Source organism: Oribacterium sp. NK2B42, assembly GCF_000424445.1.
In the GTDB taxonomy this organism is placed as follows: Bacteria; Bacillota; Clostridia; order Lachnospirales; family Lachnospiraceae; genus Oribacterium.
Genome location: NZ_KE384188.1, coordinates 1 through 57,671, shown reverse-complemented (window position 1 = coordinate 57,671; position 57,671 = coordinate 1). Strand labels below are relative to the sequence as shown.

The following is a 57,671-nucleotide window of genomic DNA, read 5'->3' as shown; positions in this document are numbered from 1 at the left end:
AGTTGGTCTCTGCGCTACCCGGCTGAGGTCCGTAGTTGTTGGCAAGATCAAAATGAGTTATTCCGTTATCGAATGCTGTGGTACACATGTTGACCATGTTCTCATAATTTCCCGTATCTCCGAAATTATGCCAGAGTCCCAGTGAAACCTTAGGGAGCTTCAGTCCCGAATTTCCACATCTGTTGTACTCCATTTTTTCATATCTGTTTTCGCCGGCAGTGTACATCTCCTGACCCTCCTTATATTGTAAAATATTGCGCGATGCTTACTCCGAATGCTTTATCTTTCACTTCTTACTTTATCACAATCCCGCCATGGAGTTGTGATTTTTTCTTTAGGTTTTGGTTTTGTGATGATTTGGTGCTAGAATATACGCGCTATAATTTGAAGATATTTCTATGGCTACCGTTTCGATCCGGACAGATCGCAATTTATATTTCCGGAACAGATTATTAAAATATGTGTTTATAGAGGATCATCATGAAAATATTGTCAACCATAAAGGAACTGTTTATCTTATCTTTTGCAACCGCCATCATTGCCGCTGCCGTATATTTCTTACTCATACCTACTCATGCATCCATCAGCAGCATTTCCGGTCTTGCCATAGTACTGGTTAACTTTGTACCCTTCACCATGTCACAGATAACCATGTTTTTGAATGTCATCCTTCTCATCATAGGTTTCTTCACCTGTGGAAGTGAGTTTGGTTACAAAACAGTATATACTTCCATCCTGCTTCCCATATATCTCTGGATTTTTGAAAAGCTTTTTCCTGCGATTTCCTCACTTACCGGGGATTCACTTCTTGATGTCATATGCTATACTTTCATGGTGAGCATTGGCCTCGCCATCCTTTTCAACAGAAATGCTTCCTCCGGTGGACTTGATATCGTGGCAAAGATCCTAAACAAGTATTTCCGTATCGAAATGGGAAAGGCTTTGTCGGCTGCCGGAATCTGCATAGCATTATCCTCATATCTTGCATATGATGTAAAAACAGTAGTGCTAAGCCTCTTGGGAACATATCTCAATGGTATCGTGCTGGATCATTTTATATTTGACCATAACCTGAAACGTCGTGTCTGCATCGTTTCTCCAAAGAATGATGAAATAAGACAGTTTATCCTTAATGATCTTCACAGTGGTGCTACCATTTATAAAGCAATCGGCGCTTATCACCTCGATGAGCACGAAGAGATCATCACCATTGTGGACAAGCATGAGTTCCAGAAGCTTATGACATTTCTTGATACTGTGGATCCCCAGGCCTTTGTTACTGTATATCAGGTTAGTAATATCCAGTACAGGCCCAAGAGTCTTCCGGAAAGAAAATTCAGCTAAAAAAAAGACGGTTCTCTATGCGATAGAGAGCCGTCTTTCATTTTGTTCATAGAAGCATGTTTAATAAAACATGCTTCTGACTATTATCATTTTGTTTTCTCAATAAGTGCAAGTGCCTGCTCTACAATGTTGTCAGCACATAAACCGAAAGCTTTGAGAAGCTCTCCGGCAGGTCCTGAGTGTCCGAACTCATCATTAACACCTACACGCTTAACCGGTACAGGATGATTTTCTGCAAGTACGGAGCATACAGCCTCTCCGAGACCACCGATGATATTGTGCTCCTCCACGGTTACGATCTTTCCGCACTTCTCTGCTGCATCAAGGATAAGCTTTTCATCAATCGGCTTAATGGTAGGCATATTGATGAGATAAACAGAAACACCCTTGTCCTTAAGTGTCTTACATGCCTCGATAGCTTCCGGTACCATGATGCCTGTAGCAATGATGGCTACATCTGTACCTTCATTCAGCACTTCGCCCTTACCGATCTCAAACTTATAGTCTTCACTGTGGAATACAGGTGTTGCGGCACGGCCGAAACGCATATAAACAGGGCCTTTCATTTCATAGGCAGCCTTAACCATCTTCCTTGCCTCAACATCATCTGAAGGGCACATAACAGTCATACCCGGGATGGTGCGCATAAGGGCAAAGTCCTCACAGCACTGGTGTGAAGCGCCGTCCTCACCTACAGAAATTCCACCGTGTGTAGCACCGATCTTAACATTCAGATGAGGATAACCGATGGTGTTGCGAACCTGCTCATAAGCACGTCCTGCTGCAAACATTGCGAAAGTGGAAACAAAGGGTACAAGTCCCATTGCTGCGAGACCGGCACCGACATCTGTCATATTACACTCGGCAATACCACAGTCAAAATGACGATCCGGAAAAGCTTTCTGGAATATACCGGTCTTGGTAGCGCCTGCAAGATCCGCATCGAGAACAACGAGATCTGTTGCAGTAGCGCCGAGCTCTTTTAATGCATTACCGTAGCTGTCACGTGTAGCGACTTTCTTTACATCTGCCATGATTTACGCCTCCTCAATTTCTTTGCGGGCAGCCTCAAGTTCAGCCATACCCTGTTCATACTCTGCATCATTAGGAGCCTTGCCGTGCCAGCCGGCCTGGTCTTCCATGTAGGAAACACCCTTGCCCTTTGTGGTCTTCATAAGAATTACAGTCGGTTTCTCGGAGCCTGCGTTCTTGTGGAAAGCATCAAATGCCTTCTCGATCTGCTCAAAATCGTCACCATCAATGGTGATAACTTTGCAGCCAAATGCTTCGAATTTTGCATCAACAGGAGCTGTATTCATGACATCTTTGGTTCTGCCATCGATCTGCAGACCGTTAAGGTCAACGATGATGCAGAAATTGTCAAGTTTGTAGTGAGCAGCAAACATTGTAGCTTCCCAAACCTGTCCTTCCTCAAGTTCACCATCACCAAGAAGTGTATAAACACGTATATCTTTTCCAAGATATTTTGCGCCCTTTGCCATTCCGGCTGCAGCAGAAATACCCTGTCCGAGAGAACCGGTCGACATATCAACGCCCGGTACAGTGTTCATATTCGGGTGTCCCTGCAGATAAGAATCTATGTGGCGAAGATTAGGAAGATCGCTTACAGGGAAGAAACCACGGAGAGCGAGAGCCGAGTAAAGACCCGGTGCAGTATGACCCTTTGAAAGAACAAAACGATCGCGATCTTCCCATTTAGGGTTCTTCGGATCGATATTCATTTCCTTAAAATACAGATAGGTAAACATCTCTGCAGAGGAAAGACTTCCGCCGGGATGTCCGGACTTAGCACCGTGTGTGGCTGTAAGAATACCTTTTCTTACTTCAACAGCTTTGAGCTTCAATTCCTTTAATTCAGAAGCATTCATTTGTGTTGTCATCTCCTTTTTGTCTGAAATCGGTAGCCGCCCTGTCCTTACTGAGCATTGGATCCAATCCATCAGATGGTCCGGGGCATGACCTACCTTCGGCTTAATTGTTTCTGTAGAATTTACAAATCAGTTTTGCAGCAACTCCTTTATCCGGAAAGATTAACAGTCCGGAGGGGGAATTATGTACCTCTGATAAGTAAACCGTCTGTTACTTATTCTAATGCAAGTTTACTAAAATGTATAGATTTACTGTCAAGAATGATATCCTGTTTTACCCACCGGAATTGATTTACAACCATTTGGAGAAATACCAAATGGTTTACCATAGCAAAAAACTTTTCACTTTATTTTTTTGTTTCAGCATAGTTTAAGCTTTCGGATATATAGTATGCCCATCGAAAGCAAAAACGCTTCGTCAGACAAATACACTCTATAACTATAAAGGATAAAAAAATGAAAAGAAAAAATATTGCTATCACAGCAACAACATTACTTACAGCATCTATAATGCTTAGCTCATGCGGCTCATCAGCTTCTTCAACAACAGCAACTACTGTTGAAGCAACACAGGATAACTCAGGAAATGCTATGCAGAGCAACAGACCTGATGGTCAGGGCGCGCAAAACGGTGAAAACGGTCACGGCGAAAACGGCCAGGGTGGTCCCGACGGCAATTTTCAGGGCGGCCCGAATGGTGAAGGTGGTCAGGGCGCTCCGGATGGAAATGACCACGATGGCCCCGGCGGCATAAATAGCGGCGGTGATTTTGATCCTGCTGACGGGCACGGCGGTTCCGGAGGTAATGGTCAGGGCGGCCCCGGCGGAATGCCCGGCGGAAACGGCCAGGGTGGTCCGGGAGGAATGCCCGGCGGCGGATCCTCTAAACCCGAAAGCTATTCTTCTGTAAATGATATAACTTCAGACGCAGAGCTCACAGGAAACATCGAATCAACAGGAACAGATCAGAATGCAGTTCTCGTATCAAACGGTGCAACCGCCACCATCAAGAACGCAAACATCACAAGAAACTCCTCTGATTCAACCGGTGGTGACACAAGTTCCTTCTACGGTGTGGGTGCGGCTGTTCTTGCAACAGACGGTACAGCTTATGTTTCAAACTCAACCATCACAACCGATGCAAAGGGCGGCGCAGGCGTATTTGCCTACGATAAGGGTGTCAGCTACGTGGCTGATACAACCATCACAACTGCAAAGGACACCTCCGGAGGTATCCACGTAGCCGGCGGCGGAACACTCTATGCCTGGAATGATACTGTAACCACAAACGGCGAGTCTTCAGCAGCCATCCGTTCTGACAGAGGCGGCGGAAAGATGGTTGTGGACGGCGGAACCTATGTTTCAAACGGAAGCGGTTCTCCGGCTGTATACTCAACTGCCGACATAAGCATTAACGGAGCAACCCTTACAGCAAACGGTTCAGAAGCCATCTGTATCGAAGGTGACAATGAGATCAGACTTTTCAACTGTGACCTTTCAGGTAACATGGCTGACCTTTCACAGAACAAGCTTACATGGAATGTCATCCTCTATCAGTCCATGTCCGGAGACTCAGAAGCAGGTAATTCCGTCTTCGAGATGGACGGCGGTACACTTACAGCAAAGAACGGCGGCATGTTCTACTCAACAAATACCCAGTCCACATTCACTTTGAAAGATGTAGACATTACCTATGCTGAAGACAATGACTTCTTCCTCAGAGTTACCGGAAACAGTAACGAGCGCGGATGGGGAAGCACAGGAGCAAACGGCGCAGACACAACATTTACAGCCATCTCTCAGGACATGGAGGGTAATGTCATCTGGGATTCCATCTCTCAGCTTGACTTCTACATGACTGAAGGCTCAACACTTAAGGGTGCCTTCGTGGACGATGAGTCTGATGCAGGTAACGGAGGAAACGGCTACGCTTCTGTTTACATCGACAGCACTTCAACCTGGACTGTTACAGATAACTCAACTGTTACAAATCTTTACTCAGAAGGTAAGATCGTTGATGCCTCCGGCAAGACTGTGACCATCGTAGATAAGGACGGAAATGTAATAGTATCCGGCGATTCAAACTACACTGTAACAGTAACCGGTGACTATAAAGAAATCGTAGATCTGTCAGGCGCTAACAAGCTTAGCAGCTGGTCAGATTACAAAGTAGAAAAGCCATCTCAGCTCTCCTGACTCGCTTAACAAATATAGATTAATACACACAACAGACGGAAGGTCTGTCCCATAACGGGACAGACCTTCCGCTTTATTTCGTCGACTGAATGTATTTTTCCTAATTATAATCCCATAAACTCGCCATAGATCATGACTGCATTCCTCACACAATCATCACAGGCGCATAACGGTTTTCCGTCTGTTATGGCTTTAAGATCTCTGCATTTTAGAGCTCCGCATCTTCTTTGGAACGGCTCTTTCATTTAATGTCATTCTGTTTCATTGCCTTTCTTTGCTTTTATTTTGCATATACCCTGAGTCATTGTTCCCATAGGACAGAAGGAACACCAGGTTCTCTCCTTATACAGTACCATTACTATAAGTCCTATAAGTGTAGACGTGAGCATCAGACTATAGAATCCAAATCCAAACTGAGCAACCCAATCAGGGAATATACTGCCATTATAAGCCCATTTCCATGGAACTCTGAAGGTCCAGAATAACTTTATTGCTTTCCTGAGTGTCCCTGCTCCGGAAAATACCAGATATGTCTGAAATACCATTGTTCCGAACATAGTGAGGAAGAATATCAGGAATCCATATCTGAACCATTTGGACGACAGCCATTTAGGTGCAGGTTTTCCTCTTGAACACTTGAGATTTCTACCCAATACCCAGAAAAGCTGCCCTCTTCCACACATATGGTTGCAGAACCATTTATTTCCGCCTACAATTGCAAAAATAAGCGGCAGAATAAAATCTATCATTCCAAGCCATGCAAACAGGATATTGAAAAATCCAAGAGCAAAATAGATTATTGACCAGATCCAAAGGTAGTCATACCAGTGCTTTTTCTTATTTACTGCCATTTTCCACCTCCGTAACCTTTATTGAACCCGCAGGACATGCCTTTTCACATAAACCACAGCCCACGCATTTACCGGTATCAACCACCGCATAACAGCCTTTATAAATAGATATGGCATTTCGTGGGCACTGCAGGGCACATACCCCGCAGGCAACACATCTGTCTATATCATTAACAGCTTTTCTCATTTTCAATATCCTCTTTCTGCATTCGTATCTTATGCTATTTCCTTTAACTGGACTACTTGCGTTTCTCAGCTGATAACCTTATTATATGTGGTATGAAAAATATATCAAGTACGAAGTATTTATTTACCTGGTAAGGAAAAGTATACCATGAGAAAAAAAGAGAACCATGAACCATTATGCGAAGATATCGCGGGACAAAATTGTGGGTTAAAAAGAATAATTGATAAGATTGGCGGAAAGTGGAAGATAATGATCCTTTGCGTCATCGATAAAAATGATATCGTGCGATACGGAGAATTACGACGCTCCATTCACGGAATCACTAATACTATGCTTGCCAATTCACTGAAAGAACTGGAAACAGACGGGCTTGTGGAAAGAAAACAGTACGATGAAATGCCCGTAAGAGTCGAATACAATCTTACAGAAAAAACAAAAAGCCTCATCCCCATTCTTCTTAATTTGAAGAAATGGGGTGAGGATAATCTGTAAAAGCGCATCTTCTGATGGACCGGAATCAGGTCGATGCCAAGTCTCGGTTCATTGTGATAACCATTGGCCACCATGATGATTTTTCAATAACCCGTTTGTCCGAAACAGACATATCGCTTTTTATTAAGCTATGCGATTATAAGTACATGTTAATTTTTTAACGTTGTTTATTGTAGTATGAAATACGGGAGAAATATCATGAAGAGAAAAATCATATCAACTGTTCTCATCGCAGGAATGGTTATGACAGGATGCGCTGCCACAGGAACTCCTGAGGCAACAACAGCAAGTACAACAGAAGCTGCAACAGAAGCTGTAGGCGAAACCACAGCAGCCGCTGAGACAAGCGAAGAAACTCAGGCAGATGGCACTGAAGCCGGCGGCGATCTTAAGGACGGAAGCTACGACATCACTGTTGACGGACGTAACGGAAAAATGACAGTTACCACAGTTATCAAGGATGGAGCTATAGCTGAAGTAACCATCGGCGACAACACAGAAACCCCTGAAGTTGCCACAACAGCATTGGAGCAGCTTCCCAAGGCTATCGTTGATGCCGGCACACCTTTTGTTGATGCCGTTACCGGAGCAACCATCACATCTGATGCCATCATGGAGGCAGTAAAGGGTGCCATTACCGCAGCCGGCGGAAATCCTGACAGCTTTTCAAAGGATACAGGCACCAACAAGTCAACTGAGGTAAAGGAACTTGAGGCAGATGTAGTTGTAGTTGGTGCAGGTGCAACCGGCGTTTCCGCAGCTCTTACCGCACAGCAGAACGGTGCCAATGTAATCCTCCTGGAGAAAGCCGCAACTCCCGGTGGTGTATCCATCATTGCAGGTGGTCCTATGGGTATCGATTCAAAGGATCAGCAGGAGGCAGGTGTTGCAGGAACATTTACAACCGCTGATGTTCTTAAATATTGGCAGGATTATAACTGCTGGATGGATGACGGACAGCTCTTCTATAACATTTCCAACCGCTCCGGAGAGACCATCGACTGGCTCGAGGAGAACGGAATGGAATTCACCTTTATGGGTACAGAGCAGGCTGCTCACGCTGACGGTTTCCAGACCTATCACATCTACAAGGATCAGGAGAACAAGGCAGGCTACTACACAACTCTTATCGATAAGTTTACAGAGGCCGGCGGTCAGGTTTACTTCGAGACACCGGCAACCGAACTCAAGGCTGAGAATGATGCCATCACAGGTGTTATCGCAACTGCAAAGGACGGCACAACCTACGATATTTCCTGTAAGGCAGTTGTTCTCGGAACAGGCGGATTCGGTGCCAATGCCGAGATGATCGAGGAAGAGGTTGGATTCCCTCTTGAGACATTTACAACAGGTACTCAGACCGGTGACGGCGCTACCATGTCACGTGCCATCGGTGCAGGAAAGGGCAAGACTATCCAGCAATATCACGGTGTAACCTCTTATTCAGGTATCCAGACCGGTCAGGGCAAGGATGAGATCGCAAAGGCTATCTACATGCCTACCAGCGTTTGGGTAAACAGACGTGCAGCAAGATTCTGTCCGGAAGACCTTAACTATGACACAGCACTCTGCTCAAATGCAGCTGCTACACAGGGTGAATATTTCTATTCAATCATCTCAGAGGATATGGTAAAGGCTCTCGAAGAGGGCGGCGCAAAGGCACTGGATGTTGATACAGCAGTAGCTTATGAGCCTACCATCCCTATGTTCTCAATCGATGAAGGCTGGACCGAATTCCGCGCTGCTCTCGAGGACGGAGTTTCAAAGGGCATCGTATTTAAGGGTGCAAATGTTTCCGAGCTCGCAGCAAACATGGGCATCGATGCTGAGTCACTTGAGAAGACATTGGCAGACTACAACGCATCCTGCGAAAATGGTGCAGATCCTGTATACGGAAAGGCTTCTAAGTACATGAAGAGCCTTGGAGAAGGAACACTTTATGCAGTAAAGGCAAGACCTGTTTCACTTGGTGGTATCGGCGGAGTTCTTGTTAATTCAAACCTTCAGGTAATCAAGGATGACGGAACTGTCATCAAGGGACTTTATGCAGCCGGAAATGACGTTGCAGAAATGTTCAATAATTCTTATCCTTTAGTTGAGGGTGTTACTATGATGAATGCACTCTCAGGCGGAAGAATCTGCGGTGAAGAAGCTGCACTCTACGCTAAAGGCTGATTGAATGATCACCTTAAAAGAAAATTAAACCCTACTGTTCCTGAAACATTGGTCAAATCTTAGCTAACCATCACCGGCGGATTGAGCAGTAAATTGTGGGCAGAAAAGATAAGACGGAAAAAAGCACATGCCAAATGCTTTTTCTCCGTCTTTTTTGTTATAATCATCCTTATGAATAAACAGGAATTATTTGAAATAATAACAAAATCAAAGGATCTGCAGAGTTTCGTGGATGCCTGCGCCTTAAACATTAAAAATCCTTTTTGGATAATGGATGGCTCTTACAGGGTTCTGGCCCAATCACATGATCCGGATGCCAGGGATTATCTCATCGATTTTGACGCCGGCAAAACCATGGAAAGAGTTAATGCCTGGGTTGATAACGGACTTCTGGAAAAAGTAAGCGGAAATCGAAAACCCGTCTTCTTACATGATGATCATATAGATGAAGACATTGTGATCATGGATATAATTTACGAGAGACGACCCATAGGAAAGCTCACCATTGTTCTTCATGAAAACATGAATGAAGACGAAGTCATCAATATAAGCAATGCCGCTGCCGTGTATCTGAGGGTCTCCTCAGAAACACCGGGAACCACCTATGAGCAGGCATTGGCATTACTCTTACAGGACACACCGGAATCAGAACACACCGGACGAAAAATCCTTGAGAATGTCGGATACCTGGGAAAGCCACCCTATCATATAGTTAAAGCTGATGTTAAGGACAAAGAACGCATCGAGATACTCCGGGCATTCCTTGTGGATATAAGAAGCTCCGACCCAACGCTTGTCGGTGCCATAATCAGCAACCAATGCTATATTCTTCTATGCAATGGGCATGATATACCTGACCGGCTTATCAGAAAAAAAGTACGGCTTGGATACAGCCTTCCCTTTGCGAAATTACATTTGGTAAAATCCTATGCGATCCAGGCAGACATAGCTCTTCTAAACGGAAACGGTAAAGCCGAATACTTCACAGACCACTATGATGCCTTTCTGCAGGAATGCATACGCCTTGGTTCCGGTGATAAAGCGGGAACCTTCATCATGCCGGAAATACTTGAGATACTGAAGTATGACGCGGAATATAAAACAGAATATTTCGAGACATTAAAACACTATGTTCAGCTTAACTGCTCCAAACAAAAAACCGCAGACACCATGAACCTCCATCTCAATACTGTAAAATACAGGATCAATCAGCTGGAAAAGACCTTCGGGATCGACTTCACTAAGATGGATGCAATATATGTGTCATTAGCTGCTGCGAAGATATGGATCGGATAAACAATGCCGACATTTTCAGGTGATACCCAAACTTTTCTCGATGGGTTAATAGTTTAAGCTTGAGAGAGATAAAATGGCTCATCCGACAAAAACGGATGAGCCATTTTATCTTTAATTTATTAATCTTTTACGAATTCATCTCTCATTGGATTAAAGCAATCAAGCAGTATACCTTCCTCAAGGCACACACAGCCATGCTCAATTCCGTTCTTCTTTAAAAGAGTATCTCCCGCACTTACAATCTTCTTTTCTTCACCTATTGTGAATTCAAACTTACCACTGACTACGTAGGTAATCTGGGTATGTGGATGGGAATGCATGGCACCGATACCGCCTTTTTCAAAATGATTCTCAACTACCATCATTTCGTCGGTATAACTGAGAATCTTTCTCTTTACGCCTTTACCGCACTCCTCAAAATCTATATCCTTATTGAACGTCCATATTGCATTTTTTGTATTTTTCATGTAAGTCTCCTTAATGATTTTGTTCATGAACAGATTCCGGTTATCCTTGTCATCAGCACTCACACCAGCTCCACTTCACCGGTATCGATATGATATAAAGCTCCGACAACCTTGAGGCTGTGCTCATGCTCCTCCTTCTGTATCTCGAGACTCTCCTCGATGACGGCAACACTGTGCTTAATATTCAGGATGCAGGCCTTGTCCGGATCGGTTTCATCGCCCATGGCAGACCTGATCTCATGCAGTATAAACCTTATATACTTATTGTCGTCATCCGGATGGAATGCTGCACCTACCGCACCGCAATTTGTATGTCCCAAAACCATGATAAGTCTTGTACCCAGATGACTTGCCGCATACTCTATACTTCCAAGCTGATGGTCGTCGATGACATTGCCCGCAACTCTTATGACGAAAACCTCACCTATTCCTGCTGAAAAGATAGTTTCCGGTATTACTCTTGAATCCGAACACGTAACCACTACTGCAAAAGGCTCCTGTCCTTTTGTGCAGGTTTTAAGCCGGACAGCTGATGAAACATCGCCATGATTTTCACTGTTTTCCACGTACCTTTTATTGCCATCCATAAGTTTCTTCAATGCATTGTCAGCTGTCATCGTAATCTTATCAGACATATTATTCTCTCCTTTCTGCTGCATGTATCTTTTGGTTAACATTTTACCATAATCATTCTTTTTATGGCGATATGTCTGTATTAAAATTTGATGAACCGGAGAAGGGGGGCAGCAGATCAGCTTCTGAGGAACAGCAACATTTTCAGAAGCAGCCTGTGCCAGCCTTTGTTCATGAGCAAAATTTCAGTTTATAGCTGTCCCATAAAAAAATAAGCCACCTACATATCCCAGTCATCTCCAAGGTATGAGGCATCACCTTGGTACCTCTACCGACAGGCCTGGTGCATTTACTACCCGGATCTTTGTTCTTGTTGAATTGATATCAATCCATACCTGATGATCTTTTCCCATCATGTTTACAAAATCATCTGAAGTAAACAGATAGGTATCGGTGTAATTATAAGAACTATAGGAAAATTGATCACCTGCACCATATGTTTGATTATATACCCTTGGTTTATAACCAAGTATGCTTAGATACTCCACACTCCTGGTGGCGGGATCCGGATTTAATCTTATGGAATAGCTCCCGCCTGCGTCTATCTGGTATGAAAAAAGCACGCCTCCATTGCCATTCACTATACTGTTATACTGGTTTCCCAATATGTTGTGCAGGGTCTCGTCACTGCAGTTGTTGAAATAAGTGGCAATGGAAGTCAATATATCCATGTCAGCTTCTTTTCTTTTATCATTTGGTATACTTGCGATCTTTGTATATGTGGCTTTCTTGTTATCTTTATCCTTTTTTTCCAGGCCATACCAGTTTCCGCCCTTGGAAGTATCTACAACCTTGCCGTTTATAGAATTCCATACCGCTCCGTATACTGTGCCCCATACCAGTGACACATCCTTGGAGCTGTCTATGATCACAGTCACATACTTTTCTTTGCCGTTCTCATACGGCTTTCCCCTGGCATTAAGTACAGACGCAAATTCAGATGCATCTATGTGAGACTTTCCGTATCCCGAAGATGGCGGAGTTGTTGTTGATACCGTGCCGTTTTGATAGTAGTAATACTTCCCGGTAACTCCGGTGATCATGTATTCCACAACAGCTGCTGCCTTTGCATTACGCATGGAGGCAAGATCAACCGCCTGTCTGCTTCTTTCAAGATGATTGATAAACATGGGAATGCTCACGGCCACGAGAACCCCGATTATACCTATGGCTATCAAAAGCTCCGCCAGTGTAAAACCTTTGTCAAATGTCTTTTTCACACACTTCACCCCCTCATAGTTATATCGACAATTAAGAGCAATATTATAATGCCATAAAGGCAGGACGGAGTCGGTGTACCATTTTGCTTACAAGATGGTTCACTGACTCCGTCCCCTCGGCTCCTTTTTAAGAGCTATTATAATTATTACAATGTGTCGATATAAGATTAGGGAAATTATTGACAGATAAGAGGAGGTCTTGTTTTGAAGAGAAGGAGCTTATGCGGAAAAAGGGTTTTGGCTGTGATACTCGCGGCAGCCTTATGCATGAATTCAACGGTCACAGTGCTGGCAGAGCCTGACAATCAAACAGAAAATAACCTGGATTCGTCAAAAATAGAAGTGAAAAGCGGAGAAACTGCACATGAAGAAAAAATCGAGAAGGATTCTGCTTCCTGTACAGATGGAACATCGGCTGTAGATGTATCCATGGACAATGGCGATGAGGTCACGGTGGAGATCAAGGGAGATGTCACAGTGTCAGGAGGAAGTGAGGAACAGGCTTCGGAACCGAATTATAAGGTGTTAAACGTTGGCTACGTTCTAAGGATCGTAGATACATTAACCGCCATCAACAATTTCACGGCTGCAAATGCAGGCATCAGAGGAACATAGAATGTCATGGGCGCAGGAATTGTAAGCTTTGGTAATATGTTTGCTGATTCCATCAACGCTACTGTGGAGGTTCCTGTTGCTGCCAATGTCTCAGCCGGTCAGACATACACCGTTGTATTCAGCGACGGCACAAGCATAGAAGTTCCATGCACCATGGCCGGAGTACTGAGTATTCCTTTTAATAAAAATGCTGATGGACTTACATATATGATATACGGACCGCAGATGAACCCGGCGATGTTCATAGGAATGCAGCCAGGCGCCGGATTCTAAGATGTTTACAAATTAACTCACATTTCAAAAAGCAGCCCCTGCCCAAAAAGTCAGGGGCTGCTTCTTATAGTAGCCGCGTTCTATCCTCTCATTTCCTTCATGGGTCTCATGGTGCCGATCAGTTCGTTATGAAAGCTGCGAAGGCTTTTCTGCCTTATAATCTGACCAGCTGCTAAGCTTGCCGGCACCTGACATATCTACAGTTGTTTTATGATCACCGGTTACTATAAATAGCATTCTCCATCAAATGAGTTTCTTCATATTGTCGAAAATTCAGTAATGAGTTTCTAAGGCCAGGATCGGTATAGTAATACTTTAAGGTGTTCCTATGAACTGTTACATAGAAACCTGAAATCAGAAAACTTTTAGATTATGCTTTGTTGAATTTTTCTTTGCCCTGCCTGCATTTTGGACATTTCCAATCATCCGGTAAATCCTCAAAAGCTATGCCGTCATTTTCCGCGGGATCGTAAATGTATCCGCAAACACTGCAGACATACTTGCCAGTTGCCTTACCGACAGAAATCTCCCCTACAGGCTTACTCTCCGGAGGATTATCGAGATCGATAACCTTCTTCTCTTCAAGGTTCTCATATCCAAGCGGCGTATGTGTAGAGAGATATACCGTAGGGTTGTTCTTTATAAATTCCCGTACCGCATCCAGAGTCTCCCTTGCTGCTTTAACATCCTCAAACACAATGGAAAGCTTATTTTCATAAAGGGCTTCATCAGTATAGGTTACATCTCCATGGATCATATAGAACAGGTCACCGTCTTCCACGATCACAATGCTGTTGCCTGTTGTATGTCCCTTCGCCTCGATAAACCAGACTCCGTCAGCAATCTTCTGTGAAGCCTTAAAATTCTTATAGGCTCCATCCGTAAAGTCCACGGGCACAACATTTGAAAATGATTTAAGCTCATCAGCCTTACATTCTTCTCTTGCAGCATAAATCGTTGCATTTGGAAAAGCGCGCAATTCTCCGGTATGATCGGCATGTTTATGAGTTATCAGAATTTTGCTTACCTGCTCAGGCTTATAGCCGGCATCAGCAAGTGCAGCCACATAATTTGCCACTTTCTTTCCCATATAGATCATGGTTTTCTCATCCGGCACCTGTTCCGGCATTTCAGAAGGCACACCCGTATCTACAAGTATGACTTCACTTCCGGTATCGATCACATAGTTCTGAAGGCTCGACCGATACCTTTTGACAGGATTTATTCCATCCTTCCCTTCTCCGCCAAAAGCAAGCGCCTGTGTCATGAATCCATTTTCAAATAATTTTACAGCTTTAATGATCATCCCTTTTCCTCCTTCGAAAAGTTTTTTCTCCTGAAAACAACTAAATATATAGTCGGCATTATTTTCAAAAACCATTACTGAATCTTCCCGCCGAGAAAAATAAAAATCACAGGGCATCATTGGTTCTCGACAAATATAATTAATCATACGATAATAGTTGAGATATCTGCTGTGTATCCTTCAATTGAGACATCGATACTTTCTTTTCCCTTAGCTTCGCTATGGTGTCTGCCTTTTAAACTGGTTCTGCAGGTTGAATGAATTATAAAAGCCTTCCGAAGAAGGATGACTCTGAGTCGTCTTCTTCGGAAGGCTTTTGTTTACTGAGATATCGAAGCCGGTAATTATACACTGCCGCTTCTTTAAATTGATTTAATTGTCAAAATAAAGCTCCGGCTCCGGTCTTTTAACCCTGTGATGCTTCGCTTTCCTCGCCGAAATCCATGAGTCCGGCTGTATCATCAGTTACAACAACTTCTTCTGCTGCATCAGCCTCGGAAGGAACAGAAATAAATTCTGAGATATACTGATCCTGAGAAGCCCCGTTGAGCATGGCAGGAACGTTCAAGATAATTCCATCCATGTTGTATGGAAGAGGCTGAGTAACCTTCATCTGTACTGCTTCTCCGTTCTTCTCTTCTGTTACCACAAGCTCCATGGTCAGCTTCTGTCCCATGACATCCACCATACCACGCTCGTTCTTCTTAAGAGAAGCGACCTTCTTTCCGTCCACCCTTACCTCAATTTTATAAGGAACTTCGGCTACCAGATCAGAAGATTTATTATCAAAGTAAACCGTGTGGCCTCTTCCGATAACAAACATAACAGCTGCTATCGCCATGATAACCAGAAAGGCTGCAATACGATATATCAATGTCTTCTTTTTCGAATTATTCATTTGCTTCCTCCTGAGCCAGTGCCAGCTGCTCACCGGCCTTTGACTTGTTCTTTCTCTTATTGGTCTCATACATGATAAGAGCCACTGTAATAACCGCATAAGATACAAATACACGGAAATACTCACCGATCATTGAGTCACCGGTTATAACAGTTCCTGCCTTCGGTGCCACGATAAACATGGTGTGGAAGAGAATGATTCCGAGGAAAACATTACCGATGGATGCCTTTTCGACAGACGCACCACCAACCAGAAGGGCCGCGATACAGAACATACCGATCTGAGAGTGTGAACTGTAGGTTGCGATGTTACCCATGTTCTGGAGGTAAATGATCATTCCGATTCCCGCAAATACAGTCGAGAGAACCATGGATATGATTCTGGTACGTTCAACATCGATACCTGAATCTCTGGCAACACCCATATCCTGACCTACAGCTCTCATATCCTGACCAAGCTTTGTCTTTCTGAACCAGATGATAACGAGGCAAAGAAGGAATATGATAATGAAGGTTGCCACAGGGATCTTAACACCCCCGATGTTAAGAGGAATAAGGTTATCAAGCTTCTGTCTCATGGAAAGAAGTGAAACTGTGTTTCTGATACCATAGCCTCTTGGAAGCTTGATGTTGCTGTGCTTTATAGGGATAACCGGTCCCATAAGATAAAGCACGACAAGCTGGTAGATACCATTGATGAAAAAGCTGATGATGTAGCTGGTTATCATCTCACGGCCCTTGGCCATATTGAGAACCTTTCCGCAGAAAAGTCCGAGAAGAGCTGAGATAGGAACAGAAACTATCATAGCCAGTATCATTCCGGGTATGCCCACTATCTGCCAGTCGCTAACCAGGATAAGTCCTATCTCTCCAGCCATGGCACCCAGTGTCATGGAGAAATTAAGTCCCATTCCTGCCATGATAGGGATAAGAAGACTCAATATCAGGAAAGCATTTCTTCCCATTCTTGTAACTATCTCATTGCAAAGATAGCTTGGGGAAAGTCCCGAGATAGGTGCGCACACAGCGCATATGATAACAAACATGAGCGGAACGGAAAAACGTCTTAATAAATCACCATAATTTACCTTATTCATTTTGTTTCCTCCGTTTTTCTTGTAAGTGCATACAGAATCATTCCGTTGGAAACAATTATTCTGATAACCTCACTCATATCAAGATGAATCATATTATTCATAACTGTCGGTGTCATGGTAACGATACCCTGGAAAAGGATAGTTCCGATGATAACATTCATTACTGACGCCTTATTAACTGAAGCACCTCCGATGAGAATCGCAGATACTGCAGGAAGGGCCATATAGAACGGAGCCATGTAAAGCTGGATGAATCCGAAGCCCTGCTCATAAACGAGGATTCCGATGGCTGCCAGCCAGGTAGACATTACAACGGAGATAAGTCTTATCTTGTCAACATTTACACCTGAAGATCTTGCAAATTCCGGGTTTGAACCTACGGCAGTCATTGCAGTTCCCGTCTTTGTGTGAAGGAAAGCCCACATTCCGAAAGCCAAAAGTGCAAAGAAAAGAATTGAACCGGTTGGAATAGAGAGATTTCCGATGTTTATCTGCAGAATTTTTGCAAGTGCCTGTGTGTAGTAGCCTTCAAGGGAAATAGTTGTTCTCAGACCCTTTCCTGCCATACCCCAGACCATGTTGGGACTGTGGTAAGGAAGAAGCAGCCACATCATACACATAAGAGAAACCGATGAAAATCCAACATAGGTTGCGATCATCATTTCTCCGCCCTTGATCTTGTTTAAAAGCCATCCGTAAATGCAGCCAAACACAAGTGCAAAAGGTGTTGCAAGAAGGATTGCCATAAGGAAGGAAAATGCTCCTGAGAATCCAAGCTCAATGGAAAGTGTTGCTCCCAAAAGTCCCGAAATGATTCCGAGAGGCAATCCGAAATTGAGACCGCAGCCCGAATGAACCATAGGTACCATTGCAAGCACCAGGATTCCATTCCAGCTGAAACGGTTTATGATATTTGAGATCTGTGTAGGAAGATCAGCTCCTACAAAAGGTGAAACCACAAGAAGGAGTACCAGAAATCCGGTAATGATAAGTCTCGGAAGTCCAAAATCCTTCGCTATATCCTTCACCCTGTCACTAAGAGTGATCGTATTAGTTTTTTCAGTCATCACAATTTACTCCTTAACAGTTTTTCAGCATGAGCTCACCGAATTTTTCAAGTTGCTCTCCTGCCGGAAGTATGCCTGCCACCTTGCCGCCGGATACGATGGCTATTCTGTCACAGGTTCTTCTCAGCTCTTCAAGCTCCGAAGAAACCATGACGATGGTGACACCCTGCTCCTTATTAAACTTCTTTAATGCATCAAGAACCAATGCCTTGGCTCCAACGTCGATACCTCTTGTAGGTTCGCTTACAAAAAGAAGCTTGGGTTCAAGTGCAAATGCCTTGGCAAGACAGATTTTCTGCTGGTTTCCACCTGACAGCTCTTTTGCTTTCTGTGTTGAACCGGTGCACTTTATCTTGAACTCTTCTATATATTTATCGGTAACTTCTCTGATGGCTGCATCATCTCTCCACTTGAGAAGTCCGCCAAAATACTTCTTGAGGAATTTATCCTGTATCTGCATGGCCGGGAAGGAAACATTCCACTCCAGTGATTCATCCAGAAGAAGTCCGACGCCTCGTCTGTCTTCCGATACAAATGCGAAAGAAGAATCGAGACATTTTCTCGGATTGTTAAGAGGTATATCCTTACCCTCAAAGGTTACCGTTCCGCCTGACTGATAAAGGCCCATAACTCCGTTAGGGATACCCAGCTTACCTTGTCCGGCAAGTCCTCCGATTCCGAGGATTTCTCCCTCTCTTACATCGAGGCTTACATTCCTTACTGTCTCTCCCGGCATATCTACCCAAAGATTCTTTATGGACATGATAATGTTCTTGTCCGCTCCGGTATCCTCGGTTACATAAGATACATCTGAATCCGCAACATCACGTCCCACCATCCATTTAGTGATGTCCTGAACGCTGGTGTCCTTTGTAGCTGATTCATTTACCACGTAACCGTCTCTCATGGTTACTACTTTGTCACATACCGCAAGGATCTCTCCAAGTCTGTGTGTGATGAAAATGACGGCAATGCCTCTCTTAGACATTCCCCTTATAGAATCAAGAAGAGCTTCCGCTTCCTTCTCTGTAAGAACTGCTGTAGGCTCATCAAGTATAAGCAGCTTCAGCTGTTCCTTTGAAAGCTCTCTTGCTATTTCCGTAAACTGTTTGTGTCCCACAGGCATGTTGCTTATAAGCATATTCTTATCTATGGTGACACCCATTTTTTCTATGGCTTCGATGGCACGTCTGTCCATATCCTTTCTGTCCAGTGTATCCATACGGTCACTGAAAAGGTCTGACAGCACGCTCTTTTTCTTTGATTCTCTGTTTAATAATATGTTTTCTGTTGCAGTAAAACCCGGAATAAGTGAAAATTCCTGATGAACCATGCCGATTCCTGCGGCAATGGCGTCAAAGGGTGACTGAAATGACACCTTTTGGGAATCCAGTATAATGTCTCCTCCGTATCCTCCGGTTTCACGGATCACATCCGCTCCGAAGAGTATCTTCATCAGCGTAGACTTACCTGCACCATTTTCTCCGCAAAGACCTACAACCTCACCTTCCTCTATTGTAAGGTTAATGTCTGAAAGAACCTGATTCCCGAAAAAGTCCTTCTTAATGTTTTTCATTTCAAGTAGTGGTGCTTTACTCATTGTTATAATACCTTTCTAAAATTGAGATATATTTAAGCTTTTCTCAATAAGTTTGATTATCGCGATAGCGATATGGCTAATCCCAAAAATATGGGGAGATATACATCTCCCCACAGTGGTTTAACCTATTTGCGACGCAATCTGAAAGCATCCTTTAGCTGTACTTACTTTGTAGTAAAGTACTTCTCAGGAACTTCAATCTCTGTTGATCCCATATACTTACCAGGATCGCCCATGATGTATGTATCCTGATAGATAAGGAATGTATTGTCAGCCTTAACACCTGTATCAGCATTTGTATAGTTTGAACCGTTCCATGCAGCTCCCGGTGAGAACTCCTCATAAGCCTTTGAGATATCGTCGATATCTGTAAGCTCGCTGTTTCCGTCAATAACGTTCATAGCGTGCTGTGCAAGACCTGCAGAAACTGTGTAGCCATATGAATAAGCCCAGGTTCCGAATCTGCCGGCACCGCCTTTTTCAACAACTGCACTCTCAACCTTTGCAAGGATCTTTGTGAAGTCTCCTGCTTCAGCTGTAAGATCAAGTCCAAGTGCTCCGGGATATCCCATAAGAGGTGATGGAAGATCAGCCTCGATGAAGTATCCGCCATTCTCAAGAAGTCCTCTGAGAAGTGGCTCTGTGTGAGCATCGTTTGTACAGAAGTAAGCGGAATTCTGACCATACTTTTCTACCCACTCAGGAACATGCTCAGCGATGTATGCCTGTGCTCCCGGTACACCAACGTCAGTTGTAGGATCCGGTGCGGATTCCATTACGAAATTCATACCAAACTCTTCACAAGCAGCCTTCATGATAGCAACACGACGGCTCATGGTCTCGTATGAAAGGTGACGTGGGAATGAAATGTGAACGAAAGTATCGCAGCCAAGCTCGTGAGCTGTACGGATAATGAGATATCCACGTGCTACGAAATCGTTGTTACATACAAGGTCAGCAGCGCTTCCGATCTCAGGAAGATCCTCATGTGACTCACCTGCGATACAGATGATGTCAGGTCTTCTTTCCTTGATCTGACGGAATGCCTCTGTTGTTCCGGGGATAGCCTGGTTAACGATTATTGCCTTCATTTCAGGGTCATCAGAAAGGTTTACGATGGTCTGAACAGTTGTCTCAAGCTCCTCTGTGAAGTTATCAGGATATGTAGCAAGGATAACTCTGTCCTCACCATACTTCTCCTGGAATGCTTCAGCTCCTCTTCTGTCATCCTCTGACTGTGAAACCGAACCGGTTACGATACCGATGTGGTAGTCTGCAGATGCTTCTGCAGTGTCAGCTGCAGCTTCAGTCTCTGCCTTCTCTTCCTTGGCAGCTTCTGTTGCAGCCTCTGTAGCAGCCTCTGTTTTTGCTACCGTCTCAATGGTTGCTCCTCCTCCACTGCTTCCGCAGGCTGTGAGAACCGTTGAGAGCAAAAGAACAGATGCCATGACTTTTGCAATTCTTTTCATACATTATCCTCCTTCTTTTGTGAACAGATACCATATATAGTCTCATTTAAGCTACATGTAGTATCCGCACATACTTTAACACTTTTATGCTTTAACGCCGCATAACACAATTATAGCAAACTATATTTCCTCAAACAATATGTAGTATTACAATCAGTTATTTTTTACATAAAAAATTTTTAATTTATAACCTGAAGAAATGTCTTTCTGATTTCATAAATTGAAAAAGGCAGCCACAAATGTGACCACCTTTTCTAATCAGCTTAACGGTGTGGGATACTGTTATCCCCTCATATTATAAACTTCAGAGCCGGGAACCATATCATAACCCTTTGCCTTGGCCATTTCACTAACGGTCACAAGCTGGAACCCCTTCTCCTGCAGGGCAGGAATGAGATACTCGGCTGCGGTGGCAGTTTCAGCATAAGTATCGTGCATGAGAACGATATCTCCGTCCTTCGCCTGTTCAAGCACCACCTTTATGGTGTTGTCAGGATCCTTGGTTGAATAATCAAGGGTATCAACTGACCATATGATCATGGGAAGCCCCAGTTCTCCAACCTTGGCATTGATCTCAGCAGTACGGTTTCCTCCGGGTGGTCTGAAAACTGTAGGCGCAGCTTTTACAGTCTCCTCTACCATATAGTCACATTCTCTTATTACAGTTCTGATATCATCAAGAGCTATGGAGTCAAGGTAATTATGTGTATAGGTATGGTTTCCGAGCTCACATCCAAGCTCCACCATTCTCTTTACGCAGTCATTGTTTTCACCAACAACCCTACTTCCCTGCATAAAGAAGGTCACATGTCCTCCGTTATTCTGAATGGAATCCAGTATACGGTTTGTGACTTCCGCCTTAGGTCCGTCATCAAAGGTCAGAGCTATCATCGGCTTTGAAGGGTCGATCCAGCTGATGTCCACCGGTGACTCCAGGAACTGGTTGTTCATGGCAACATACTGATCCGGAATCAGATATTTCTTGAGCACATATCCGGTCTTTCCGTCGAAGCTGAACTGCTCCCATCCTTCGATGTTCCTTTCTACGGTCACTTCTGCATTTTCCTCAAGAATTCCCAGAACCTCAGAATCACTTTCCGAGTCAGCGTGAACGTTTACCGCAGTCAATACTCTCGAAGTATAAGGGAACTCAAATTTAGCCCTCTCTATCTTATTACTCTCGATTACTATCTTTTCCTGTTCACCTGAACCGCCTTCAGCCGTTCCGTCGGACTCCCCTGTAACCTCCGCCGGAGACGTTGCCTCTGAAGCATCTGTTGCCTCAGGAATTCCCGCTGCATTGCAGGCGGCAGCTTCTGCCATCAGTGCTCCCGCTACTGCCAAAATCAGAAAAATGTTCAGCCTCTTCATACTTTTTCTATAACCCCTTTTTTGTATTTAAATCTGACATGCAAATGTCACTGTATTAAACTCTTTCTGTTACTCAACTATATAAACTCTGTCACCCAGCTCCATCACATCATAGATGTCTCTGACCCACTCATTTTTAACTCCTATACAACCCCGGGTGGCATCCATGAGCTGGCCGTTACCATGGATCTCGATACCTCCCCCGAGCCCGGTTTTTCCGGAGGGTTTCTCCAGATTCCGGTTTTCATTCAGGAGCTCGGTAAATGTGGACTGTCCTATGATGCCTTTTTTCAGTCCATTCTCTGCGTCCACTATGTTCGGATAGTTTACCTTCATTTCCTCTTTCAAGGCATCGGATACCTTCATTTCACATATATAGTAGTATCCCACAGGAGTTTTATAATCCCCCTGCTTTTCCTTGCTGCCTTCACCCGCCCCGGCAGTTGCCATATATGATTTTATAACCTTTCCGTTATCCCAAACCTCCAGGTAGTGGGAAGACTTGTCGTAGGCAATGGCTCTTCTTCCGTGGCTCGCATATTTCATAAAGGTCTTGTTAATGTTGTTGTCCTGAGGGTTGAGCTTTACGCCGTCAATGTCAACATAAGCACTTCTGTCCGGAACGAGACGGTCTCTCACCATCTCACCATTCTCATCAAAATACCTTTCAAACCCATCCGGACATATCATGTAGCTGTTTCTTACTCCATGCAAAACCGCTGCTTCCTGTGCTTCCAGGATGCCTGCAGCATGGGCAGGATTGGACACCGGACTACCGAACCTGGCGACTCCGCCCAGCGCCTCTACATCCACAACTCCGTCAAACTCAGGATCATCCTCGTCCTCCACAGCATAGGATGGCAATGTCATACACCCGGAAATGATGGTCAGAGAAAGAAAGGCAGCTAATATACGAGAACGGAACTTCTTTCTCTTTTTATTTTTAACTCCGATAAGATAATCTGTCATAACAATCTCCTCTATAAACGCATGTTTTTCGCCGTTTATCTCTGACATACCAATGTAGATCTGATTGGCTCCATTCTGCTGCATTTTTAGACATCACAAACAGTACTGAATATCTCTTCACATCATCTTCCTTTTAAACCGTAAATTCACTCAACCCTCACAATCGCTGCCAAATGCTCCTGATATGCTGAAAGTTGAGTATTCATACTTCCATTTAAAGCCTTAATCTGATTCTTCCGATGCTCCCAGATACCTGTCAACATATCCCAGTATCTCGTCAGCATTATCTCCGTCTTTTATATAGGTAATGTATCCTTGCAGCGAATCTGCCTTTGCTTTCAGGACTTTGGCGCGAGAATCAACAAAAATACGGCTTTCATACTTGCTGTTTCTCGCATCCTGCATGAGATTGCAGGCTGCGCTGTTTCCATCCAGAGCTATCATAACGGACTGACGACGCTTAAATATTTCATAGGCAAAGCTCTTGTAGGTACCAAGCGGAGATGATTCTATGGATACACGGACTCCGACATTGACATCCCTTAGTTTACTGATCTCTTCCTCAGTGGTTGTGGCAGGCACAAAAACAAAAATCTGATATCTGTCACCGGCTTGTTCCTGCACGTACTTTTCATAGCCTGTCATGGAGGGTCCCACAACGAAAAACATCTTGCCCGGATCTCCTTTATTAATGAGATCATCCAACAGTTTACATTCCTGCTCACGGAGCTTCGTCACGTGATGGGCATTGTTGAAACTTCCTCCGGCAATGACTACAGGTATGAGGTCATCCGGCATCTCCTTTATCTTATCTTTGAATTCAAGGGCGCTGTCGTATTTTCTTTCTCCGCCATCAAGGTCCATAAATGCCTCTGACTCGGCATCGATCCTTTCCTTAAGGAATTCTTCCGGCGACATACCCTTGCACATTGCATAGAATTTCTGGATCTTTTCATTAAACTCAACCATGGACTTACTGAGTATGGCATCCTCCGCCTTACGCATCTTTAAAAAGTCCTTATGATTAAGCTCCAGCATACGCTCCAGAGACAGCTGTTCATCAATAGAATCCGTTCCGTAAAGTGCTCCGCCGTCTGTTCCCTGGATACATGCTATACCGCTGTTTAAATACTGTTTTAATGGGTGGGTATCCAGTGTTGAAAGGTTATTGAGACGAACATTGGAAGTGATCTGGAATTCCAGCACAACCTTCAGCTCGCAAAGCTTTCTGATGAGTTCCCTGCCCTTTTCCGTATCAAGATCCGCAGTATAAAGTCCGTGACCTATTCTCATATGAGGAAAATTCTGATCCTCTGCCAATGCTTCCTCAACGCATTTAATACTGTTGAAAACATTATCCGGAAGGGAATCATTTTCACCTGCATGGATCCTCACAACATAGGACGGTATGTCCTTCGCTATCTTAACGATAGCTCCGATAACCGATTTAAGCTCGAGGATATCATTGATCTCCTCGCCCACAAAATCACTTCCCGCAATATATGGATCCACAGCCACGGCCTTCAGCACCTGAAGATTCTCAGTGAAATAATTGCCGCGGGCTACCTGATCCTTTAAAATAGTAAGTGGGATACGCCTGAGAGCAGCAAGAAATCTCAACGTTACTCCGGTTTCTCTGGTGATCTTCGGCATAACCTCATGTATCTGCTGTAAGGTCTCCGCCGCTTCCTCTTTCTTCACAAGGGCTGTATCTGAAATTTCTGCATAAACGATTCCGTTTTTCTGGTAAGCTCTTGCAGTCCAGAGAAGCTTATCCTGATACAGTGTATTGTCAGCGTAATCCGGATTTCTCCTGTCCATCTCCATCTGCTTTAGTGCATTAACGATATCTTTATCCGGTACAGACTCTATATCCTTTATCTTTATTTTCTTCCGGGCTTCCACTCCCTTTGTGAATACATATCTGTAAATATATACTTTCTCAAGATTAGTGAAAACCGCCTGACCATCCTTCATCACCGCAAGGGATGCTCTTATCTTAGGAATGTTATAACGGCTTCCGGAAATATTGTTAAGGATCAGATCCGCAAAATTGATCTCAGTGTTGTCATCTATTTTTCTTTCGAGATATTTGCCCTGAAGACCGCTGTTTTTAAATTTCAAAGAAACCTTTTTTCTCTGCTCCTCCAAAGCTTCACGCTGCTCGGGAGTGATCTTCAGACCCAGCTTTTTGATGTAATAGTACGGATACCTTATCTGATGATGGATGCCCATGGCGATGAGAATATCCGGGCTCAGATTTGCACTTCTGTGGGTATGAAGATCCGTATGGAATTTCACATCCTCCCTGATGTAGGTTTTTACCAGAGTCTTCCTGATGTCCAGAAGATATCCCTTTGTCTGACTCATAAGAGTTTTGGCGATTGCAGGCACATAGGCCTTTCTCTCGATAGTCCCGTCGGGATAGATATTGGCAACCTTGGTATCTCCCATCCTGAGTATGTAGACCTTTTCATTTTCTCCATTAAAATAACAGGGAACCATGCCTTCGATCACCTTAAGTCCCTCTGAATTATAAGTAATGGGAAGATCACACACCTTGGCAAAATTTGTTATCAGATTCCCGGTACCGTGGTTTGGAGTCTCAAGTATATAGGACATCACATCTTCCTTCATGCTTAAAGTTACGATAACATCCTTTTCCTTATCCAGATAGAATTTTCCAAAATATGCCATATTAAATACCTTTTCGATGTTAAAAGCTGTTGTCCGGTAGATTACCGGCAGTTCATGAAAACCGGATCTTAGCTCATAGTGCCAGCTCATCCAGTGTGTTGCCATAGGAGCTCAAAAATTCATCCATGAAGTCCTTTACCTCCGGAAGCTCTTCCTTCATCTTGTCCAGGGCTTTCAATGTTGATTTCTGTGCTGTAGTGAACTCTTTGTTACCGGATCTTTCTTCTTCGATACACTTGATGAGCGCCGATAATTTATCAGCTGCTTTCACAAGCTTACGCATATACATTTCATCCTCATCCTCTTTATTGGGCTTAAAGATGCTGCTGAAAGCCGGCCTCAGATCATCGGGGAGTCTATCCAGAAGATGATCCTCTGCTATACGTTCAACTGATTTGTATGCATGCCTTATTTCTTCATTATAGTACTTTACAGGAGTGGGCATATCTCCGGTAATGATCTCGGAGGCATCGTGATAGATGCCGATGAGAGCAGCTCTTTCCCCGTCAAGATGTCTCCCGTATCTTACATTACCTATTATGCATAAAGCATGGGAGATCATAGAAACTTCGACAGCATGTTCACTGAGATTTTCCGGACGTGAGTTCCTCATTAGTGCCCATCTTTCGATATATTTCATTCTAGATATGGTTGCAAAAAAAGTATAATTATTCATTCTTTCTCCGATAATTAGAAATTTTTATAGTTTTATTATTTATCATCCCTGATTTTCCGTTCTTAATACCGATCTCCCGAATGTCCCCGAAAATGATAAACGAGGGATTATATTATTATGAAATTTTTCTAATTTCGTAATATTTCATTTGGTTTTGACGCTATTATAAATATACCTCATTTTTATGCATTATTCGTTTTATTTTTAACGATTATACATTCGTTAATTTATGATTTGTTACCTTTAGGATCGGTTTTTGGGAGGGTAAGATAACATATGCAGCTTCAGATCAATGCCGAACAACGAAACCAGCTTTATAAAAAATGGAAAGAGGAATATAAAGTCCGTACCGATATGCACAAGGAGTTTCATAAAATAAAAAAGCGTTACCTTTTTGCGTATGCCTTTATTCTTCTGATGATGTACGGAGCCTACCAGATTTCTCTTAATTATGAGAAGTTCAGATTCTTTGAAGCATATGATCTTTATCAGATTTTCTTCACTGCTTGTCCTTTATTCATCCTGCTACTGGCTATTCACGAGCTTGTGCTGTATAAAAGCATACCTGATCCTGAAAAGATGGAAATTGATAACTTTTTTGTATTCCTTTCCTACAACGAATTCAGCAAGACCACCAAGATCATGGCCATGCCGCTAAGCGAGCACTTTAAGCTCAAAAATGATCCGGAAGCAATCAGCAAAACAGAAAATTCAGAAAACTGCGTGATCATCGGTCAGGTAAATGAGACATAATCAAGAAGGGGAGCAGGCTCCCCTTCTTTTTATATTGCCAGTTTCTTGGCCTTCCTGTTTCTTATGGTTTCAACAATGGACAGCTTTTTCTTCTCTTCCTTAGGCATAACCTTGCCATCCCATGTATTGAAAATCTCCATCATCTTTCCTGTAAGCTGCCCTATGGTCATCTGCGAAGCAGCGTCTATGTACTGACGCATCTCCTCATCAGCGGTGATCTTATCTATCCTCCACTCAGCATCACCTATACTTCCAAAGCCTTTTTCGATGCTGTTTTTTTCCTTGTCTACGATGTCAAAGGTTTTCCCTTCACCTGAAACAACATAGTATATTCCGTGTTTTATTCCGACTATTCCGTTTTTATATTCTTTAAACTTTGCCATTTTAACCCTTCTTATCCCACATTGTTGGCTTCTGTGCTATCTGCTCATAATCATTTACCAGACTTGCCAGTAAACGCTTATAGGTTGTAGTTTTTGTATCTTCCGGTGTTGCTTTTATCCAGTCATAGTAGTGAGACATATAATCCGTAGCCCAGGCATCATAAGCATCAATCCGGATCTGTCCGGGTTTAAGATTCTTTATGCATGCATGATAAAGATTATCAATCTGGTCCTCTGAAAAATCCTTGTAGGTTGCCATGTAAAATATCGGATAAACCGTCTCATCCGCTCTCTTTTCAGCAAGCTCTTCTGCATTGGCAGCATCTTCCACCACTTCATCAACGGTAAAGAGCTCTTCTTCCGCCTCACTCCGCATGAAATCCTTACCGAAAAATGATTCTTCGAGAGTCATCTGATGAGGTTCGCTATCATCGATGATATTGTCAAAATTGCCTTTGTACTCTGAATCCAGAATGCTCTGGGTTTCCTTTAACTCTCCGCTGGTCTTTGCATCCATCAGGAATTTTATACGTACCGGACGGCGATACTTTTTGCCCATGGCATCGGTTTTTAATGCAACATACGCGATTTTTATATCTGTATAATGATTTATCTCTTCCTTTGCCGGAGCAAGTACATCTCTTTCAAAAAATGAAAACTTAGACCAGCTCTTCGGGATCTTCGCTATATTTTTTCCTTTTTTGTTCGGATCCGGTTCCCAATCGGCTATCTTTCTCATAAAGTCATTGTCCGTACCGGTTCCAAGCTCAAATGTCCAGGTCTTATTATTGAACTGATAGGATCTCAAAAGATCAAAGATTCTCGGACTGTACTTATGCGTCATAAGCGAGGTCTCTTCGAGACGTGGTGCTATATAATACTTTTCCTTGTCTGTCATAAGGTTATAGAGAAACGGAAACATATCCTCATGGAATTTTATTTCTACATCACCGCTTCCGGGATCCATATGCACAACATTAAGCCAGTGGACCATTGCTTCCTTGCCGCTTTCCAATGTTATCCACCAGGTTTTCTGTCCTATATCATTAAGTATCGCCTTTGTATTGGTATAGCTCAACTTATTGGCTGATGCACTGCGATGTATGATCTGCTGGAACTCGCTGCAGTTAAAGGTATATACCGTATTGATATCATCCGTGGGCTTTATCTTAGAGATGAGATAATTTACGGCTTTACTTTCAACCAATGTAAGCGAGAATTTTCCCTCCTGAACCATCTTTGTGCTTTTGGCAACCTTTTGTTTTCGAGCTTTTTCTATACTGTGACTCATAAAAATAAAAACTCCTGTAATTCGCTGAATTCCTGAACGAAATTTTAATCAACCTTCTTTTAACATATCATAAGCAGACTGCACCGAAAGTTGAGTGATCATACGGATTATTCTCTCTTATTGATTAAATCCTATTGTAAAGTAAGATAAAGTGTATTTCAATGATTCCGGTACCGTAACTTAACTCAACTTTTACGTATTTTTGCTCAACCTTCCGTATTTTCACTCACTTTTTGGAAGGTTTTTTACGTAAATTCTCTATAATTTCCGTATGCGAACTCAACTTTCGCTTAATGCTGTACTCCTGTAAGCGTATCTGATCCGTACATTTACTCAACTTTCAACATTATGTGCCCTTCGGATATTATTTTCCGTAAATTTACTATACTTTCATCAGTTCAAAAACACTTTTGCCGTATAATAACTCAACTTTTACTATAAATCTACCGTCAATTCTCTCAATTTCAAGCAGGGTATTCCGTAATAATCACCACCACTTCCGTAAATTCACTCAACTTTATATAGCGGTTCTATTTCGATTGTCCGTAAAATGACTCATTTTTCGTATTTTCTCTCCGTAAATTTACTCAAACTTTCTACAGATCCCTGATAATCATATTTATTTCCGATTAAAAAAAGTTCCGTACAATTACTCAACTTTTGCCTGCTCCATCACACTTAAAACCCTTGATTTTACGTACTTTTTCCCACAATTAAATGTACCGTATAATTACTCAACTTTTTGTTCCGGGTTTATTGCCGTTTAACCGTAAAATAAATCAATTCTCATATTATCTCTCCGTAAATTTACTCACCTTTTTATTGATTTCTGCCATCCGGACTATTTCAATTACAGTTTAAATACCGTACAATTCCTCAACTATTCCGTCTTTTTAGTCTCTTTCACCGTACAAAAACTCAATATTTACGTACTATCACTCACTGTTTAACGTACTTCCACTCTCTATTCTCCGTATATCCGCTCTATTTTCAACGTATATGTACTCAACTCTGACGGGATTTCTTCTATAAGATTATAAAATAAATAAAATATATAAATTAATATTATCTACTACTACAATACCGTGCCCCGACCGTAAATTTACTTAACTTTCAAAATCATGAAGTTGTAGTAGTTGTTTTTCATTATCTTTTTAAATTAAAAACACCAATGATAAAGCGAACCAGGCTTTATTCATTGGTGTTTTGTACTTTGATATTTCTAAATCCGGATCAAGTAGTCAGAACAAATCAAATTATATTTTGTACGTAAATTTACTCACACTTTATTTTTCTAAGTCTTATATATCTGAGATCAGGGATTGAAGATCATCTATGATGGTTCTGATCTTTTGTACATCGTTCTTACTGAACTGATATCCTCTCTTCTCTTTTCGTTTAACCAGCTTTATGACATTGTCATTTATCTTGGATATCATTTCATTTACGGCAATGGGTGCCGAAATGCCTATAGATTTATTAAGCTGTTCCTCATCTGCTTCTTTAGCTTCTTTAAGGATCTTATGGTATTTATCTGCTTTTTCCTTAGCTCTTCTAAGCTGAGCCTGAGTATTGATAAGTTCAAGCGAAGAGCTTTCATCGGTTTCCTGATCGCTGTTAACCAGAGATTCTAGTTCCAGGGTTTTGTTCTTCAACCTCAGGATTTCATTCTCTTGTTCCTTGAGCTTTTGCTCATTTTCGCGAAGCTTTTCTTCAGCAGCTTTTTGTGCGGCCTGTCTTTCTTCATCCTGAGATTTTAACTGTTGATATTCGTCATCAGTTACAGCCTCGCCATGTTCATTAATATAATTCAATATATAGTTCTGAACATCTATGCTTCGTGATGCATATTGGTTTGCTTGATTGATGGAAATTTTTTCTTCATCAAGCAATGTCTGGAGACCTACAATTAGATTCTTGTTGATCGAATCATACTTTCTGATCTGTCTTGAAGAAATAGAAAGTTTTTCTGCAATTCTGTCGTATAACTTCTTTTCGATGCCTCTGCTCTGAAGAAGTTCCATAAGTCTGGAAACTCTTTTTCTCATATCTCCGGGATGTGAGGACTCTGATACAGCATCATAGTTCATAAGGAGATTTAACTCCTCAAGCTCTGTCCATGGGATATCATCCCTGAGGATCAATGCAGGAAGTTTTCTGTGCATGAAGGAAGGGTTTCTCTCAAGTATCAGAGAAAATGCGGCATATCTTCTGTGACCTGAAATGATAATAAAGTTACCGGTTGCTTTTCCGCTTCTTTCTTCTCCACCTTCAAATTCTCTTGCTACGACGATGGCTGACTGGAATCCGTTTCTTTCGATATTTTCTGAGAATATATCAATATCTGTGTCGTCGATATCTCTATTGTTAGGGAATGTGACCAGTTTCTCATACTGGATCATTTCGATCTTTGATCCGTTACCTAGGTCAAGACTTACAGTATCAAGCTTCTTTTGTGTATTTTGAAATAATATAGCCGCGTTGTTATATCCAAGGGGTGCGGCATCTTTTTTTGCTGCCATTTAACTACTCCTATTCTAAAAATCCTGGTTTTTGAGTCTTAATATCCGAAACTAACATGAAGATGTAGTCAGCCTTGAAGACTTTTTATATCCATTATGCAATTCTTGTTTCGAGGATTTTTTTAATGCTTATCCATCTCAAATCTGGTTTTGGCATTTGAGTATTTTCTAAGGAGTTTCTTGTAGTCATCCAGATCGATCAATGATAACTGCTGAGCAACATTTATGTAGTCGGTTCCTGCATTGGTCTTTTTATCGTAATAGTAAATAGGCATATATCTGGAAAGAGATTCAGCGATATTGTTATCATCTCTTATTACTGACTTTAATGCTATATTCTGGAACATGGCATCGTATGCTGAATACTTCTGACGTACAAGGGTGGTTCTTGCTTTGACATGTGCAAGAAGTACACCTATGATCTGTAATTCACTGTTGTAATCTGCCTGGATTCTGTAATAGTCCTGGATTACGTCTGCAATTCCGTCGTAAGAAAAGTTTGCAGAGTCAACCGGGATAAGTACGTAATCAGATGCTATCAATGACATATCCGAAAAGCTGTCGGCTGCAGGGTTATTGTCAATGATTATAGTGTCATAGTCTCCTTTTACCTTATCAAGGACTTCCTTAAGTCTGAAAAGATCCTTTTCCTGATAGCCGTTTGAATAGAAGAACTGATCCGGTCTTTTAACATGTTTGTTATTGGGAAGTACATCTACTCCAAATTCTGAATGTACCAACACTTCCTCAAGTGTGGCATCACCGAAAAGCAGGTCTGTTATATCAGAATTTTCTTCATTAAAAACTCTGTATACCTGGCTTGAATTACCCTGGCAGTCCATATCGACTATGAGGGATTTTTTACCTACCAGTGTAGGTACACACGCAAGTTCTACGCAGCTGGTGGTCTTACCTACACCACCTTTTTTATTGAATGCACAAATAATGCTCATTTATTCCTCCGTACAGATGTTCTGCAAAATATATATCACATTTATTGTACTATATTTTTTGCATAAATGAAATATTTTTGATTATAAAAGTATCTGATTTTTTATTTTTTTGAATAAAGTCATTATATTGATTTGTATTTATTGGGTTTTATTTATGCTTTTATTATCTCGTTTTGATATGTTTGTATTTGATCTTAGGCTGGTTTAAATCCAAAGTGGATAACTATTATGGTCTGAATGTATTTATATCAGATTGTTAGTTTTAAACAGCGATATTTTTATTTTGAATATTAATCATTTGCTTTTTATTTTGTCTTGATATTGCTTGACACAATTACTGTATGATTGTGATTTGATTTTGTGTGATGATTTAATTATCTTTCGGGATGAGTAAAGGTAGGAGATCTACTATAGAGTGTGAACTGAGTTCAAGAACACATGTTTGTGAACTCAGTTCACACTCGATTTATCGAATATTGAATCAGATATTGAACCAAAACAACTTTGACATGGTAATTGAATTCCGGATTGATAAATACGAAATGTTTACACTAAATAATGAATGAAGAAAGGATTATTTTACAATTATCTCAAAATACACAAAATAATATTCGTATAATAAATTACAAACAGATCCCGCTCAAATAAATATATAGGTAATATATGTATATAGTGACCAAATAAATTTTAATAATAATAAAGAATATGGATGCGACAAATGTGAACCGGGTTCACAAACGAGTGTTCTGAATATAATAAAATACACATGGTATAAATATAAAACAATTATAAATTTTATAAAATATTTAGTGTAAACGAAAGGGAGACAGGGGCGTGAAACATAGGGCAAGGAGTATTTGGGAAACAAAGAAGGATACAATATAGAGTAAATGAACTATGATTTATATACAATATATAGTATTTGTAAATATTGTGAAACATATTTTTCTAAATCGTGAAACATTATAAATTATATCTAAATATGACTTTAACTGCTTACCTTTATGCAGCTTTTATGATAACCGGAACATTTATCCGGTCAAAAAATCTGTGATATTATAGTGTTGTTAAATGAGTTATGGCATATATAGAAAATGTGGTTTCCGTATTTACCTGACACTGATTACTATCAGCGGCTTATTGAAAGCCGGTGGGCAGAACTTGAACCTGATATCCAGCTTATCCGCAAAGACTGGGATTGTCATTCTTACTAAATGATATCTATTAAGCGGTTAAGAAGTATTGAAATCCGTCTACACGTTCAGGAGAGTATTATGAAAAGATTATTTACAATTGATGATTTCATGGTCGCATTCATTGCTGCGCTGGGTTATGGCTTTGGCGAAAACATCGCATACCTTCTTGGCTGGCCGCAACTCGCATGTATAGCGGCATGTTTTGTTCTGGGAATTGTTCTCGAAGAGCTCATAAGCGCAATCGTCTTCAGTAAGGCTGTCCAGAAAAAGCCAATAAACCGTGTCATTACTTTTGTGGTGATCTTTCTGATTGTCGTGGCTGCCCAGTGTATTTCTGTAAGGTGGATGGGGGTTTCAATGCTTGCTTACATAATGGAAGAGTCCGCATTTGTCATCGGACTTCCCGTTAGCGGTTTTGTAATAAATCTTATCTTGCGTGCATACCACATACGGAAGATCCGAAAGCTTTACGGGAATGGAAGTGAAGGATTTATATTCGATGTGAAAAAAGAAGATATCGAGGAAACCAACATGCAGAACCGGGCTATAACTGGTGAATACGATAAAGACTGCGCAGTAAAGACAAGAACCGGTATCTTCGTCGGAGAAAAGCAAAAGAACGTAATCCGATATCTTGGGATTCCTTATGCAAAGCCACCGGTTGGTGAACTCAGATGGAAGGCTCCCGAACCGCTTCCTTCATCGGAGAATGTATTTGAAGCTGTAAATTTCGGAGCTTCGGCCATACAGGTCGAGCATAGTGGAGTGATCTTAAAGCTTCACAGGCAGAGTGAAGACTGTCTTTATTTAAATATTTTTACAGGAACTAAAAAAACAGGAGGATCAAAAAAACCCGTTCTTGTGCTGTTCCACCACGGCGATTTTACTTCCGGAGGATCTGCCGATCCCCTGCTTGATGGTTACAATTATGCCGGATCCCATCCGGATGTTGTATTTATCAGCTTCAATTACCGCCTTGGTATATTCGGATTTATCGATTTTTCAACTGTCCCGGGAGGAGAGGCTTACCCTGACGCATTAAATCTGGGGCTTCTTGATCAGATTGCGGCACTTAAATGGATCAAAGAAAATATAGCTGCATTCGGAGGTGATCCTGAAAAGATTTCGGTAATTGGATTTGAGTCCGGAGCGGCATCTATCTGTATGCTTACAGCTGATAAGCGTACCATGGGGCTGTTTAATAAAGCTTTTGTATTTTTCGGCAGTCCTGAAATGATATATGACACGCCGGACGGATCACGAATCCTGGCAGAGAATCTGTTAAAAGAGACAAATACAAAGACGATGGATGAGCTTGTCCGGCTTGATACGAGATCATTGAAGGATGCATCACAAAAGCTTTGGAAGGACTTTTGCGGACCGGTCTGCGACGGAACATGGTTTCCTGTTGATCTGTACCATGCCTACCGGGAAGGATATGCTTCAGACATAGATTTCATCATTGGAATTCCAAGTAATGAAACTTCAGTTTTTCGCTCATTTGTCGGGAAAAAGAATTATGAAGTTCTTATATCTGAAACTATGTCCGAGATCAAAAGCAGCATTAATGGTCCGATAGTTGATGCGGTACAGGAATATATCCGGACACAGGCGGATGCTTCAGCTAAACTTGATACAAAGTCAAAGCTTGTAGAAGAGTGGCTCGCCCTTAGTATTTACCGGGTTGCGGTAAGTCTTTCCGAGGGCGGAAGCAGAGTATATGTTATGTACTGGGATGAGAAACCGGTACTCGAAAAGCTGGGTTCTGGGTCGGTTGATGCAGTGGCGACACTCCTGGGAAACAGTAATGGTTTACGTATGTATGGCAGTGTGATGAACAAAGATTTGTCATTAATACTTCAGACATTTTTACTCAAATTTATAAAAGGAGAGTCCATGCAGCTGTATACTAACGAGATCAAGGGGGTTGATGCGCTTAAATGGAAGGCATTTCCCGGGGATCTTACCGTATCGGACGGAAAGATCATGTGTGATTAAGCCCACAACAACAGGATGAACTTCAGGTATCCGTACGTGTACTTGATGAGCGGATACGTAAGCTTAAGGAAAAGATGTACACGGTGTGTTTATGGTACCAGGTTTTATAAATCAGTGATTATAAAAAGGAAATACGTTAACAATGATCGATGTATCAATTCCATATCTGATTGTGATAAATGTCATTGCCTTCCTGTTGTACGGTATCGATAAGGAAAAGGCGCGGAAAGGAAGATGGCGTATCAGTGAGAAAGAGCTTATTCTTGTGGCGGTAATCGGAGGCAGTGTCGGAGCATTTTTCGGGATGCATTTTTTCCATCATAAAACCAGGCATTGGTATTTCCGATATGGTATACCGGCGATAGTTATTCTGCAGATTATATTGGTTGCAGTTCTAAAGAAATAATACTTTTAACCGTTGGAGAATGTCGTAAGGAGGATGATCATGGAATTCAAAAAAGGATTAGGTTGGAAAGCCTGCTATGATGAAGAAAGAAATCTTTATACAGCCGAACGTGGTGGACCGGGCGCCTACAATTTGTATGAAATAACAAAGGAAATATATGATCAGCTGGAAGACGGCGCAAGAGAAATCGATGTTTATAAGCTGATAACTGAGGGAAGGCATCTGTATATGGATGTGGATGACAGATGCGGCCCACCATATACGGTTGTATTCGATCACGATTATGAAAAATTATGTCCATGGGCAAAGGTGATTTCAAGCGGTAAAGTATGGCCGGATGAACTCACGGATGCGGCGGTAGAGATTTTTGAATCTGAGAAAAACAACCGGGAGCAGCGACGTAAAAGGAGAGAAAATAGCGAGAATAGTTAGTTGAAAGGCGGTTCCCGGAGGGGAGCCGCCTTTTTGAACTGAGGTGGGTGATAGTGTAAAAAGATGGGATTGTAGTAAGGGTTAATTCTTTGAAGAATTGTCCTGAGATGTTTCACTGTTAGCTGATGACTGATCTCCGGACTCAGCTGATGATCCGGGCTTTCTGTCGGGTTTACCTGAAGGTTTTTCGCCGTTTTCAGGTTTCGCATGATCGCCGTCAGGTTTTGAACCGGTTTTACCGCTTTCGGATTTTGAGTTGTTACCATCAGGTTTTCCGGATGGCTTTCCTGAAGGTTTTTCACTATTGCCTGACTTCGCATGATCACCATCAGGCTTGGATCCTTTTTCACCCTTGCCGGATTTATCTTTAATGTCGGGTTTTTCAGCCTTGCCTGACTTGCCGTTCTTGTCGGAAGAAGAACTCTTGTAGGCTTCAACGGCTGTTCCGGTTGAACTTGTTCCTTCTTCATATGCAGTTCCGTTAACATAAAGTGTAAAGCCGTTAAGGTCGATGGCATCCTCATCACAGGAAAGACTTGTGATATATGAATCACCGGTAAGCTTCCATGTGGAGTCCTCGGAAATCTCTACGTAAACCGCACCTGCGGCACCGTCGGTATTGATAGCACCTGAGTAAAGAGTGCCGTCATTAAGGTACATATTGAGGGTGGAAATGCTGTCGACAACAGTATTTCCTTCGAATTCCTGCTTTGCTGCAGTGAATGTAACCTGTCCGCCGTTTGAGCCTTCGGAACCCCAGCCGGCTTTTTCGATGCGAAGGAAGTCATCGCTTGCATAAGTGAAGTCAACATCTTCGATATCTATCTCGGCAGTTGTGTTATTGACATAGAATATACCGCCATTCTTGTTAACGAGGGAACCGCCTGTCATCTTAAATACAGCAGTGCCTTCATCGGCATCACCGGACATTGACTGGTAGAGCATTACAGCCTGATAAACATCGGATTTCTTACTGTTCTTCTTTGTGTTATTTGCAGTCATGTTGACATTTTCAAGGGTAACAGAATTCTTACCCTCCACAACAACACCCTGAGCCACATTTGAAACAAGTTCAGCATTCTTTACTGTGATATCTGCTGTTGAATAGATAGCCGGAGAACCGGAGCCGTTGGTTTCATAGTAGCCACCGTCCACGTTTACGGTTCCGCCGCCTCTGTCGGAACGGATAGCCGCCGATGATCCACCTTGGGTGATGATGTCGAGTTTCTCGGCATTCATGGTTCCTCCACCGGTCGTCATGAGACCTCCGGAGTTATTGGAAGCGGTTCTTATGGTAGAATCGGAAATATTGACAGTGGTGCCTTCACCGTAACTGAAGACAGCATTGGCATGACCGCCATCGGTTGTGATCTCGGCATTTTTAATGTTTAAGGTTGCGCCGTTTTCAGCAAATACGGCAGCATTGTCCCCATAGAAATCAGCTTCCTCACTTCCGGATTCGCCGGTCTTATTTACTTTGATGTTTTCGTAGCTAATGTCTTCGCCGTCAGCATGTATGGCATGCCCGCCATCTTCGCTGTTCTCGTAGCTTGACTTTTCTGCAGACTTTTCTGTAGCATCTTCAGCTTCCGTAGTATCGGATTCCGCTTCGGTTTCAGCCTTTGTTTCAGTCTTCTTAGTAGTATCTTCGGATGAAGCAACAGGAATTTCTGTCCCTGCACTACAGCCAACAACATTTGTGGCAAGCATAGATGCTGCCATAAGCATAAGTATTTTCTTCTTCATAGTAGTATCCTCGTTTCTTTCGGGAGTGTATCCCATATAGATGTTGTGTGATATGATCCATAACGATTTAAGTGTTTGCAGGATCTGATATTCACTTCTTACATGACGCATAATACCCCTAAAAGCTTAAACGAGTCTGAAAAATCTGATACCGGAAAATCAAATGATAATTATGACTACACCAATCTGTATGATCCGGAACACCTTGATGATAAGGGACTTGCGAAGGACATCATTAGTTTCCGATAAGAAACTGCTGAAAATCCGAACAACTCTGAAATTGAAAAAAGTGTCTTCAGGCTGAAAAAGCCTGAGGACACTTTTTTATTTTACACAAGACCGGGTATTTATTACAAATTTGTATGAGAGAGTATTCCCGGTAGCTCAACATAATGCTGAACCAAAATACTTTGTATATCAGGCGAATATTTCAGCACATGGTACGCATTTCCTTTTTGACTGATTCTGTCTTCAACGATCACACCGAGATTTTTTCCCTTTTCTGTCGGTATTTTTGAATATGTGTCGTCGGACTCGAAATCACTTGATATGATGCCTTCCTCCAGCAAAATCTCTGTGAGTCTGGTAGCAGGAAGCCGTTTGACATTTTCCCGCTCACATATCCGATTCATCTCATCGCGAATTTCCGATACCGTTTTATATCCGTCATAATTGTAGTTTTCAGCTTCCTCGGGAAAAAGACTGAATTCCTGCTTGGTTTCCTTTTTTCTTACTTTGGTAACGGAAACCGTTGTTTCCTGTTCCGGTGAAACCCTGTCGGTGAGAAGATCGGGATATATGTCTGTATACTCTTTTATGACTTCAAGGAACCGTTTCCCGTATTTCATATATTTGTTGTCACCAACACCTGAAACTCCGAGCATTTCCCGCTGGTTGGCCGGTACCTTGACCGCCATTTCTATCAAGGTTTTATCATTAAAAATGATATACGGCGGCATGTTTTCTTCACGGGCAATCTCAAGCCTGAGCTCACGAAGCTTGTCGAAAAGTTTGAAACCGGAGGATGTAAGTGAACTGATTCCAACCTGTCTTTTTTCAGCCTTGCTTTTTTCAGCCGGACGTTTATCTTCATCTGTGATCTTCACAAGAACCTTGGTCTCGGGATTTTTAAGCTTCCTGATATCCCCCATTTTTAGAACCTGATATGCACCGAGCTGAAGATAACCTTCGAGGATAAGCTGCTCCACCAGTCTCAGGAGAAGACTTTTGTTTGATGAAGAAAGAACTCCGTAGGACTTATAATTATCTGCACCTATCTGCTTTAATCTTGCGGTCTTTGCTCCCAATACGGCATCAACGATGATAGTTCTTCCGAATCTTTCCTTTGCCTCATAAACACAATTGATGATCTTTTTTGCGGACTCGGTCATATCGATGGTTTCAAATTCCCTAAGACAGTTTCCGCAGTCACCGCAGGGCTCCTTTGGCTGCTCCCCGAAATACTTAAGTATATAATTTCGAAGGCACTCCGTGGTATAGCAGTACCTTTCCATGGACTGCAGTCTCTGATTATCCCGTTCTCTTATGTTTTCAAGATCCATGGGATCGATGTCGGCTGTTTCCTTTTTCTCCAGCAAAAATTTGTTAATGACTACATCCTGCGCCGAATACAAAAGGATACACTTTGACTCAAGTCCGTCTCTTCCTGCTCTTCCGGCCTCCTGATAGTAGTTCTCCATGCTTTGGGGCATATTGTAATGGATGACAAATCTTACATTGGACTTGTCTATGCCCATTCCGAAAGCATTGGTGGCAACAATGATACTTGTATAATCATAAACAAAATCATCCTGCATTTTCTTTCTGTCTGATGGGTTCATACCGGCATGGTATTTGCCAACGGATATTCCTTTTTTGAACAGCATCTCAAAAACACTGTCTACATTCTTTCTTGTAGAACAGTAAATGATTCCGCTCTCACCGGGATGGTCTGCAATGAAATCCAAAAGGTATTTATCTTTATCTTTGGGCTTCTCCACCTGGAAGAAAAGATTCTCTCTGTCAAATCCCAAAACCAGAGTATAAGGATTCCTGAGTCCCAGGATGCAGACTATATCTTCCCTGACATTTTTTGTGGCAGTTGCCGTAAACGCACTGATAATCGGTCTCTCATCAAGAAGCTTTACAAACTCTACGATCTTCATGTAGCTTGGACGGAAATCCTGTCCCCATTGGGAGATACAATGGGCTTCATCTACTGTAAGCATTGAAATCCGGATCGATCTTGCAAGATCTACAAATTCATCTGTCATGAGACGTTCCGGTGCCACATATATGATCTTGTAAGCACCTTCTCTTACACTGCGTAAGGTTTCATAAAAGTCACCTCTGGAAAGGGAACTGTTTATGAAAGCAGAAGGTATCCCGGCTTCGTTCAGGGACTTCACCTGATCCTGCATGAGAGAAATGAGCGGAGAGATGACCAGTGTTATTCCCGGCAGAAGCATTGCCGGAATCTGATAGCATACGGATTTACCGGCACCTGTGGGCATAACCGCAAATACATCCTGCCCCTTAAGAATGGAATCTATGATTCCCTTCTGGCCCGGTCTGAAATCATCATAACCAAACAATGCTTTCAGTGCTTCTTCGGGAGTTTTAAACTCCTTTATGGCCGGAGGTTCAGTGATATTTGATGATGACTCGTAATAATCCTCATAGTCATCCTGTTCTTCATAATCCTTCGCCATTTCAAACAAACTATTCCATTGTGAATCATCTATGTCTCTATCGTTCATCCGATCGGTTCTCCTCTATTAACGCATGTTTTTCGCCGTTTATCTCTCACATACAGATGCAGATCTATCCGGTTCCTATTATTGAATAAAGTCAGTACAACAAAACCAACAGGCAGTACCGGCTTAGCCTGGGATTCTAAGCTTTTAGAATCATAACACAGCCCAAAAGATTTTCATATTGTCTGTTTTCAGACCATATAATAAAAAGAGTCTTTCAGCCATCTGGCAAATCTGTATATTTTCGTCGATGTGTTATAACGTACAGTACCGGATATCAAATTCCATATGTACTGATATTCGTGTTTTATATATTTCTGATCTCGTGTAGAATAGTAGGCATTAGCAAAGGAGAAATCATATATAGGGATTCTACACAGGGATGGAGGAAATACGATGGAATTATTTGACGGAAGGCCGGAGAATGTTGAGGGGCGGCTGCCAAGAGAGGTACGCACTTATGATTTTCTGGATTCTTTAGGCATTAAATATAAAAGAATGGATCACGAGCATGCGGAAACAATGGAGGCTTGCGAGGAGATAGACAAAATCATGGATGTTGTGATGTGCAAGAATCTGTTTTTGTGCAATCGACAGAAGACAGCGTTTTATCTTTTGATGATGCCCGGAGATAAGAAGTTTAAGACAAAGGAATTGTCTTTTCAGATAAATTCCGCCAGGCTTTCTTTTGCAGAAGCGGAGGATATGTTGAAGTATCTCGACATAGAACCGGGGGCTGTCAGCGTTATGGGTCTGATGAATGATAAAGATCATGCAGTAAAGCTTCTGATCGACGAGGATGTGCTGAAGGACGAGTATATCGGGTGTCATCCATGTGTGAACACAGCGAGCCTTAAGATGCGCACTGATGATGTGATAAAGAAGTTTCTTCCTGCTGTAGAGCATGAATACATGACGGTTCATTTGGTGGGGGAATAAAACTGAATCGTAATTACAAAAAATTGAACCCGGTTCATTTTTTCCGGTGACTTCAGTAAATGGTAACAGTTCATTCAGTGGGCCAGGAGGACGGGAGTTGGTGGACCATCAACCCCGTCCTCCTGGCCCACCGAATGAACTGTTACGGATGCTCTGAATGGTTATATTGTAGTGCTGGATTTATCAGATGTGAAAGAGGCAGTAAGACTTTTACGCATTAACTCAAACAATCTGAATCAGTATGCCCATAAAGCCAATGCAACAGGCAAGGTGTATCAGGAAGATATTGAACAATTGAAAAAGCAGCATGAAGATATCTGGAAGGTTATGAATGATATTTTGATGCGGCTATCAAATATTTAACAGAAGCTGGCTGTGAGATTTTATTATCTTGCGGCCAGCTTTTTTCGTTAGGAGGAAATATATGGCAGCAACAAAACTAATAGCAATGTATCAGAATAAGGGACTCACCCAGGGAGAAACTTTTGAAGCCAAATGTAAATATGTAGAGAATCCGGATAAGACAGAGGATGGAAAGCTTATCACGGCTTATGCCTGTGATCCTAAAGCAGTAGCTTCAGAATTTGCACTGATGAAAAGAAACTATGATGCATTTATTGGTAAGGAAATACCTGGGGATATTATTGCTTATCAGATCAGGCAGTCCTTTAAGCCAGTGGAGATAACACCGTAAGAGGCTAATAGAATCGGTTATGAAACAGCCATGAGATTTACAAAAGGCAAATAAAAACATAAGTATAGTAAAAGAGATGGAGGGATAATGGAATCTCTCCATCTCTTTTAGAAAAACCGAGAAACTGTAATGAAATTTACTCTCTTCCATCAAGAAGATTGCCCAGGTCTATAAGCCAATCCCATTTGTAATCTTCTTCATTTGCATACCAGTTTCCATTCGGAAGTTCAAAATTAGTAGAACTTGATACTGCAGTACAGCTAAATGTATCCTTACTATCATCGTAGGTATTTATTTCCTTAGATTTTTCATCATCTACCCAATCATACTCTGTGACCTTTTTACCTTTGGCTGAAGCAGATATTGTTTTTATTTGTGCATCTGAAGTGCCTCCCCAGGAAACCTTTATTTCTGAAGGTGTAAATGATTCTGTTATTTCAGATTTCAATTTACCTGCCTTTTTCTCTCCCCAAATGTCTGTATACCACTCTGATGCTTTATAATTGATAGTACCGGGGGAAATCCGAATGGAATCTTGATTAAAATCTATTTCACGTCCACCGGAAGTATATCCATAAGGACCTGAATTTGTCGTGATGGAGTTGTATGTTCCGGAAATAGTATATCCATCAACCCAACGTTCAAGGTTCTTTCCTCTACTGGGATCACCATTCATATATAAAACCCAGTGCTGTTCCGGAACTACAATCTGGAAGTTGCCGTTATTAAGCTGGATTGTTGCATGAATATCTTTAGTGTCATCAGTTTTTAAAAATGAAGAAGAAATAATAGCATCAATTGTTTCTACATGATCACGCTTTCCATAGTCCGGTGTATCAACTGGTTCTCCCTGTGTTTCATTTTCTTCCCTGATATCTTCAGCTTTACGCTTTAATCTCCAGGATACAGAATAAGGTGACCGGACTTCTTTATCATTAACCAAATCATATTGATATTGAAATATCTCAATATCAACAGCTTTAGACTTGTCTTTCCAGTTCACTCCTAAACTACCTAAATTTTTTTCTACTTCTTTGCCTAAGTCATCAGTGGTTTTATTACTGTCTATTATATACTCTTTGCCGGTAATCTTATTTTTAATTACCGTTTTAATTCCGAACAAATATCCTTTTTCAGTAGCCTGTGTAGGTAATTCCGGTACTTTGATCTTTAATGTAGCCGTCTTTACAATTCCCATTGAGTCTAAATCTTCTTTTAATTCTACATTGGGTTTGTCAGGTTCAAACATAACTACAACAGCATAATCAGAGTTTTCCTTCGGTTTAGAAGTGCAGATTAATTGAAGTACTCGATGTATATTTATGCCCATTTGAGAGTCTATATCTGTATCTGTTGGAGAAATATAAAGATTATTATGAACATCAAACTTTCTATAATCATTTAAATTTTCGACCATTCTAGGAATGACAGAAGTGTCCTCTGCCGCAACAGAACGAGGCACAGCATAGATACTATATCTCCTTTTGTCTGTGCTACGATCTCCCTTATCCTTAAGCTTAGTACTCATATCAGCAATGAACCTATAAGATAACAGCGAATAGGGCTGGTTATTTGCTCTGACTATTGAAACCGGAGAATTCAATTTTATCTGATAGTTGAAATTATACGTACTATATAGCTTACTAAGATCAGAAGGTAAATCATATAAATCCTGCATATATTGTAGGTTTAAAATTATATCTCTGTACTCATCACAATATCCTGCCCATAGTTTACTAAATTCTTCATCTGATTCTATTAGATAAGCACTCTTAAGTGATTCAACGATGTTATGGTCATTAACATAACCGGCATTAAGTAATGTAGTCGCTGATGTGGTTTTACGTTTATTCTCACGTAGATAGTCAAGAAAATCACCAAGAGCATACCCGGTACTAACAGAAGGAGTAGTATCGTATTTACCCATTAGCTTATGTGGTTGAGAGTTCAGTTCGGCAGCATAATTAATGGTATGCTTTCTTGATACAAGCCCTAGTTTTTTAAACTCTTCAGATTCCTCATCATGGTTTGGTTTAGTCTTGATCTTTCCATTATTATAATAATAAGTTGCAGCATCAAATTCAAATTGGCTCGCCATCATTTCACAATACTTAAGATTGACAAACCATTGTGTGCCCAGACTCAAAATTCCAAATCCAATATAGTCATTGTCAATCAAGAATCTTTCTTTAACATACTCAGGTTGAACCATGTGCAATGTTTCATGCAGGCATGTCAGCAGCATACTTTCTTTATTTGGCTCACCTATACCTTTTGCTTTATTTCCATCTATAAAGAGTGAGTCAACATTAACCTTCATAAATCCTGAATGCAAATTTTTATAATCCTGAGACCCATAATCCTGTAAATCTGAAAACTCACTACGAGGCAATAGCTGATATTCCATCACATATGATGGCAGTTTAATATTTTGATCCTCCATATAAGCCAAAGAAGTATTTATGGAATCTGAAATGACATTCAAAACTTCCGGAAGTTTAAACTGTGATTTTATAGTAGTTAATTCCTTGTCATTATCTGCATACTCCTGTATAAACTTTAGTTTATCCAGTTTGCTGACTGCTTTCTTACGTTGTTGTGCTCGCTTTATTAGTTTAGCTAATACAGATTCTACATTTTTATCGTCCTTAATCTGACCCTTGATGGCTTTTTCATATTCAGCCTCAGCCTCTGTACGAACTATCTCTACACGTTTTTGATATTCTGTGACCCATTCATTGAACACTTCACTTTCAACATAATTATTATAAAGATTACTACTATACCCGGTATCTAATCTCTCAGATGGCATAGCTACATCTTTATATTTAAAATACATTATATATCTTGGATCTGTCTGTAAACTTAATGTCCCTAAAGGATTCTTAATAAAATAGCTGTTTACATGCCATTCTTTCAACCCCCAAATAATTAACGGAACAGCAACAACTATAGCAACAATTGCCCCGGATAATGTAACTTTTATAGCACATATGGCTTTTATAACGTTTATTACTACTCCAAACACAGAGTTTTGACTGGATGAAACGGTAAGAACTCCTTTTTCTAAGTTTCCGGCTAATTCAATGGGTTCATCTATCTCCGGAACATAACGCACAACAGAAGTGTATGGCTGCAATTCTTCAGGTATACCTAATGTATTTAAATCCAATTCAATTTGAAATTTTCCCGGTAGTACTTGTGTGGACTCAAGCCCGGCATCTATATCAAATGCATATATCAGATCACCTTTAAGTGTATTTGCAACCTGCTGTTCGAATTTATCAAATGTTTCGTCATCAATATCAGTAATCTTAAATTCTCTGTCTTGATCAAGGGCATTTTCGACAGCTTTAACTTGCATTCCATCCATTGGCGAAATGTTAAAAGCCTTGCTTTTTCCGGCTAAAGCTACTTTTTCCAATACACTTGTATCAGGAAGACCATTATAATCTGAAGTCAATGCAGCAACAGGATTATCTTTTACAGGTGGTGAGATTTTCTTACGTAGCCACCCTGGTTTTACTAAACTTGTGAACAAAATAGCAAATACTAAAAGCAATGACACAATAGTCTTTGGTACTCTTTTATTCTTTCTTCTATCGGATTCACTGGTTCTTAAGTTATTTACACCTGAATAAATAGGGTTATTTACATTTGAAGAATTATTAAAGAGATTACCCTCTTTATTGTTCTGTGTAAGATGGTATCCACAATAGGGGCAAAAAGATGCTGTAGCATTTATTTGTTTGCCACAGTTCCTACAAAATTTCTTAATAATAGTATTATCAATTAAAGGTGAACCACAGTTATAGCAGAATCTTTTATCGGATTCATTATATTTCCCACACTTTGGACAATTCCTTCCCATATGAATGAACCTTTCCTTCCCATATGAATGAACCTTTCTTGTCTTCTTGTATATAATCATTAATGTTTATATATTTATATCGACGTCCCTGTATTGTTTTATAATGTCTCAACCAAACCCCACGGTCTAAAGACCCGGCTTTTTAAGCTGAGACATTATATTAATGAGTGTCATTTGCTCGGGAAAATGTATTTTCCCCCTTGACATCATGTAATGGACGCCTAAAAGCCTTATAATTATGCAATAAAGATAGTGTAAAATGCTGATAAGGGTATCCGTGGTGATATCTGTGGGGGGCTGTAGTTGATACAATTATTTCAGAGAACAGGAGAAGGAATATGCCATTCATTTCAACAAAAACAAACGTTACGGTAACAAAGGAAAAAGAGAAACAGCTCAAGGAACGCCTTGGACAGGCTATTTCAATCATTCCTGGGAAGAGCGAGAACTGGCTTATGCTGGCAATCGAGGGAGATATTCCTATGTACTTTGGTTCAGATGATTGGGGATGGAATGGGAACAATTTCTGATAAAGTACATGTCTGCAACTCGTTAAAAGAGGCTGTTTCATTAGTCTCAGGGAAAGACGTTTCTGTAGAGAGAAAGCAGGCAGTTCACGGTGGCGATGCCAATGATGCCTATAAGCTTTTTCTTTCTAATGGAGAAGCTCTTTTTCTGAAAGCGAACATTATTTCAAACAAAGATTTCTTCAGAGCTGAAGCTGAGGGAGTAGATGCCATAAGGACAACAGGAACCATCAGGGTTCCGAATATCCACGCGATTGGCATAGATGATGGCTATTCGTTTCTTTTGATGGAATTTATCGAACGAGCTGTGACAGTGCATGACTTTTGGGAAAAGCTTGGCACAGGTCTTGCTGCCATGCATAAGGCGGATGTATCATCTTTTGTGACAGATGGGAAATATGGCTTTAATAGTGACAATTATATCGGTGCCGGCAGGCAGAAGAACACTCCAAAGAGCAGCTGGATAGAGTTTTTTTCTGAATGTAGACTACGACCACAGTTTGAGCTGGCGTCAAGATACTTTGACGGAAGTTTCGTCAGAAAGACAAATTGGCTTCTTGATAACCTGGACAGATTCCTTTATGAACCTGAGAAACATTCTCTTTTGCATGGGGATCTGTGGGCCGGTAACTTCATGTCGGATGAAACGGGGCAGCCAATGCTGATAGATCCGGCGGTATACGTTGGGTGTAATGAGGCGGACATTGCTATGACTGAGCTGTTTGGAGGCTTTAACAGAAAGTTTTATGACGCGTACTTTAAAGCCATGGGAGTTATCCCGGGCTATGATGATAGAAGGGATCTATATAACTTATACCACCTGACAAATCACTTGAATCTCTTTGGAAGTTCGTATTTGTCGGCGGTCATAAGGACGATTGAGAGATATTGTTAAGAGATATCCGGAGGATGTATGAGAGTCCTTAAGCAAAGGAAAACGGAAATCAAACGTATTCTTCTAAGTAAAACGGATGGAGTTTGTGCTCGTTGCGGAAGGCCTATTACCTTGGAGAAGACAACGATAGAACATTACGTGCCAAATTACAGAGGCGGAGCAGATGACGAAAGAAATCTACTTCCGCTATGCAAGAAGTGTAATAAACAGAAAGGCTCAAAGATAGTGGATGCGAAGGAGTACTATCCGTTTCTTAAGAGCAAATACTGTTTAGATGCAGATAAATATAAACTTGGTTGGGAAAGTGTAACTGAATGGGCAGAAATGACAGAAGGAAAAAAAGCTAAATGAAGAAGACTCAAGGAATACTATCATATATCTTTATTATACTTGGAGCCATAATGGCAAGTTTTTCGGTTGCTTTGATATTGCTTCCAAATGATGCTATAGACTATGGAACTGCCGGTGTGGCCATCATTATCAGTAAGCTTACCGGACTTCAGCTGTCACTTTGGATGATTGCAGTTTTCCTGCCATTTTTGATCGCAGGTTACATTTTTCTTGGAAGAAGTTTCACTATAAAAGCCGCGGTTGGTTCCATCGTCTACACTTTGGGGCTTGTGTTTTTTGAGCATATTCTATTTGAGTTAAATACTGAACACTTTCTAGCGGTAGCTTTCGGTGGAGCAATACTTGGCTTCGGATTATCATTAATCCTCCGCTATGGCGGCTGTATAGACGGTTCAGAAATTCTTGCGAATATCATAGTAAAAAAACTATCCGATAAGACAGGAAGAAACTACAGCATGACACCGGTGCTTCTGGCGTTCAATGCTCTTGTGTACCTCACGGTATTTGTTGTGATAGATGCAACAGCCGCACTTCTAAGTCTTCTTGTATATGTTGTTGCCACAAGCGTAATAGACCACTATACTGATCATTTTGAATCAATCAAGCAGGTTACCATTATTACCCAGGATCCTGATGGAATAATAAGTGATATCAAGAGGCAGCTCAATAAAACCTGTACTATCATGAATTCCCGGGGTGCCATTGCAGGAGAGAATACAACATTATTCTGCTATATAAGCTATTTTGAACTGTCGGTGATGAAAGAAATTATATCAAATCATCCAGGGAGCTTCAGTACAGTATCGACCATCGATGAGATAATAAGATAATATCGTTCAAGAACCGGTTCGCCGGTTCTTTTTTTTGGTCGTGAATCGAAGGTCATCCATCTTAAACCGGGTCGCTCCGACGGAAAATCTAAAGCAGAATCTCTAAGCGGCTTTGATCTACAGAGCCCTCCGGCTGAACTGTTACCACTATCTATCGCAATTATATAATCATTTTCGGAACAGTGTTGACAAGTGCCTCTTCTGTGGTTTATATTCTCTGACAAGTCAAAAGGGAGTAGCTTCCACATGATTTATGTTGTGTCGCATATTTCGTCATTACGGGCATTTGCCCCGGAATATGTTTTATTAGCGAGACTTTTACTGCAAACAGCAGTAGAAGTCTCTTTTTTGTGCTAATGATGAGTCTATGGTGCTTTTTAGTCTATGGAATTTTTTTCATTAGAACAAAAATGACTTCAGCAAATGACACTAAGAATACTGTGTGAGGCTCTGGACTGTTTTTTATTTTCAGGAGGAGAAATGATTATAATCTATATTTTGTTTTTGGCCGTCGGCATGTTCGCACTTATCAAGGGAGCTGATATTTTCGTAAGCGGAAGCTCATCCATTGCCAAAATGTTCAATGTATCGTCACTGATAATAGGACTTACCATTGTAGCTCTCGGAACCAGCTTGCCCGAACTTGCAGTCAGCACATCTGCAGCCCTTCAGGGATCCAATGAGATAGCAATCAGCAATGTTGTTGGTTCAAACCTTTTTAATCTTCTTGCCATACTTGGCATATGTGCTGTAATGAAGCCTGTTTCTGTAGAAAATGATGCGGTTACGAGAGATATCCCTTTTTCCATCATCATTACTATCCTTGCACTTTTTATAAGCTGCTGGCCGATACTTATAAATGGTGGTTTTGTAAATATAGATGTATCTCAGAATGCCGGAACCGTAACAAGAACAGGTGGTTTTATTTTCGTGCTTCTGCTTGCCGCATATATTGTAAATCTGATAATAGCTGCAAAGAAAAGTAATGCTGAATCTGAAGAAGCTCCTTCTTATAGTCTTTTAAAGTCTATAGCCATGATTGTTTTCGGAATAGGAACAATCATTCTTGGAGGACAGATAGTTGTATATTGTGCTAAAGAAATAGCAAAAGCAGCCGGTATGTCTGAAACACTCATCGGATTAACGGTTATAGCTTTTGGCACTTCTCTTCCTGAACTTGTCACTTCTCTTGTTGCGATAAAGAAGCAGGAGGCAGCCATGGCAATCGGTAACACTATCGGGTCAAACATTTTCAATATTCTTTTCATACTGGGTGTCTCTGCAATTATTAAGCCTGTGAATGTGAATATTGCTTCCTGCATTGATCTGATCATTCTAGTATTAGTGACTATCGTTGTTCTTGTTTTTGCAAAATCTGACAGAAAGATATCAAGAATTGAAGGCGGACTGATGATTCTGATGTATGCGACAGATATGGTTTATGCAATTATCAGATGATGATTTTATTTTAAAACATTACTACTCTGACTGCTCTCACGGGCAAGCCCGTGGGAGCAGTCAGTCCCTTTGTCATAGACATCCGCTTGACTATATCCGTACATGCAGTTTTTTGGCGCCAGCCAAAAAGGTGTCTCGCCCGGCGAGATTTCCGGACGCTTTTTCCTTATTTGCGTCCGGAAACCTTCAGATATATATTAGAGCATGATTTACTCATTGTCACTGATTCAGATAATATGTATTATAGAATCATATATACGGGTTATATCCCGGATCCGGAGTTCCGGTATGTTTTCGGAGGTTAGACGAATGGAGAAAAAGGGGCTTATTTTTACCAATGACAATTGTATAAGCTGCAATAAATGTGTAAGAGTATGCACTTCTCCGGGAGCCAGCTTCGTTCACATTGATGGAATCTCAACGGTAGTGCAGATTAATGAAGAAAGATGTATATCCTGCGGGGCATGCTTTGCCCTCTGTGAGCATAATGCCAGAGACTATCATGATGACACGATAGATTTTTTTGAAGACCTTAAAAGGGGTGAAGACATCACTCTTTTACTGGCACCGGCATTTAAGGCCTCCTATCCAAGGGAATACGGAACTATCCTTGGCGGGCTCAAAAAACTCGGCGTTAAAAGGATCATATCTGAGGCTTTCGGTGCTGATATCTGCACATGGGCTTATCTTAAGTGTATTACTGAAAAAGGCCTTGTAGGAAAAATCTCCTCCCCATGTCCTGTAACCGTTTCTTATATTGAACACTGCATGCCGGAACTGATTGACAGCCTCATGCCTGTATACTCTCCACTGCTGTGTGCGGCTATTTATTGCCGCGAGGTTCTGGGCATTAAAGATAAGCTGGCATTTCTTGGCCCGTGCATTGGCAAAAAATATGAAACCGATGATTACATGGACAGCCCTGTACATTATAATGTAACATTCCTGAAATTCATGGAATATGTCCGCAGTCATAATATTACAGGTCCCGATGTAACTGACGAGATCGAACACGGTCTTGGTTCTTTTTATCCTGCACCTGGCGGACTTGCGGATAATATTCGCTGGTTTATGGGTGATGATGTACCTGTCCGGGTTGTATCCGGAAAAACCTTCCTCTATGGATGGCTGAAAAAGAATAAAATAGGCATCAGTTCAGGGAATACCCCTTTCATGCTGATTGATGCCCTCAACTGTCAGGAGGGCTGTATAGAAGGAACCGCTTCAGAATCGCAGCGTTTTTTAGAGGATGCTGCATTTATGCCATTAATAAAATACGAAGAAACAGCAAAAAGACAGAAGGGAATTCACCATGGAATCCGGAGCTCACTCCCAAAGAGAGACTTCATAATCTTAACGAGCAGTTTAAGGATCTTGACCTTTCGCATTATTTACGCAGCTTTACTGATATGAGCAATCAATGTAAATCTTTGATTCCCACAGATGAGGAGGCTGACAGAATATTCAATTCGATGCACAAGACAACAGCCGCATCACGTCATATTGATTGCTCTGCCTGTGGATACTATTCCTGCCATGATATGATGGTTGCTATTTATAACGGATTCAACATTAAGAAAAGCTGTCTCCATTACCAGATGGATGAGGCTTTAAGGCTTGAACGACTTTCCATGAACGATCCTCTTACCGGCATCATGAACAGGAGCGGTCTGAAAAACGTCCTTACACATCAATACGGAAACAAATCTCTGACCGTGATTGCTGCCGATATCAATGGACTAAAAGAGGTTAACGACAACCAGGGACATGAAGCAGGTGACAGGCTGATAGTAACCATTGCAACCTGTCTCTCAGAAGTATTCGGGAACAGCCATGTTTTCAGAACCGGTGGTGATGAGTTTATCGCTATCCAGTATGATCATTCTGAAGAAGAATGTATAAAGTCCATAGAACAGCTTCGGAAAATTATGTCGAATAAAAAAGTCAGTGCCTCACTTGGATATGCATTCACCCCCTGCTACAACTCGGATTTTTCAAGATTACAGGACATTGCTGATAAACATATGTACGAGGACAAAGAATACTTTTACCGTATGACAGGAAAAATCAGACGTACTTGATTTACTATTGTATATAAATTTGTGGCTTTTCCATTTATTTATGACATACAGATGCAGCGCTGCTCTGACCGTCTCATTCACACAGATTATCAAAGAACCGGCTTCCTTAAGCCGGTTCTTTTTCTTTTAATAGGAAAGTGCATAAATTAGATATTTGTAGCATCATATGTTTGCTCAAAAAATAGATGTAACAAAGGCTTTATTTTATTAATATATTGTTTAACTAATTATTCCATGAATGTATACAAAGTGACTTAAATTCCTTTGTATGGTGGTTTCCGCTATAAGTCATCAAACACCTCCATCAATCACGTATACAATATTCATTCCCATAACAAGCAGCATAATATAATAGCAAAATTCGCCGATAAATACATAGAGTATGGTCGTAGTTCTAAAGTATTTATTTTTACGAAATATTTATAAACAGCACTTTTACTTGGACACAATGTGACCAACAAGTTCGGTATACTACTTATAGAATCACTTAAACTATTTATGATAAGAGAATATCTATATGTGTGAAAATGATCAGAATAAGAGCAACCGAGTTTTATACATTTATTCGGAACTCTTAAACGACAAAGTATTAAAGAAAAAGGAACTTGTGGAAAAGTTCCATGTCAATGAAAAGACAATACAACGTGACCTTGAAGACATAAGGCAGTTTCTTGATAACCAATTTGTGAGCGAAGATGTTCATAACGACCTTGTCTATGATTATAAAGACCGTGGATACCGCTTCGAGCATATCAGCAAGATGAAGTTTTCAAACGACGAGGTTCTGGCCATATGTAAGATTCTCCTCGACAGCCGGGCATTTAGAAAAGATGACATGAAAACCATTCTTGATAAACTTTTGGATTGCTGTGTTCCAAAGGAAAGTCAGAAGATGGTGACTGATCTTATATCTAATGAAATATACCACTACATTCCACCGATGCATAACAGTTATTTCCTTGACAAGATGTGGTCAATTGGAACAGCCATAAGAGATGGACTAAAAATACAGTTTTTCTATAAAGGCATTCAGGGAAAGACTGGTCACGAACGTACAGTGAAACCATTAGCGATAATGTTCTCAGAATACTATTTCTATTTGGTGGCTATTCTTGAGAATGTTAACCGCCAAACACAATTTGATAATCCTGATGACATAAATCCAACAATATATCGCATAGACAGAATAAAGGATTTAAAGATAACTTCCGAACACTTCTTAATTCCTTATAAAGACAGATTCGAAGAAGGAGAATTCAGAAAACGAATCCAGTTTATGTTTGGAGGCAAACTCAAACGAGTGAAGTTTGAATACTCAGGATATTCAGTTGAAGCAGTTCTTGATCGACTACCGACCGCAAAGATCCTTAGTGAAGATGACGGGAAGTATGTGATTCAGGCAGAAGTATTCGGAGAAGGGATAGATATGTGGCTGAGGAGTCAGGGGGATAAGGTGAAGATACTGAAATATTAACAATAGTTATCAAAAGTGCATAGTTAATTTGATGCGATGACAGGAAGTTAAGCGGATTATTAGATATCCATAATATGAGGAAAAGATAATGTTTGAACATATAAAAAAATTTTTCGAATATAATAATCATCATGTAAATTCAGCTGCTAACCTTGAAAAATTGGTAGTCGCGAATAATTTTAAAGATGCAATATTAGATAATATGCTTGACGGTAAATTCAAGGATGAATTTAACAAATTAATAAACAGTAAAAATATTTCTAGAGCTGAAATTTTACGTCGAACAGGCATCTCCGGAACTTATTTTGATGAGCTAAGAAATTATGCACTAAAGAAAAAGGCATCACCTTCAAGAATAAAATTGATCAATATTTGTTTAGCTATTGACGCTGATTTTGACGAAACTAATCATATATTACAATGTGCTGGACTCTCGCCTCTTTATTCACGAATAAAAATGGATACAATTATTATTTGGGGACACGAGAATAATAAAACAGGTATGGAAATCAGAGATATGATTCTGGAAGAATGTGGTGCTGATGTTTTTGATTCTTAAATACACCGCTGACAGCTGTATACAACTAATAAGCAAATCATGTATAACAATCCTATAAATAACCATATAGAAACTAAATATAGAATACTGATATGAAACTATACGAGGAGGAATGAAGATGTTTGATATCAACCCCAAATCACTAATAGTAGTATGCAAAAATGAGGATGAACTTGTACTTAATCAGCTAAGGAAGTTTGTAGAAACAAACGAAGATGACATAGCAAATAATGAGATTATTAGCACAAAAGATGATGGTTTTGAAATCGTTCCATGGAATGAAAAGATGTGGTTAGATCAAAAAAAAGCGGGTGTTATAAATGGAAATAATGTTCTTTTCATTGGAATAATAAAAGGCACAGATAAATTGGAGCCTATTATTGATGTTAAATATGATAAATGGGGAATTAAGTATGGATGGGCTGGGAAACAAGCTTTGATAAATGTTGACACAGATTATGTTAATGATAGAGCACATTATGATGCGTTTTTAAAGGAATTCAAAAAAACATTCAGTAAATATGCTGAGAATAAAAATCTGAAGAGAAATGAAGGTTTTTGTGACAACCCTAAAAAAATAGTGCTTAAGGGGCTTGCATATGGTCCATTTGGATTAGGTTTATCTTTGTTTGTGGATTATTTTAAAGATAAGTCTAAATTACGTCAGCAACTATTACTTTATGGTATATCTGAACTGTATTACAATGACTTGAAAAACTTTATGAAAGTTTAAGAGGACATATTATGGATAATTCCTTTAAGGCAGGATGGGATTATACATCAAAGCAATTAGGTGCTGGTATGGCAGCACAAACGAGCGAGAAATTCATTTCAGCCATAGATGAGTCCGTTTGCAAACTAGTCGATGAAATGAATGTTCTTGGTAAGAACGGATTAGAAACTAAACAATTAAAAGGATTTGTCGCTGAGCATTGGCATGCTGGAACTTTCAATATAAGAGCTGCATTACGTGAGTCAAGTAATCGTGCCACTGTTGAAGGAAGTATAAGACATGCATCCGTTGATGTTTCAACAAATTTTGGGAGTGACTACAGTTTAAAATATATCCGTACAGCAGAAGCGAGCGTTGACTCTCAAGCGAAAAATGTCTTACAAGCATATCATGAATATCTAAGAAAACCTCGTAAGGGAGAAGCTATTTCGTTAGCAGAATATCTTGAAAAATATGGGTATGCAAAAAATAAGAATATTGGCAAGCTTATATCTGACTATAAGAAAGTTCTTGAATCAAACAAGGATACAAACTTAACGTTAGAACAATATATAAAAATACATGCTGGTGAATATGATATCAAGACTCTTTTAATGTCTGTTTATAATGGGCAACATAGATTAATACCAACAGATCAGCTCAAAAATGCAATTAGTTATCTTAAACAAGAGATAGCTAAAGAGAGCAGTAAAGAAACTTCTAATCGTTCTGCAGTTCTTAGAAATTACAAGGAAACATTGGAAAAACTTGTTGACAGAATTTCTGATGGCGAAGGAACAGAATCAATTCCGTTAACAAAAGGAGAGGCAGAATCCATTGCCGCACTTGTAAAAGAGGGGAAGTTTGAACCTGAAGACTTTGGGCTAAAGCTCAGTGATGTTGTAACAGAGGAATATATTATACATCAAGCTTTAAAAGCTGGATATACCGCTTCGGTAATTTCTTTGACAATGCAGCTCACACCAGAAATATTTAAGGCTATTGATTATTTGATAAATAACAAAGAGATTGATCTAACTCAGTTAAAAGAGGCTGGAACCAAGGCAATCTCGACTAGTGCTGAGGGATTTATTCGTGGTTCTATATCGTCAGCCATTACAGTATCCTGTATGACTGGAAGACTAGGAGAACAATTCGTCAGAGTTGATCCGAGTGTGATAGGAGCATTGACTGTTCTTGTTATGGATGTTGCCAAAAGTAGTTTGTTGGTTGCAGTGGGAAAGATGACTCCGCAGGAAATGGGACAGTTAATAACAAAAGAACTAATAATTTCTTCGGCAGCTCTAGCTGGTGGAACTATAGGGCAAATCATAGCGCCAGAACTACCTGTTTTGGGCTATATGCTGGGGAGCTTATTAGGAAGTTGTGTTGCGGCTGTGATTATAGGGGTTGGTGAGAATTGTTTGATTTCATTTTGCATTGATACAGGATTTACTTGTTTTGGCTTAGTCAAACAAGATTATAAGCTTCCAGAAGAAACTCTTTCAGCAATGGGTCTGAAATTAACACATATACATATTACAAAAATTAAAAGAACTAATCTTAAAACTACAAGAATCAAAAAGACTGAATTAAAAAAGACAAAATTAAAGACAGTGAAATTAACAATGGTGCGACGAGGTGTTATTGGAGTAAATACTATTGGATATAAATAGAATAAAAAATACATATAAGCTAGTCTGATAATAGATGAAATTAAACTAGCTCTCTTTGAATGAAACAGTCTTAATCCCCCAGCTGAGCTGGGGGAGCAATAAAAGCGGAAGCGATAAACGGAGTAACATAAACTAAAACCTCCGGTGTACAATAAGTGCAGGTCTAGCAAACCACACTAATTGAAACGGAGGATTAGGTCCAATGGACAATCAAAGTTTATCACATAGCAAGTATAATTGCACATATCATATCGTGTTCATTCCGAAATACAGACGTAAAGTAATGTATGGAAAACTACAAGCGGAGGTAGGACAGCTATTAGGAAAAGTGTGCAAGATGGAAGGCGTAACAATAATTAAGGCGGCTACAATGACAGATCA

51 protein-coding genes (1 of these 51 running past the window's edge) are annotated in these 57,671 nt (G+C 41.0%); 26 read left to right on the top strand and 25 right to left on the bottom strand.

The annotated features are described in order from the left end of the window. On the bottom strand, window positions 1–226 hold the start of the coding sequence (locus G625_RS0116355) for an aldo/keto reductase (RefSeq protein WP_029201950.1). Its footprint begins 776 nt before the window's first position; the window shows 226 of its 1,002 coding nt (coding positions 1–226); it begins with the start codon at window positions 224–226; the stop codon falls past the left edge of the window. A 254-nt stretch (window positions 227–480) separates the two neighbouring features. On the opposite strand from G625_RS0116355, the gene G625_RS0116350 reads away from it, so the two are divergent. Next, window positions 481–1,344 carry a YitT family protein gene (locus G625_RS0116350; protein ID WP_029201949.1) on the top strand — a complete coding sequence of 288 codons (864 nt, stop codon included), beginning with the start codon at window positions 481–483 and terminating at the stop codon, window positions 1,342–1,344. An 86-nt stretch (window positions 1,345–1,430) separates the two neighbouring features. Here G625_RS0116350 and G625_RS0116345 read toward each other — a convergent pair whose 3' ends face one another. Beyond that, the gene (locus tag G625_RS0116345; protein WP_029201948.1) at window positions 1,431–2,378 is read right to left on the bottom strand and encodes a transketolase family protein; all 948 of its coding nucleotides are present in this window, start codon (window positions 2,376–2,378) and stop codon (window positions 1,431–1,433) included. A 3-nt stretch (window positions 2,379–2,381) separates the two neighbouring features. Beyond that, window positions 2,382–3,233 carry a transketolase gene (locus tag G625_RS0116340; RefSeq protein ID WP_029201947.1) on the bottom strand — a complete coding sequence of 284 codons (852 nt, stop codon included), beginning with the start codon at window positions 3,231–3,233 and terminating at the stop codon, window positions 2,382–2,384. A gap of 456 nt (window positions 3,234–3,689) precedes the next feature. On the opposite strand from G625_RS0116340, the gene G625_RS20570 reads away from it, so the two are divergent. After that, window positions 3,690–5,429, top strand: a complete 1,740-nt coding sequence (locus G625_RS20570; protein WP_049895975.1) for a hypothetical protein — start codon at window positions 3,690–3,692, stop codon at window positions 5,427–5,429. Between the two features lie 251 nt (window positions 5,430–5,680). Here the strand turns inward: G625_RS20570 and G625_RS0116330 are convergent, their stop codons facing one another. Continuing rightward, a complete protein-coding gene (locus G625_RS0116330) occupies window positions 5,681–6,280 on the bottom strand; it encodes a 4Fe-4S binding protein (RefSeq protein WP_029201946.1) in 600 nt (199 codons plus the stop codon). Further along, window positions 6,267–6,467 carry a 4Fe-4S binding protein gene (locus G625_RS0116325; RefSeq protein WP_029201945.1) on the bottom strand — a complete coding sequence of 67 codons (201 nt, stop codon included), beginning with the start codon at window positions 6,465–6,467 and terminating at the stop codon, window positions 6,267–6,269. The genes G625_RS0116330 and G625_RS0116325 overlap by 14 nt, the downstream gene beginning before the upstream one ends. A gap of 147 nt (window positions 6,468–6,614) precedes the next feature. On the opposite strand from G625_RS0116325, the gene G625_RS0116320 reads away from it, so the two are divergent. From G625_RS0116320 to G625_RS0116310, 3 genes are all read left to right on the top strand, one after another. Further along, on the top strand, window positions 6,615–6,959 hold the full coding sequence (locus G625_RS0116320) for a winged helix-turn-helix transcriptional regulator (RefSeq protein ID WP_029201944.1): 345 nt from the start codon (window positions 6,615–6,617) through the stop codon (window positions 6,957–6,959). 198 nt (window positions 6,960–7,157) lie between these two features. Continuing rightward, on the top strand, window positions 7,158–9,134 hold the full coding sequence (locus G625_RS0116315; RefSeq protein ID WP_029201943.1) for an FAD-dependent oxidoreductase: 1,977 nt from the start codon (window positions 7,158–7,160) through the stop codon (window positions 9,132–9,134). 171 nt (window positions 9,135–9,305) lie between these two features. After that, on the top strand, window positions 9,306–10,430 hold the full coding sequence (locus tag G625_RS0116310; protein ID WP_156885164.1) for a helix-turn-helix domain-containing protein: 1,125 nt from the start codon (window positions 9,306–9,308) through the stop codon (window positions 10,428–10,430). A 119-nt stretch (window positions 10,431–10,549) separates the two neighbouring features. Here G625_RS0116310 and G625_RS0116305 read toward each other — a convergent pair whose 3' ends face one another. The 3 genes from G625_RS0116305 to G625_RS21655 form a co-directional block, all read right to left on the bottom strand. Further along, window positions 10,550–10,897 (bottom strand): cupin domain-containing protein, encoded by a 348-nt coding sequence (locus G625_RS0116305; protein WP_029201941.1) that lies wholly within the window; start codon window positions 10,895–10,897, stop codon window positions 10,550–10,552. Between the two features lie 59 nt (window positions 10,898–10,956). Then, complete coding sequence (locus tag G625_RS0116300) at window positions 10,957–11,532, bottom strand: carbonic anhydrase (protein ID WP_029201940.1); 576 nt, start codon at window positions 11,530–11,532, stop codon at window positions 10,957–10,959. Window positions 11,533–11,784: 252 nt separating this feature from the next. Continuing rightward, window positions 11,785–12,750, bottom strand: coding sequence for a pilin (locus G625_RS21655; RefSeq protein ID WP_049895974.1), 966 nt, complete (start codon window positions 12,748–12,750; stop codon window positions 11,785–11,787). Window positions 12,751–12,954: 204 nt separating this feature from the next. Between G625_RS21655 and G625_RS0116290 the strand changes: the two genes are divergently transcribed. Then, complete coding sequence (locus G625_RS0116290) at window positions 12,955–13,365, top strand: hypothetical protein (protein ID WP_029201939.1); 411 nt, start codon at window positions 12,955–12,957, stop codon at window positions 13,363–13,365. A 6-nt stretch (window positions 13,366–13,371) separates the two neighbouring features. After that, entirely contained in the window at window positions 13,372–13,638 is a 267-nt protein-coding gene (locus tag G625_RS0116285; RefSeq protein ID WP_029201938.1) for a hypothetical protein, read from the top strand. Between the two features lie 370 nt (window positions 13,639–14,008). Here G625_RS0116285 and G625_RS23675 read toward each other — a convergent pair whose 3' ends face one another. From G625_RS23675 to yfbR, 10 genes are all read right to left on the bottom strand, one after another. Continuing rightward, window positions 14,009–14,944, bottom strand: a complete 936-nt coding sequence (locus G625_RS23675; protein ID WP_029201937.1) for an MBL fold metallo-hydrolase — start codon at window positions 14,942–14,944, stop codon at window positions 14,009–14,011. Window positions 14,945–15,350: 406 nt separating this feature from the next. Beyond that, a complete protein-coding gene (locus tag G625_RS20560) occupies window positions 15,351–15,842 on the bottom strand; it encodes a DUF6672 family protein (RefSeq protein ID WP_044933289.1) in 492 nt (163 codons plus the stop codon). Next, window positions 15,835–16,938: an ABC transporter permease gene (locus tag G625_RS0116265; protein ID WP_029201936.1), complete on the bottom strand. Its 1,104-nt coding sequence runs from the start codon at window positions 16,936–16,938 to the stop codon at window positions 15,835–15,837. The genes G625_RS20560 and G625_RS0116265 overlap by 8 nt, the downstream gene beginning before the upstream one ends. Continuing rightward, a complete protein-coding gene (locus G625_RS0116260) occupies window positions 16,935–18,005 on the bottom strand; it encodes an ABC transporter permease (RefSeq protein WP_044933284.1) in 1,071 nt (356 codons plus the stop codon). The genes G625_RS0116265 and G625_RS0116260 overlap by 4 nt, the downstream gene beginning before the upstream one ends. A gap of 13 nt (window positions 18,006–18,018) precedes the next feature. Further along, entirely contained in the window at window positions 18,019–19,605 is a 1,587-nt protein-coding gene (locus tag G625_RS0116255) for a sugar ABC transporter ATP-binding protein (RefSeq protein ID WP_029201934.1), read from the bottom strand. Between the two features lie 164 nt (window positions 19,606–19,769). Further along, window positions 19,770–21,074: a DUF3798 domain-containing protein gene (locus tag G625_RS0116250; RefSeq protein ID WP_029201933.1), complete on the bottom strand. Its 1,305-nt coding sequence runs from the start codon at window positions 21,072–21,074 to the stop codon at window positions 19,770–19,772. A 282-nt stretch (window positions 21,075–21,356) separates the two neighbouring features. Then, window positions 21,357–22,445: a polysaccharide deacetylase family protein gene (locus G625_RS21650; protein ID WP_049895973.1), complete on the bottom strand. Its 1,089-nt coding sequence runs from the start codon at window positions 22,443–22,445 to the stop codon at window positions 21,357–21,359. A gap of 69 nt (window positions 22,446–22,514) precedes the next feature. Next, window positions 22,515–23,498, bottom strand: a complete 984-nt coding sequence (locus G625_RS21645; protein ID WP_049895972.1) for a L,D-transpeptidase — start codon at window positions 23,496–23,498, stop codon at window positions 22,515–22,517. A 138-nt stretch (window positions 23,499–23,636) separates the two neighbouring features. Continuing rightward, window positions 23,637–26,216 carry an adenosine deaminase gene (locus G625_RS0116235; protein ID WP_242826656.1) on the bottom strand — a complete coding sequence of 860 codons (2,580 nt, stop codon included), beginning with the start codon at window positions 26,214–26,216 and terminating at the stop codon, window positions 23,637–23,639. Beyond that, window positions 26,185–26,787, bottom strand: a complete 603-nt coding sequence (gene yfbR / locus G625_RS0116230; RefSeq protein ID WP_029201931.1) for a 5'-deoxynucleotidase — start codon at window positions 26,785–26,787, stop codon at window positions 26,185–26,187. The genes G625_RS0116235 and yfbR overlap by 32 nt, the downstream gene beginning before the upstream one ends. Window positions 26,788–27,063: 276 nt before the next feature. Between yfbR and G625_RS0116225 the strand changes: the two genes are divergently transcribed. Next, entirely contained in the window at window positions 27,064–27,540 is a 477-nt protein-coding gene (locus tag G625_RS0116225; protein WP_029201930.1) for a hypothetical protein, read from the top strand. A 29-nt stretch (window positions 27,541–27,569) separates the two neighbouring features. Here G625_RS0116225 and G625_RS0116220 read toward each other — a convergent pair whose 3' ends face one another. From G625_RS0116220 to G625_RS0116205, 4 genes are all read right to left on the bottom strand, one after another. Continuing rightward, entirely contained in the window at window positions 27,570–27,923 is a 354-nt protein-coding gene (locus tag G625_RS0116220) for a hypothetical protein (RefSeq protein ID WP_029201929.1), read from the bottom strand. A 1-nt stretch (window position 27,924) separates the two neighbouring features. Beyond that, window positions 27,925–29,214, bottom strand: a complete 1,290-nt coding sequence (locus G625_RS0116215) for a replication initiation protein (RefSeq protein WP_029201928.1) — start codon at window positions 29,212–29,214, stop codon at window positions 27,925–27,927. Window positions 29,215–30,515: 1,301 nt separating this feature from the next. Next, a complete protein-coding gene (locus G625_RS0116210) occupies window positions 30,516–31,736 on the bottom strand; it encodes a hypothetical protein (protein WP_029201927.1) in 1,221 nt (406 codons plus the stop codon). Window positions 31,737–31,858: 122 nt separating this feature from the next. Continuing rightward, window positions 31,859–32,689, bottom strand: coding sequence for a ParA family protein (locus tag G625_RS0116205; RefSeq protein ID WP_029201926.1), 831 nt, complete (start codon window positions 32,687–32,689; stop codon window positions 31,859–31,861). A 1,274-nt stretch (window positions 32,690–33,963) separates the two neighbouring features. Between G625_RS0116205 and G625_RS21640 the strand changes: the two genes are divergently transcribed. From G625_RS21640 to G625_RS0116190, 3 genes are all read left to right on the top strand, one after another. Continuing rightward, on the top strand, window positions 33,964–35,883 hold the full coding sequence (locus G625_RS21640) for a carboxylesterase family protein (RefSeq protein WP_029201925.1): 1,920 nt from the start codon (window positions 33,964–33,966) through the stop codon (window positions 35,881–35,883). Between the two features lie 142 nt (window positions 35,884–36,025). Beyond that, window positions 36,026–36,289 (top strand): DUF1294 domain-containing protein, encoded by a 264-nt coding sequence (locus tag G625_RS0116195; protein ID WP_029201924.1) that lies wholly within the window; start codon window positions 36,026–36,028, stop codon window positions 36,287–36,289. 39 nt (window positions 36,290–36,328) lie between these two features. Continuing rightward, window positions 36,329–36,721 (top strand): hypothetical protein, encoded by a 393-nt coding sequence (locus G625_RS0116190; protein WP_029201923.1) that lies wholly within the window; start codon window positions 36,329–36,331, stop codon window positions 36,719–36,721. Between the two features lie 81 nt (window positions 36,722–36,802). On the opposite strand, the gene G625_RS20540 is transcribed toward G625_RS0116190, so the two are convergent. Beyond that, on the bottom strand, window positions 36,803–38,467 hold the full coding sequence (locus G625_RS20540; protein WP_198014930.1) for a hypothetical protein: 1,665 nt from the start codon (window positions 38,465–38,467) through the stop codon (window positions 36,803–36,805). 350 nt (window positions 38,468–38,817) lie between these two features. After that, window positions 38,818–41,226 (bottom strand): DNA helicase RecQ, encoded by a 2,409-nt coding sequence (recQ, locus tag G625_RS20535; RefSeq protein WP_242826655.1) that lies wholly within the window; start codon window positions 41,224–41,226, stop codon window positions 38,818–38,820. A gap of 393 nt (window positions 41,227–41,619) precedes the next feature. Here recQ and G625_RS0116170 point away from each other — a divergent pair, with 393 nt between their 5' ends. From G625_RS0116170 to G625_RS0116160, 3 genes are all read left to right on the top strand, one after another. Further along, window positions 41,620–42,162, top strand: a complete 543-nt coding sequence (locus tag G625_RS0116170; RefSeq protein WP_029201922.1) for a prolyl-tRNA synthetase associated domain-containing protein — start codon at window positions 41,620–41,622, stop codon at window positions 42,160–42,162. Between the two features lie 171 nt (window positions 42,163–42,333). Continuing rightward, window positions 42,334–42,525: a plasmid mobilization relaxosome protein MobC gene (mobC, locus tag G625_RS20530; protein ID WP_049895971.1), complete on the top strand. Its 192-nt coding sequence runs from the start codon at window positions 42,334–42,336 to the stop codon at window positions 42,523–42,525. A gap of 61 nt (window positions 42,526–42,586) precedes the next feature. Further along, a complete protein-coding gene (locus G625_RS0116160; protein WP_029201921.1) occupies window positions 42,587–42,856 on the top strand; it encodes a hypothetical protein in 270 nt (89 codons plus the stop codon). A 136-nt stretch (window positions 42,857–42,992) separates the two neighbouring features. Here G625_RS0116160 and G625_RS21635 read toward each other — a convergent pair whose 3' ends face one another. Then, window positions 42,993–46,727 (bottom strand): zinc ribbon domain-containing protein, encoded by a 3,735-nt coding sequence (locus G625_RS21635; protein WP_029201920.1) that lies wholly within the window; start codon window positions 46,725–46,727, stop codon window positions 42,993–42,995. A gap of 338 nt (window positions 46,728–47,065) precedes the next feature. Between G625_RS21635 and G625_RS20520 the strand changes: the two genes are divergently transcribed. The 12 genes from G625_RS20520 to tnpA all read left to right on the top strand — a co-directional run. Continuing rightward, window positions 47,066–47,257: a hypothetical protein gene (locus tag G625_RS20520; protein ID WP_044933281.1), complete on the top strand. Its 192-nt coding sequence runs from the start codon at window positions 47,066–47,068 to the stop codon at window positions 47,255–47,257. Beyond that, window positions 47,241–48,149, top strand: coding sequence for a fructosamine kinase family protein (locus tag G625_RS0116145; RefSeq protein ID WP_044933278.1), 909 nt, complete (start codon window positions 47,241–47,243; stop codon window positions 48,147–48,149). Before G625_RS20520 ends, G625_RS0116145 begins: the two co-directional genes overlap by 17 nt. Window positions 48,150–48,167: 18 nt before the next feature. Further along, on the top strand, window positions 48,168–48,500 hold the full coding sequence (locus G625_RS20515; protein WP_044933275.1) for an HNH endonuclease: 333 nt from the start codon (window positions 48,168–48,170) through the stop codon (window positions 48,498–48,500). Then, the gene (locus tag G625_RS0116135; protein WP_029201918.1) at window positions 48,497–49,330 is read left to right on the top strand and encodes a YitT family protein; all 834 of its coding nucleotides are present in this window, start codon (window positions 48,497–48,499) and stop codon (window positions 49,328–49,330) included. The genes G625_RS20515 and G625_RS0116135 overlap by 4 nt, the downstream gene beginning before the upstream one ends. Window positions 49,331–49,810: 480 nt before the next feature. After that, on the top strand, window positions 49,811–50,788 hold the full coding sequence (locus G625_RS0116130; RefSeq protein ID WP_029201917.1) for a calcium/sodium antiporter: 978 nt from the start codon (window positions 49,811–49,813) through the stop codon (window positions 50,786–50,788). A gap of 309 nt (window positions 50,789–51,097) precedes the next feature. Further along, window positions 51,098–52,201 carry a [Fe-Fe] hydrogenase large subunit C-terminal domain-containing protein gene (locus G625_RS20510; protein ID WP_049895969.1) on the top strand — a complete coding sequence of 368 codons (1,104 nt, stop codon included), beginning with the start codon at window positions 51,098–51,100 and terminating at the stop codon, window positions 52,199–52,201. Next, window positions 52,198–52,869, top strand: a complete 672-nt coding sequence (locus tag G625_RS21630; protein ID WP_084152958.1) for a GGDEF domain-containing protein — start codon at window positions 52,198–52,200, stop codon at window positions 52,867–52,869. The genes G625_RS20510 and G625_RS21630 overlap by 4 nt, the downstream gene beginning before the upstream one ends. Window positions 52,870–53,386: 517 nt before the next feature. Continuing rightward, window positions 53,387–54,343 carry a helix-turn-helix transcriptional regulator gene (locus G625_RS0116120; RefSeq protein ID WP_029201916.1) on the top strand — a complete coding sequence of 319 codons (957 nt, stop codon included), beginning with the start codon at window positions 53,387–53,389 and terminating at the stop codon, window positions 54,341–54,343. 88 nt (window positions 54,344–54,431) lie between these two features. Beyond that, on the top strand, window positions 54,432–54,902 hold the full coding sequence (locus G625_RS0116115) for a hypothetical protein (protein ID WP_029201915.1): 471 nt from the start codon (window positions 54,432–54,434) through the stop codon (window positions 54,900–54,902). Window positions 54,903–55,020: 118 nt separating this feature from the next. Further along, window positions 55,021–55,635, top strand: a complete 615-nt coding sequence (locus tag G625_RS0116110) for a hypothetical protein (RefSeq protein ID WP_029201914.1) — start codon at window positions 55,021–55,023, stop codon at window positions 55,633–55,635. A gap of 11 nt (window positions 55,636–55,646) precedes the next feature. Beyond that, on the top strand, window positions 55,647–57,290 hold the full coding sequence (locus G625_RS0116105; protein ID WP_029201913.1) for a hypothetical protein: 1,644 nt from the start codon (window positions 55,647–55,649) through the stop codon (window positions 57,288–57,290). Window positions 57,291–57,492: 202 nt separating this feature from the next. Next, window positions 57,493–57,671, top strand: a 179-nt coding sequence (tnpA, locus tag G625_RS23670) for an IS200/IS605 family transposase (RefSeq protein WP_044933271.1), incomplete at its 3' end; no start/stop codon positions are given.

Bases quoted from the DNA above. Each gene is read 5' to 3' on its own strand.
- G625_RS0116350 (WP_029201949.1), top strand. From the start codon at position 481: ATGAAAATATTGTCAACCATAAAGGAACTGTTTATCTTATCTTTTGCA.
- G625_RS0116345 (WP_029201948.1), bottom strand. From the start codon at position 2,378: ATGGCAGATGTAAAGAAAGTCGCTACACGTGACAGCTACGGTAATGCA.
- G625_RS0116340 (WP_029201947.1), bottom strand. From the start codon at position 3,233: ATGAATGCTTCTGAATTAAAGGAATTGAAGCTCAAAGCTGTTGAAGTA.
- G625_RS20570 (WP_049895975.1), top strand. From the start codon at position 3,690: ATGAAAAGAAAAAATATTGCTATCACAGCAACAACATTACTTACAGCA.
- G625_RS0116330 (WP_029201946.1), bottom strand. From the start codon at position 6,280: ATGGCAGTAAATAAGAAAAAGCACTGGTATGACTACCTTTGGATCTGG.
- G625_RS0116325 (WP_029201945.1), bottom strand. From the start codon at position 6,467: ATGAGAAAAGCTGTTAATGATATAGACAGATGTGTTGCCTGCGGGGTA.
- G625_RS0116320 (WP_029201944.1), top strand. From the start codon at position 6,615: ATGAGAAAAAAAGAGAACCATGAACCATTATGCGAAGATATCGCGGGA.
- G625_RS0116315 (WP_029201943.1), top strand. From the start codon at position 7,158: ATGAAGAGAAAAATCATATCAACTGTTCTCATCGCAGGAATGGTTATG.
- G625_RS0116310 (WP_156885164.1), top strand. From the start codon at position 9,306: ATGAATAAACAGGAATTATTTGAAATAATAACAAAATCAAAGGATCTG.
- G625_RS0116305 (WP_029201941.1), bottom strand. From the start codon at position 10,897: ATGAAAAATACAAAAAATGCAATATGGACGTTCAATAAGGATATAGAT.
- G625_RS0116300 (WP_029201940.1), bottom strand. From the start codon at position 11,532: ATGTCTGATAAGATTACGATGACAGCTGACAATGCATTGAAGAAACTT.
- G625_RS0116285 (WP_029201938.1), top strand. From the start codon at position 13,372: ATGGGCGCAGGAATTGTAAGCTTTGGTAATATGTTTGCTGATTCCATC.
- G625_RS23675 (WP_029201937.1), bottom strand. From the start codon at position 14,944: ATGATCATTAAAGCTGTAAAATTATTTGAAAATGGATTCATGACACAG.
- G625_RS20560 (WP_044933289.1), bottom strand. From the start codon at position 15,842: ATGAATAATTCGAAAAAGAAGACATTGATATATCGTATTGCAGCCTTT.
- G625_RS0116265 (WP_029201936.1), bottom strand. From the start codon at position 16,938: ATGAATAAGGTAAATTATGGTGATTTATTAAGACGTTTTTCCGTTCCG.
- G625_RS0116260 (WP_044933284.1), bottom strand. From the start codon at position 18,005: ATGACTGAAAAAACTAATACGATCACTCTTAGTGACAGGGTGAAGGAT.
- G625_RS0116255 (WP_029201934.1), bottom strand. From the start codon at position 19,605: ATGAGTAAAGCACCACTACTTGAAATGAAAAACATTAAGAAGGACTTT.
- G625_RS0116250 (WP_029201933.1), bottom strand. From the start codon at position 21,074: ATGAAAAGAATTGCAAAAGTCATGGCATCTGTTCTTTTGCTCTCAACG.
- G625_RS21650 (WP_049895973.1), bottom strand. From the start codon at position 22,445: ATGAAGAGGCTGAACATTTTTCTGATTTTGGCAGTAGCGGGAGCACTG.
- G625_RS21645 (WP_049895972.1), bottom strand. From the start codon at position 23,498: ATGCAGCAGAATGGAGCCAATCAGATCTACATTGGTATGTCAGAGATA.
- G625_RS0116235 (WP_242826656.1), bottom strand. From the start codon at position 26,216: ATGGCAACACACTGGATGAGCTGGCACTATGAGCTAAGATCCGGTTTT.
- yfbR (WP_029201931.1), bottom strand. From the start codon at position 26,787: ATGAATAATTATACTTTTTTTGCAACCATATCTAGAATGAAATATATC.
- G625_RS0116225 (WP_029201930.1), top strand. From the start codon at position 27,064: ATGCAGCTTCAGATCAATGCCGAACAACGAAACCAGCTTTATAAAAAA.
- G625_RS0116220 (WP_029201929.1), bottom strand. From the start codon at position 27,923: ATGGCAAAGTTTAAAGAATATAAAAACGGAATAGTCGGAATAAAACAC.
- G625_RS0116215 (WP_029201928.1), bottom strand. From the start codon at position 29,214: ATGAGTCACAGTATAGAAAAAGCTCGAAAACAAAAGGTTGCCAAAAGC.
- G625_RS0116210 (WP_029201927.1), bottom strand. From the start codon at position 31,736: ATGGCAGCAAAAAAAGATGCCGCACCCCTTGGATATAACAACGCGGCT.
- G625_RS0116205 (WP_029201926.1), bottom strand. From the start codon at position 32,689: ATGAGCATTATTTGTGCATTCAATAAAAAAGGTGGTGTAGGTAAGACC.
- G625_RS21640 (WP_029201925.1), top strand. From the start codon at position 33,964: ATGAAAAGATTATTTACAATTGATGATTTCATGGTCGCATTCATTGCT.
- G625_RS0116195 (WP_029201924.1), top strand. From the start codon at position 36,026: ATGATCGATGTATCAATTCCATATCTGATTGTGATAAATGTCATTGCC.
- G625_RS0116190 (WP_029201923.1), top strand. From the start codon at position 36,329: ATGGAATTCAAAAAAGGATTAGGTTGGAAAGCCTGCTATGATGAAGAA.
- G625_RS20540 (WP_198014930.1), bottom strand. From the start codon at position 38,467: ATGAAGAAGAAAATACTTATGCTTATGGCAGCATCTATGCTTGCCACA.
- recQ (WP_242826655.1), bottom strand. From the start codon at position 41,226: ATGAACGATAGAGACATAGATGATTCACAATGGAATAGTTTGTTTGAA.
- G625_RS0116170 (WP_029201922.1), top strand. From the start codon at position 41,620: ATGGAATTATTTGACGGAAGGCCGGAGAATGTTGAGGGGCGGCTGCCA.
- G625_RS0116160 (WP_029201921.1), top strand. From the start codon at position 42,587: ATGGCAGCAACAAAACTAATAGCAATGTATCAGAATAAGGGACTCACC.
- G625_RS21635 (WP_029201920.1), bottom strand. From the start codon at position 46,727: ATGGGAAGGAATTGTCCAAAGTGTGGGAAATATAATGAATCCGATAAA.
- G625_RS20520 (WP_044933281.1), top strand. From the start codon at position 47,066: ATGCCATTCATTTCAACAAAAACAAACGTTACGGTAACAAAGGAAAAA.
- G625_RS0116145 (WP_044933278.1), top strand. From the start codon at position 47,241: ATGGGAACAATTTCTGATAAAGTACATGTCTGCAACTCGTTAAAAGAG.
- G625_RS20515 (WP_044933275.1), top strand. From the start codon at position 48,168: ATGAGAGTCCTTAAGCAAAGGAAAACGGAAATCAAACGTATTCTTCTA.
- G625_RS0116135 (WP_029201918.1), top strand. From the start codon at position 48,497: ATGAAGAAGACTCAAGGAATACTATCATATATCTTTATTATACTTGGA.
- G625_RS0116130 (WP_029201917.1), top strand. From the start codon at position 49,811: ATGATTATAATCTATATTTTGTTTTTGGCCGTCGGCATGTTCGCACTT.
- G625_RS20510 (WP_049895969.1), top strand. From the start codon at position 51,098: ATGGAGAAAAAGGGGCTTATTTTTACCAATGACAATTGTATAAGCTGC.
- G625_RS21630 (WP_084152958.1), top strand. From the start codon at position 52,198: ATGAGCAATCAATGTAAATCTTTGATTCCCACAGATGAGGAGGCTGAC.
- G625_RS0116120 (WP_029201916.1), top strand. From the start codon at position 53,387: ATGTGTGAAAATGATCAGAATAAGAGCAACCGAGTTTTATACATTTAT.
- G625_RS0116115 (WP_029201915.1), top strand. From the start codon at position 54,432: ATGTTTGAACATATAAAAAAATTTTTCGAATATAATAATCATCATGTA.
- G625_RS0116110 (WP_029201914.1), top strand. From the start codon at position 55,021: ATGTTTGATATCAACCCCAAATCACTAATAGTAGTATGCAAAAATGAG.
- G625_RS0116105 (WP_029201913.1), top strand. From the start codon at position 55,647: ATGGATAATTCCTTTAAGGCAGGATGGGATTATACATCAAAGCAATTA.